This is a genomic window from Shivajiella indica (genome assembly GCF_042683085.1).
Lineage (GTDB): Bacteria > Bacteroidota > Bacteroidia > Cytophagales > Cyclobacteriaceae > Shivajiella > Shivajiella indica.
The window spans coordinates 1-57,671 of record NZ_JBHUIV010000014.1 but is presented as its reverse complement, the minus strand read 5'-3'; the positions used below and the strand labels follow the sequence as shown (position 1 = coordinate 57,671).

Annotated in this window: 53 protein-coding genes and 2 tRNA genes; 33 read left to right on the top strand and 22 right to left on the bottom strand. The window is 37.4% G+C overall.

Annotated features, from left to right (window positions below; all coding sequences use genetic code 11):
• Positions 1–96: 96 nt before the first annotated feature.
• The gene (locus ACFSKV_RS08780; protein ID WP_380801583.1) at positions 97–534 is read right to left on the bottom strand and encodes a DinB family protein; all 438 of its coding nucleotides are present in this window, start codon (positions 532–534) and stop codon (positions 97–99) included.
• A gap of 322 nt (positions 535–856) precedes the next feature.
• On the opposite strand from ACFSKV_RS08780, the gene ACFSKV_RS08775 reads away from it, so the two are divergent.
• The 4 genes from ACFSKV_RS08775 (at position 857) to arsB (ending at position 3,743) form a co-directional block, all read left to right on the top strand.
• Entirely contained in the window at positions 857–1,186 is a 330-nt protein-coding gene (locus ACFSKV_RS08775) for an ArsR/SmtB family transcription factor (RefSeq protein WP_380801582.1), read from the top strand.
• Between the two features lie 127 nt (positions 1,187–1,313).
• Positions 1,314–1,856: a DUF6428 family protein gene (locus ACFSKV_RS08770; RefSeq protein ID WP_380801581.1), complete on the top strand. Its 543-nt coding sequence runs from the start codon at positions 1,314–1,316 to the stop codon at positions 1,854–1,856.
• Between the two features lie 102 nt (positions 1,857–1,958).
• Entirely contained in the window at positions 1,959–2,570 is a 612-nt protein-coding gene (locus ACFSKV_RS08765) for a low molecular weight phosphatase family protein (protein WP_380801580.1), read from the top strand.
• A 141-nt stretch (positions 2,571–2,711) separates the two neighbouring features.
• A complete protein-coding gene (arsB, locus tag ACFSKV_RS08760) occupies positions 2,712–3,743 on the top strand; it encodes an ACR3 family arsenite efflux transporter (RefSeq protein WP_380801579.1) in 1,032 nt (343 codons plus the stop codon).
• A 69-nt stretch (positions 3,744–3,812) separates the two neighbouring features.
• Here the strand turns inward: arsB and ACFSKV_RS08755 are convergent, their stop codons facing one another.
• Positions 3,813–4,946, bottom strand: coding sequence for an amidohydrolase (locus ACFSKV_RS08755; protein ID WP_380801578.1), 1,134 nt, complete (start codon positions 4,944–4,946; stop codon positions 3,813–3,815).
• Between the two features lie 152 nt (positions 4,947–5,098).
• Between ACFSKV_RS08755 and ACFSKV_RS08750 the strand changes: the two genes are divergently transcribed.
• The 6 genes from ACFSKV_RS08750 to ACFSKV_RS08725 all read left to right on the top strand — a co-directional run bounded on the left by ACFSKV_RS08750 (position 5,099) and on the right by ACFSKV_RS08725 (position 12,749).
• Positions 5,099–5,275, top strand: coding sequence for a hypothetical protein (locus tag ACFSKV_RS08750; RefSeq protein WP_380801577.1), 177 nt, complete (start codon positions 5,099–5,101; stop codon positions 5,273–5,275).
• Positions 5,276–5,402: 127 nt separating this feature from the next.
• Positions 5,403–6,062, top strand: coding sequence for a pseudouridine synthase (locus ACFSKV_RS08745; protein ID WP_380801576.1), 660 nt, complete (start codon positions 5,403–5,405; stop codon positions 6,060–6,062).
• 195 nt (positions 6,063–6,257) lie between these two features.
• Entirely contained in the window at positions 6,258–7,229 is a 972-nt protein-coding gene (locus ACFSKV_RS08740; protein WP_380801575.1) for an AAA family ATPase, read from the top strand.
• 189 nt (positions 7,230–7,418) lie between these two features.
• Positions 7,419–8,924 (top strand): hypothetical protein, encoded by a 1,506-nt coding sequence (locus ACFSKV_RS08735; RefSeq protein ID WP_380801574.1) that lies wholly within the window; start codon positions 7,419–7,421, stop codon positions 8,922–8,924.
• Positions 8,925–9,015: 91 nt separating this feature from the next.
• Complete coding sequence (locus ACFSKV_RS08730) at positions 9,016–11,886, top strand: TonB-dependent receptor (RefSeq protein WP_380801573.1); 2,871 nt, start codon at positions 9,016–9,018, stop codon at positions 11,884–11,886.
• Positions 11,887–11,993: 107 nt separating this feature from the next.
• Positions 11,994–12,749: a hypothetical protein gene (locus ACFSKV_RS08725; RefSeq protein ID WP_380801572.1), complete on the top strand. Its 756-nt coding sequence runs from the start codon at positions 11,994–11,996 to the stop codon at positions 12,747–12,749.
• Between the two features lie 134 nt (positions 12,750–12,883).
• Here ACFSKV_RS08725 and ACFSKV_RS08720 read toward each other — a convergent pair whose 3' ends face one another.
• The 5 genes from ACFSKV_RS08720 to mutS form a co-directional block, all read right to left on the bottom strand.
• The gene (locus tag ACFSKV_RS08720) at positions 12,884–15,127 is read right to left on the bottom strand and encodes a TonB-dependent receptor domain-containing protein (protein WP_380801571.1); all 2,244 of its coding nucleotides are present in this window, start codon (positions 15,125–15,127) and stop codon (positions 12,884–12,886) included.
• A gap of 222 nt (positions 15,128–15,349) precedes the next feature.
• Positions 15,350–15,434: transfer RNA gene (locus ACFSKV_RS08715), tRNA-Leu, on the bottom strand.
• Positions 15,435–15,503: 69 nt separating this feature from the next.
• Positions 15,504–15,576: transfer RNA gene (locus ACFSKV_RS08710), tRNA-Gly, on the bottom strand.
• Between the two features lie 146 nt (positions 15,577–15,722).
• Positions 15,723–16,523: a helix-turn-helix domain-containing protein gene (locus ACFSKV_RS08705; protein WP_380801570.1), complete on the bottom strand. Its 801-nt coding sequence runs from the start codon at positions 16,521–16,523 to the stop codon at positions 15,723–15,725.
• A gap of 61 nt (positions 16,524–16,584) precedes the next feature.
• Complete coding sequence (mutS, locus tag ACFSKV_RS08700; RefSeq protein ID WP_380801569.1) at positions 16,585–19,197, bottom strand: DNA mismatch repair protein MutS; 2,613 nt, start codon at positions 19,195–19,197, stop codon at positions 16,585–16,587.
• A gap of 83 nt (positions 19,198–19,280) precedes the next feature.
• Between mutS and ACFSKV_RS08695 the strand changes: the two genes are divergently transcribed.
• Positions 19,281–19,826, top strand: coding sequence for an RNA methyltransferase (locus ACFSKV_RS08695; RefSeq protein ID WP_380801568.1), 546 nt, complete (start codon positions 19,281–19,283; stop codon positions 19,824–19,826).
• Between the two features lie 53 nt (positions 19,827–19,879).
• Here the strand turns inward: ACFSKV_RS08695 and ACFSKV_RS08690 are convergent, their stop codons facing one another.
• Positions 19,880–20,257, bottom strand: a complete 378-nt coding sequence (locus tag ACFSKV_RS08690; RefSeq protein ID WP_380801567.1) for a hypothetical protein — start codon at positions 20,255–20,257, stop codon at positions 19,880–19,882.
• Between the two features lie 74 nt (positions 20,258–20,331).
• On the opposite strand from ACFSKV_RS08690, the gene ACFSKV_RS08685 reads away from it, so the two are divergent.
• Positions 20,332–20,667, top strand: a complete 336-nt coding sequence (locus tag ACFSKV_RS08685) for a tRNA-binding protein (protein WP_380801566.1) — start codon at positions 20,332–20,334, stop codon at positions 20,665–20,667.
• Between the two features lie 2 nt (positions 20,668–20,669).
• Here ACFSKV_RS08685 and ACFSKV_RS08680 read toward each other — a convergent pair whose 3' ends face one another.
• Entirely contained in the window at positions 20,670–20,990 is a 321-nt protein-coding gene (locus ACFSKV_RS08680; protein ID WP_380801565.1) for a Rieske (2Fe-2S) protein, read from the bottom strand.
• A gap of 51 nt (positions 20,991–21,041) precedes the next feature.
• On the opposite strand from ACFSKV_RS08680, the gene ACFSKV_RS08675 reads away from it, so the two are divergent.
• Positions 21,042–21,785 (top strand): hypothetical protein, encoded by a 744-nt coding sequence (locus tag ACFSKV_RS08675; RefSeq protein WP_380801564.1) that lies wholly within the window; start codon positions 21,042–21,044, stop codon positions 21,783–21,785.
• Between the two features lie 139 nt (positions 21,786–21,924).
• Here the strand turns inward: ACFSKV_RS08675 and ACFSKV_RS08670 are convergent, their stop codons facing one another.
• The gene (locus tag ACFSKV_RS08670) at positions 21,925–22,527 is read right to left on the bottom strand and encodes a DNA-3-methyladenine glycosylase I (protein ID WP_380801563.1); all 603 of its coding nucleotides are present in this window, start codon (positions 22,525–22,527) and stop codon (positions 21,925–21,927) included.
• Between the two features lie 30 nt (positions 22,528–22,557).
• Complete coding sequence (locus tag ACFSKV_RS08665) at positions 22,558–22,863, bottom strand: DUF4286 family protein (RefSeq protein ID WP_380801562.1); 306 nt, start codon at positions 22,861–22,863, stop codon at positions 22,558–22,560.
• 103 nt (positions 22,864–22,966) lie between these two features.
• Here ACFSKV_RS08665 and ACFSKV_RS08660 point away from each other — a divergent pair, with 103 nt between their 5' ends.
• The 10 genes from ACFSKV_RS08660 to ACFSKV_RS08615 all read left to right on the top strand — a co-directional run bounded on the left by ACFSKV_RS08660 (position 22,967) and on the right by ACFSKV_RS08615 (position 33,501).
• On the top strand, positions 22,967–23,659 hold the full coding sequence (locus ACFSKV_RS08660; RefSeq protein WP_380801561.1) for a carotenoid biosynthesis protein: 693 nt from the start codon (positions 22,967–22,969) through the stop codon (positions 23,657–23,659).
• A 45-nt stretch (positions 23,660–23,704) separates the two neighbouring features.
• The gene (locus ACFSKV_RS08655) at positions 23,705–24,145 is read left to right on the top strand and encodes a sterol desaturase family protein (RefSeq protein ID WP_380801560.1); all 441 of its coding nucleotides are present in this window, start codon (positions 23,705–23,707) and stop codon (positions 24,143–24,145) included.
• Positions 24,146–24,149: 4 nt separating this feature from the next.
• Positions 24,150–25,046: a MerR family transcriptional regulator gene (locus tag ACFSKV_RS08650; RefSeq protein ID WP_380801559.1), complete on the top strand. Its 897-nt coding sequence runs from the start codon at positions 24,150–24,152 to the stop codon at positions 25,044–25,046.
• 214 nt (positions 25,047–25,260) lie between these two features.
• Positions 25,261–25,773 (top strand): RNA polymerase sigma factor, encoded by a 513-nt coding sequence (locus ACFSKV_RS08645; RefSeq protein WP_380801558.1) that lies wholly within the window; start codon positions 25,261–25,263, stop codon positions 25,771–25,773.
• Positions 25,774–25,779: 6 nt separating this feature from the next.
• Positions 25,780–27,261 carry a phytoene desaturase family protein gene (locus tag ACFSKV_RS08640; RefSeq protein ID WP_380801557.1) on the top strand — a complete coding sequence of 494 codons (1,482 nt, stop codon included), beginning with the start codon at positions 25,780–25,782 and terminating at the stop codon, positions 27,259–27,261.
• Positions 27,262–27,282: 21 nt separating this feature from the next.
• Positions 27,283–28,125: a phytoene/squalene synthase family protein gene (locus tag ACFSKV_RS08635; RefSeq protein WP_380801712.1), complete on the top strand. Its 843-nt coding sequence runs from the start codon at positions 27,283–27,285 to the stop codon at positions 28,123–28,125.
• A gap of 94 nt (positions 28,126–28,219) precedes the next feature.
• Positions 28,220–29,065, top strand: a complete 846-nt coding sequence (locus ACFSKV_RS08630; RefSeq protein ID WP_380801556.1) for a 4-hydroxy-3-methylbut-2-enyl diphosphate reductase — start codon at positions 28,220–28,222, stop codon at positions 29,063–29,065.
• 20 nt (positions 29,066–29,085) lie between these two features.
• Complete coding sequence (locus ACFSKV_RS08625; protein ID WP_380801711.1) at positions 29,086–29,817, top strand: fatty acid desaturase; 732 nt, start codon at positions 29,086–29,088, stop codon at positions 29,815–29,817.
• A 79-nt stretch (positions 29,818–29,896) separates the two neighbouring features.
• The gene (locus ACFSKV_RS08620; RefSeq protein WP_380801555.1) at positions 29,897–32,305 is read left to right on the top strand and encodes a TonB-dependent receptor; all 2,409 of its coding nucleotides are present in this window, start codon (positions 29,897–29,899) and stop codon (positions 32,303–32,305) included.
• 53 nt (positions 32,306–32,358) lie between these two features.
• Positions 32,359–33,501, top strand: a complete 1,143-nt coding sequence (locus ACFSKV_RS08615) for a BamA/TamA family outer membrane protein (RefSeq protein ID WP_380801554.1) — start codon at positions 32,359–32,361, stop codon at positions 33,499–33,501.
• A 12-nt stretch (positions 33,502–33,513) separates the two neighbouring features.
• On the opposite strand, the gene ACFSKV_RS08610 is transcribed toward ACFSKV_RS08615, so the two are convergent.
• Positions 33,514–34,263: a spheroidene monooxygenase gene (locus ACFSKV_RS08610; RefSeq protein WP_380801553.1), complete on the bottom strand. Its 750-nt coding sequence runs from the start codon at positions 34,261–34,263 to the stop codon at positions 33,514–33,516.
• A gap of 215 nt (positions 34,264–34,478) precedes the next feature.
• Between ACFSKV_RS08610 and ACFSKV_RS08605 the strand changes: the two genes are divergently transcribed.
• Positions 34,479–35,129: a TatD family hydrolase gene (locus ACFSKV_RS08605; protein ID WP_380801552.1), complete on the top strand. Its 651-nt coding sequence runs from the start codon at positions 34,479–34,481 to the stop codon at positions 35,127–35,129.
• Positions 35,126–35,854 (top strand): tRNA threonylcarbamoyladenosine dehydratase, encoded by a 729-nt coding sequence (locus tag ACFSKV_RS08600; RefSeq protein ID WP_380801551.1) that lies wholly within the window; start codon positions 35,126–35,128, stop codon positions 35,852–35,854. The genes ACFSKV_RS08605 and ACFSKV_RS08600 overlap by 4 nt, the downstream gene beginning before the upstream one ends.
• 46 nt (positions 35,855–35,900) lie before the next feature.
• Here the strand turns inward: ACFSKV_RS08600 and ACFSKV_RS08595 are convergent, their stop codons facing one another.
• Positions 35,901–36,368 (bottom strand): MaoC family dehydratase, encoded by a 468-nt coding sequence (locus ACFSKV_RS08595; RefSeq protein WP_380801550.1) that lies wholly within the window; start codon positions 36,366–36,368, stop codon positions 35,901–35,903.
• A gap of 181 nt (positions 36,369–36,549) precedes the next feature.
• Here ACFSKV_RS08595 and ACFSKV_RS08590 point away from each other — a divergent pair, with 181 nt between their 5' ends.
• The 4 genes from ACFSKV_RS08590 to mtgA all read left to right on the top strand — a co-directional run bounded on the left by ACFSKV_RS08590 (position 36,550) and on the right by mtgA (position 41,925).
• Positions 36,550–38,385: a DUF3857 domain-containing protein gene (locus ACFSKV_RS08590; protein ID WP_380801549.1), complete on the top strand. Its 1,836-nt coding sequence runs from the start codon at positions 36,550–36,552 to the stop codon at positions 38,383–38,385.
• 1 nt (position 38,386) lies between these two features.
• Positions 38,387–40,327: a DUF3857 domain-containing protein gene (locus ACFSKV_RS08585; RefSeq protein ID WP_380801548.1), complete on the top strand. Its 1,941-nt coding sequence runs from the start codon at positions 38,387–38,389 to the stop codon at positions 40,325–40,327.
• Positions 40,328–40,402: 75 nt separating this feature from the next.
• Positions 40,403–41,224, top strand: coding sequence for a class I SAM-dependent methyltransferase (locus ACFSKV_RS08580; RefSeq protein WP_380801547.1), 822 nt, complete (start codon positions 40,403–40,405; stop codon positions 41,222–41,224).
• A 5-nt stretch (positions 41,225–41,229) separates the two neighbouring features.
• On the top strand, positions 41,230–41,925 hold the full coding sequence (gene mtgA, locus ACFSKV_RS08575) for a monofunctional biosynthetic peptidoglycan transglycosylase (RefSeq protein ID WP_380801546.1): 696 nt from the start codon (positions 41,230–41,232) through the stop codon (positions 41,923–41,925).
• On the opposite strand, the gene ACFSKV_RS08570 is transcribed toward mtgA, so the two are convergent.
• The 5 genes from ACFSKV_RS08570 to ACFSKV_RS08550 all read right to left on the bottom strand — a co-directional run bounded on the left by ACFSKV_RS08570 (position 41,922) and on the right by ACFSKV_RS08550 (position 49,862).
• Complete coding sequence (locus ACFSKV_RS08570; RefSeq protein WP_380801545.1) at positions 41,922–43,439, bottom strand: GH3 auxin-responsive promoter family protein; 1,518 nt, start codon at positions 43,437–43,439, stop codon at positions 41,922–41,924. The genes mtgA and ACFSKV_RS08570 overlap by 4 nt on opposite strands.
• Complete coding sequence (gene lptB / locus ACFSKV_RS08565; protein WP_380801709.1) at positions 43,439–44,176, bottom strand: LPS export ABC transporter ATP-binding protein; 738 nt, start codon at positions 44,174–44,176, stop codon at positions 43,439–43,441. Before lptB ends, ACFSKV_RS08570 begins: the two co-directional genes overlap by 1 nt.
• 2 nt (positions 44,177–44,178) lie before the next feature.
• Positions 44,179–45,903, bottom strand: coding sequence for a single-stranded-DNA-specific exonuclease RecJ (recJ, locus tag ACFSKV_RS08560; RefSeq protein ID WP_380801544.1), 1,725 nt, complete (start codon positions 45,901–45,903; stop codon positions 44,179–44,181).
• 138 nt (positions 45,904–46,041) lie between these two features.
• The gene (locus tag ACFSKV_RS08555) at positions 46,042–46,635 is read right to left on the bottom strand and encodes a YceI family protein (protein ID WP_380801543.1); all 594 of its coding nucleotides are present in this window, start codon (positions 46,633–46,635) and stop codon (positions 46,042–46,044) included.
• A 74-nt stretch (positions 46,636–46,709) separates the two neighbouring features.
• Positions 46,710–49,862: a VPS10 domain-containing protein gene (locus ACFSKV_RS08550; RefSeq protein WP_380801542.1), complete on the bottom strand. Its 3,153-nt coding sequence runs from the start codon at positions 49,860–49,862 to the stop codon at positions 46,710–46,712.
• A 223-nt stretch (positions 49,863–50,085) separates the two neighbouring features.
• Here ACFSKV_RS08550 and ACFSKV_RS08545 point away from each other — a divergent pair, with 223 nt between their 5' ends.
• Entirely contained in the window at positions 50,086–50,580 is a 495-nt protein-coding gene (locus ACFSKV_RS08545) for a cupin domain-containing protein (protein ID WP_380801541.1), read from the top strand.
• Between the two features lie 256 nt (positions 50,581–50,836).
• Here the strand turns inward: ACFSKV_RS08545 and mazG are convergent, their stop codons facing one another.
• Positions 50,837–51,646, bottom strand: coding sequence for a nucleoside triphosphate pyrophosphohydrolase (mazG, locus tag ACFSKV_RS08540; RefSeq protein WP_380801540.1), 810 nt, complete (start codon positions 51,644–51,646; stop codon positions 50,837–50,839).
• Positions 51,647–51,717: 71 nt separating this feature from the next.
• Here mazG and ACFSKV_RS08535 point away from each other — a divergent pair, with 71 nt between their 5' ends.
• The 3 genes from ACFSKV_RS08535 to ACFSKV_RS08525 all read left to right on the top strand — a co-directional run bounded on the left by ACFSKV_RS08535 (position 51,718) and on the right by ACFSKV_RS08525 (position 54,619).
• On the top strand, positions 51,718–51,948 hold the full coding sequence (locus tag ACFSKV_RS08535; RefSeq protein ID WP_380801539.1) for a hypothetical protein: 231 nt from the start codon (positions 51,718–51,720) through the stop codon (positions 51,946–51,948).
• Positions 51,949–52,005: 57 nt separating this feature from the next.
• On the top strand, positions 52,006–53,394 hold the full coding sequence (glmM, locus tag ACFSKV_RS08530; RefSeq protein WP_380801538.1) for a phosphoglucosamine mutase: 1,389 nt from the start codon (positions 52,006–52,008) through the stop codon (positions 53,392–53,394).
• Positions 53,395–53,476: 82 nt separating this feature from the next.
• Positions 53,477–54,619 carry a cysteine desulfurase family protein gene (locus ACFSKV_RS08525; protein WP_380801537.1) on the top strand — a complete coding sequence of 381 codons (1,143 nt, stop codon included), beginning with the start codon at positions 53,477–53,479 and terminating at the stop codon, positions 54,617–54,619.
• 50 nt (positions 54,620–54,669) lie between these two features.
• Here ACFSKV_RS08525 and ACFSKV_RS08520 read toward each other — a convergent pair whose 3' ends face one another.
• The 3 genes from ACFSKV_RS08520 to ACFSKV_RS08510 form a co-directional block, all read right to left on the bottom strand.
• Positions 54,670–55,296 carry a response regulator gene (locus ACFSKV_RS08520; RefSeq protein ID WP_380801536.1) on the bottom strand — a complete coding sequence of 209 codons (627 nt, stop codon included), beginning with the start codon at positions 55,294–55,296 and terminating at the stop codon, positions 54,670–54,672.
• Between the two features lie 47 nt (positions 55,297–55,343).
• Positions 55,344–56,099: a sensor histidine kinase gene (locus tag ACFSKV_RS08515; RefSeq protein ID WP_380801535.1), complete on the bottom strand. Its 756-nt coding sequence runs from the start codon at positions 56,097–56,099 to the stop codon at positions 55,344–55,346.
• 754 nt (positions 56,100–56,853) lie between these two features.
• On the bottom strand, positions 56,854–57,264 hold the full coding sequence (locus ACFSKV_RS08510) for a hypothetical protein (protein WP_380801534.1): 411 nt from the start codon (positions 57,262–57,264) through the stop codon (positions 56,854–56,856).
• Positions 57,265–57,671: the final 407 nt, after the last annotated feature.

Below are 57,671 nucleotides of genomic sequence, written 5' to 3'. Positions count from 1 at the left end.
AAAAGTAAAGGAGATCTTTTAGAATAAATGATTAAGGTTTCCCCATATTTCTTAATCTGATTTTTAATAGGCTCTGATATTTTCAGATACTTCAGACTATTTTCCATATTTCAGGACAATGGCCAACTGTCCCGCATGGTAAGACGTGTGGGTTGTGATCCTTCCTAGAGCCTCAGCTTTAGTTTTTTCTCCAAACTCCTGGGTTTTGATGACCGCATCCCAATCGGCCTGACTGTTCATGGCTTTTTCTAGTTGGTCACCCGCTTCTTTTACAAGTGCCATAAGGGAGTCTAAATCGGTCCATTCGCCTGTATCCCTTTGTGATTTCAGGGTCTTTGCATCCACCTTGACATCCATATTTCCAAAAACATTTTTAGCAAAAAGTAACTCAACCTCAGCGATATGCCGGATTAAAAATCCAACGGAATTAGGACTTCCTCCAATTTTTTTAGGAAGGTCTTCAGGTTTGATCTTGGCCAATTGATTGGTAAACCGGGTGCGGCCTTCTTTCCAGAGTTGTACATAGGTATTCATAGGTTTAATATACAAAATATCGTTGAGTGTTTGGTTTTTTATTTAATCCATCGTAATATTGCAATGTAATTATATCCGAAACAGGAACGACATAGATAGAAATAAGCTGGAGGCGAAATAAAGTAGAAAAAATGTTGAATAGATTGAAATATGTTTTCTGCGATATATGCTTGCCGAAATAGTTGAATTGGTTTTAACCTTAGATTTTAATCAATATTTCACCAATATTTCCACTTTATGTCTGCCTAATTTCAAATCTTAATTCTTTTGTCTTTAATCTTATCTCTAGACTCTCGAATCTAACCTCTAAAAGTCTCAAATAATGGGTGTCACCAAAACAGATCTTTTCACTGACAGTCAAAACGAACTGGCCAAAATAGCCAAAGTCTTTGCACATCCTGCACGAATTGCCATCCTGGAATACCTGATCCAATCCAATTCCTGTATCAACGGGGATTTGGTGCAGGAACTGGGTCTGGCACAGGCCACCATCTCCCAACACCTTAGAGAACTCAAAGAAGTCGGCCTGATCAAAGGAAGTATTGAGGGCGTATCCGTCAATTATTGCATTGATGCTGTCCGCTGGGCAGAAGTACAAAATCTATTTCAGGAATTATTCAGCGGCTTTCCGAAGATCTCGGGCTGCTGCTAAATCTTTGAGGTCTTTTTTTGACCTCGAAGGTTTTCTCTTGACGAAATATAAGAAAATATTTATTAGACCATTTTAATCATTAAACCTTCGAGGTCTCAAAGACCTCAAAGGTTAATCACCTAAAAATATGAAAACAACAGAATTCACCAAAATCCTCCAAGAAAACCCTGATATGGCACTTTTCTTCGAATATCAAAGTGGACAGTATGTGAGAACCGACTACCACGTCACGGAAATCAAAAATGTCAACTTCGACACAGTAGACTGTGGCGGCATCCGTAACCAATGGTCAGAAGTACATGTGCAATTGTGGGAAAATGAAATTCCTGAGCCTGACCACGTGGTGGACACTACTAAGGCGATGAAGATCTTCGATGTGGTAAACCGGGTAAGGGAAACCTATCCAGAAGCGGAGATCAAGTTTGAATATGGCAATTCTGTTTTCCCAACAGCTGTTCTACCTGTTCACAACATTAAGGATACAGGCAATGCCTTGATTGTGCAACTTACGCCTGATCAGACTACCTGTAAAGCCAAGGACAGGGCTACCACACCCGAGGAAAAAGCGGCCGCTTGTTGCGGACCGGTTAGCGAAAAACCAAAAATCAGAGTTTCCCTTGCTTCTCTCCAGGAAGTCAATAGCTGTGAACCTGGATCAGGCTGCTGTTAGGAGATGCGAGATACGAGAAGCGAGAGATTAGAAGTACTCTCGACTCTAGCGTCTCGTTTCTTGTGTCTTGACTCTTGTTTCTTGCCTCTTTACTCTAAAGAAATGAACCTATACCCAACCCTCCAAACTTATATTGAGAAAGCGAAGTCGCTTCCAATTCCTGAAGAGCGGAAAGAAGTTCTTCAAATGCTGATTGATTACCTCCAAAGGAAAGTCGATCAAGATCAGGAAATCAACGTGAATTTTATTTGTACCCACAATTCCCGTAGAAGTCAGTTTTCACAGATTTGGGGGAAAGTCGCTGCAGCGTACCATGGAATCGAGATAAACGCCTATTCTGGTGGGGTGGAAGTCACAGCCTTCAATGAGCGGGCAGTGTCATCCATCAAAAGATTTGGCTTCAAGCTCAGCAAAGAAGGAGAGGGTAATCCCAAGTATTTTGTTTTTTATTCCGATGATGAAGATCCGATTGTGGCATTCAGCAAAATATTCGATGATTCCGCTAATGCCACAAAAAATTTTGCAGCGGTGATGACCTGTTCCCATGCGGATGAGAACTGCCCTTTTATTCCTGGCGCCGATGCCAGAATTCCGGTCCGCTATGAGGATCCGAAAGCCTTTGATGGTACGGAAAAAGAAGCTGAAAAGTATGATGAGAGGTCAATGCAGATTGCTTCAGAATTACTATATGTATTTTCTAAGATTGAAAAATAGATATTGGTGGATATTGGATATTGATTGATATTATTTCTAGCCCAAACCAAATATCTATCAATATCGCTAAGCTAATATCAATAAGTATCGGTCAATAAATATAAAAACAGCTAAATATACTGGCAGTTAAAATTTAGAGCAATGTCAAAAACTCAGAAAAAAATAGCTTTTTTCGAAAAATACCTGACCTTATGGGTCGGTATCTGTATTGGAGCTGGAATCCTGTTAGGTCATTTGGCCGGTGATAGTATGTCATTTTTGGCCAATATGGAAATTTACAATGTAAATATTCCCATCGCCATTCTAATATGGTTAATGATATATCCTATGATGCTACAGATTGATTTTGGATCTGTCAAAAATGTAGGTAAGGCACCAAAAGGACTGATTTGGACAGTCATTATCAATTGGCTGATTAAGCCTTTTACTATGGCATTCTTTGCCTGGATTTTCTTTGATCAACTCTATTCAGCCTACATTGAACCTGAACTAGCAGGGGAATATATTGCTGGGGCAATTTTGTTAGGCGTGGCTCCATGTACCGCTATGGTTTTTGTCTGGTCTTACTTGACCGATGGGGATCCAAATTACACTTTGGTGCAGGTATCCGTTAACGATCTGATTATTTTGGTGGCATTTGTACCCTTGGTAGGTCTTTTATTGGGGATCACTAATGTCACGGTTCCATACGATACGTTGGTAGCTTCAGTGGTAATCTTTGTCGTGATTCCTTTGGTGGCAGGTTTGATAACCAATAAAAGCTTGGTAGCCAAATATGGAGATGTTTGGTTCAAAAGAGAGTTTTTACCCAAATTCAAACCAGTCAGCATCATAGCACTTTTGTTTACATTGGTTTTACTTTTTGCTTTCCAGGGGCCAAATATTCTTAACAATCCAATGATAATCCTTTTGATTGCCATTCCTCTGATTATCCAGACTTATTTTATTTTCTTTTTGGCGTGGTTTGGAGGAAGAAAATTAAACCTTAAGCATTCAGTTTGTGCTCCGGCTTCAATGATCGGTGCCAGTAATTTCTTTGAATTGGCCGTGGCCGTGGCAATTGCCTTATTTGGATTGGAAAGTCCTGCAGCCTTGGTTACTGTAGTAGGTGTATTGGTAGAAGTTCCAGTGATGCTAAGTTTGGTAACATTGGCGAATAAATGGAAATATTGATTTGGAGAGAAAATCAGGGCAAAATTTAAATGAATTGGATTTTTGGGCAAGGGATATTATTCATCCCCATTATTGATGCAATTGCTTGATGATTTCCCAAAACATATCTACCCCTGTTGGGATCAGATCATCCGGAAAATCAAAATTGGATTCATGAAGCTGAGGTTGTTTTTTCCCCGACCCCAATCCAAATAGCAATGTTTTGGTGTGGCTTGAAAAAAGCCCGAAATCCTCAGACCAACGGAAAGGAATGCGGGCGTGCTTCGTTTTCAATCCAAGCTTTTTCGCCGCTTGATTTCCGTATTCCCAAGCTTCGGGATCATTATGTGTCGCGGCGAATTTTTCTGTGTAATCAAATGAAACTTCCAAGCCGTATTCTTTGGCAATCTGTGTACAAAGTTTCTCCGCATAGGTGACCAAAAGATCTCTGGTTTCATTTTCAAAAGCTCTGAGAGTTGCCATTACTGTAGCTTCTCCCGGAGTTGTTCCAAATGCGATTTCACCTAACCGGGCATGAATGACAGTCACCAGGGTGAATTTTTTCATGGCATCGGGCAGCCTTTCCAATGCGACAATGGTTTTGGACATGGCTACTGCAGGAGAATTTCCGGCTTCAGGGTGTGCGGAATGGGAATTTCTTCCTTTAAAATGGATGATCATACCGGTTGAAGCAGCAGCAAATGCCCCTTTTTTGAGGATAATCTGGTGAGATTCAAAAGTGGGTAAGTTATGGAGCGCAAAAGCATAATCCGGTTTTATTTCCTTAAACTTTGGATCCTGGATAACAGCATATGCGCCTTCCCCTGTTTCTTCTGCAGGTTGGAAAAGCAGAATTACCTTACCTTTCTTAGGGCGGTTTTTGACAAGCTCAAGACCCAATCCACAGATGATGGCCATATGCCCATCATGGCCGCAGACATGGGATTTGCCTGAAATAGTACTTTTATGAGGAATATCATTTTCCTCTTTGATGGGTAATCCATCCAGTTCACAGCGGAACAAAGAACTTGGACCAGGTTCTTTTCCCTCAAATACGAAAGCAAGGCCGGTTCCACCCAGACCTTTAAGGGTTTTATCAACCTGGATTTCCTTGAAAAAATCTAAAACCCTTTTGGCAGTTTCTTTTTCTTCTCCTGACAGCTCTGGATATTGATGGAGTTTTTTTCTGAAGCTGCTGAGTTTGGTAATAGTGGCTTGGTCCATGGTCAGTTTCTTTTGGGTTTTTCAAAACATGCAATTTTTCACTTCTTTTAGAAAGGATAAAGTTAAAATTATTCCCCCTGTTTTTCAGGAGACTTATAAATTTCCTCGAACTTTTATATATTGAAGGCACTTACCGCTTAAACCATTTGAATATGACAGCAGAACAGAAAATCGCAATCGAGGAAGAAATCCAAAACCTGAAAACTACCCTGACAGGGGATATGTTCCAGGACATGGAAGCACGGGACAGGATCCATAATTTGGAAATGCAATTGAAAGGCGTCAAACCTATGGACAGCCATTTTGATTGTATTGGTTGCGGGAGTTGATGAAAAACTTAACAAAAACTCTTGAGGGTCATGTTGTGTCAGATTTGAAACACAACATGGCCCTTTTGATTTATTTTTTAAGAAATTTGACCAAATTACTCAGTGCTAAAAATTTAATTTCTCCTGTATGTCTTACCGCTATTTTGTGATTTATAAACCTTTTGGGATTCTCAGTCAGTTTAGTGGTGAAAAAGATACCTTAAAAGAACTTGGTGATTTTCCTAAAGAAGTTTACCCTGTAGGTCGATTGGATAAAGACAGCGAAGGTCTATTATTGATAACAGATGATAAAGCTCTCAACAATTACTTATTACATCCGACCTTTGGACATCAAAGGACTTACTTGGTACAAGTAGAAGGGCAACCAACTTTGGAAGCTATCAAAAAATTGGAAAGGGGAGTTGAAATCAATGTAGAGGGCAGCACATACCGTACAAAGAAAGCCCTTGCACACTTATTAGAAGAGGAGCCAATTCTTCCGGAAAGAAATCCTCCAATCAGGTTTAGAAAATCCGTTCCGGATTCTTGGATTCGGTTATCTTTAATAGAAGGGAAAAACCGGCAAGTCAGGAAAATGACTGCTGCAGTGGGTTTTCCAACTCTAAGATTGGTCAGATGGTCTATGGAAAATTTAAGTATAGAAGGGTTTGAGGTAGGAGAAATCCGAGAATTTGAGCAAGAGAAAATTTATAGATTATTAAATGTCACAGAAAAGAAAATTCAAAACACCAAAAGGGGAGGGGAAAAAAAGTTTTCATCAAGTTCTTCCTTTAAAAAGAGAGGATAAAATGTTAATAAATCTTACCATTTATCAATTACCAAAATTGGAAATTGGCATAAAGGGTAATTTGTTCTAATTTAGGCCCTCTGATAGGATCGTGTACATTCATTATGGCGTTAAAAGAGCAGGAACTCTAGAGAGCGATTTTGAATTACTTGAAGTTTTCTAAAGGGGTTAGTTAAAATATATCTTAAAAATTACATGCATAAGGAAAAAATCCAACAGGTTGTAGAAGAAGTCAAAAAAGTGGTGGTGGGTCAGGACCGAATGATTAACCGTCTATTGATTGGACTGTTTACCAATGGTCATATTTTATTAGAAGGTGTGCCCGGTCTTGCAAAAACCCTAACCGTGAATACACTGGCAAAAGTATTGCATCTGGATTTTAAAAGGATACAGTTTACCCCGGACTTATTGCCTTCAGATCTGGTGGGAACCATGATATATAACCAACAGGAGGCAAGTTTTGAGGTAAAAAAAGGTCCTATTTTTGCAAATATAATTTTGGCTGATGAGGTCAACCGTTCACCGGCTAAAGTACAATCCGCTTTGTTGGAGGCCATGCAGGAAAAGCAGGTCACAATTGGGGAGACAACTTTTCCACTTGATAGGCCTTTTCTTGTTTTGGCAACCCAGAACCCAGTTGATCAGGAAGGAACTTATCCGTTACCCGAAGCCCAGGTAGACCGTTTTATGATGAAGGTGCATATAGACTATCCTTCAAAAGCGGATGAAATGGAGGTGATGAGAAGAATGGCGAATATGTCTTTCAGTTCAGAAGTAAATGCGATATTATCCAAAGAAGATATATTTGCCATTAGGGCTGCTATCAACGAGGTGAAAATTGCAGAACCTTTGGAAAATTATATTATTGAACTTGTTTTTGCCACAAGGTTTCCTGAGAAATATGGTTTAAAAGAAGAAGCAAAATATATACAGTTTGGTGTTTCTCCCCGGGCCAGCATCAATTTAAATCTTGCATCACGGGCAATGGCCTACATGGAGGGAAGGGATTATGTATTGCCGGAAGATATCAAAGCCGTAGCAGAAGATGTACTTAATCACAGGATTATACTCAATTATGAGGCAGAAGCAGATAATGTAAGTACCCGTGATTTGGTGCGGATATTTTTAGAAAAAATCCCAATTAACAAAACGGTAACATTGAAATAGGCGCTAATTCGACATTAAGTAGGCCTCGGTGACCACCGAGGCTTTTTTTTTTGGTTATCAAATTAATTGAATATTAAATCTCACTTTATTTTTTAAAAAAAGCATAATTCAAAAAAATCCGAATAAAATTTTTTTTCAATGAGTTTTGCATCGGTTAAAAGGACAACCGAAGAACTAAACTTTAAAATCATGAAAAAAATTACATCAAAACTTCTCATGTTGTTATCAGTGGTATTTTTACTGATCAGCTGTGAAGATGATCCGGAACCAAACAATCCCGTAACAATTACCGGAATTCCGGCAACTGCGTCTATCCCGGCTGGTGGAACTGTTGGTCCTGTCACAGCGACTATTTCTGCGCCGGATGGTTTGGCTACATTTTCAATTACAAAAGACGGAGCCAGTTTTGCCAATGAAACCCTTAACGGTGAGACTTCGGCAAGCAAAACTTTCTCTTACACTGCAACTGCGGCTGATGCAGGTAAAAATCTGGTTTTTGAATTTACCGCAACAGATAGAGATGGATCAAGTGCTAAAGTTACACACGTTCTGACAGTTGGTGCAGAGGAAACTACAGTTAGGGTAACTGATAATATCACAGGAGATGTAACTTGGACTGCTGATAAAACTTATATTTTGGCCGGAAGAATTTTTGTCCTTGATGGGGCTTCTTTAACTATTGAGGCAGGAACCATAATCAAAGGTGAAGCTGGTTCAGGTGCCAATGCTACTGCTTTGATTATTGCGAGAGGAGGCCAAATATTTGCCAATGGAACCGCTGAATCTCCCATTATTTTCACTTCTGTGGCAGACGAGATTGAACCAGGAATGATAGCTAGCCCGAATCTTGATCCAACAATCAATGGTCTTTGGGGTGGTGTACTTGTACTTGGAAGGGCTCCAGGCTCATTTGCAGGAGACGTTTCTGAGGTTCAGATTGAAGGAATTCCTGCATCAGATCAAAATGGAAGGTATGGAGGTGACAATCCTGAAGATAACTCCGGAGTAATCAGATATATATCAATCAGACATGGAGGAGCCAATATCGGTGAAGGTAACGAAATTAATGGTTTAACTCTTGGGGGTGTTGGTTCAGGAACAATCATTGAAAATGTGGAAGTGATTGCGAATCAAGATGATGGAATCGAATGGTTTGGAGGTACAGTAAGTGTTACCAATGCTATTGTTTGGAATTCTTCAGATGATGCTATAGATACTGACCAAGCTTGGTCCGGAACACTTGATAACTTTATTGTTGTATGTGGTTCAGAAACTGACCATGCTTTGGAAATTGATGGTCCAGAAGGCTCATTTATAGCGGGTCATACTGTAAAAAATGGAACAGTAGTTGGAAGTGCTGCTGCTGAATTGGGAGATTTTAGAGATGGTGCCAATGGGATTTTTGAAAACATTTATTTCTTTGGCTTCTCAGACCCAGCCACTACAGAAGGTAGAGGAGATCTTTCCATCAGCGGTGACAAATCTTTGGCAAATTTAGCAAGCGGTGCATTAAAATTTAACACATTGGAAGTTACTCTACCAACTGGAGTTTCTTTAGCTACCGTATTCAGAAATGGCACTGATGCCAGCGCAACAGATGTTGCATTACATGCTAATACTGTTGGCGCAGATAAATCTGCTTTCGCAGGTTGGTCATGGACTGCAGTTGCCGGGAATTTAGATGCTTTAAAATAATTAAATATAAGTAGAGGGAGCGATTGCAATAGCTCCTTCTACATTTTTTTATCTTTTAAATAATTCGATCTGCTGTATCAAAAATTACAATATGAAAAATTTAGTATTAACCGTTCTGACCTTGTTTATAGGTATTTATGCTTATGGTCAGAAAGGTACAATTCGAGGAACAGTTTATGATGAAGGAACTGGAGAACCTCTCTTTGGCGTCGCTGTACTTGTGGTTGAAACTCAAACCGGTGCCGTAACGGATTTTGATGGTGACTTTGAAATTATGGTTGATCCGGGAACTTACACCTTAAAGATCTCTTTCATTTCATATAATACACTGGAAATCCAAAATATTGTCGTTGGCCCAGGCTCCTTTGCTGTTTTGGAAAATATTAAACTGTCGGAGTTTACCTCAGATTTGGAAACAGTGACTGTTTCTGCGGAGGCAATTAGGACCACAGAAGCCGCATTAATGAGCGTAAAAAGGAATTCAGCGAATCTTCTTGATGGGATTTCTAATGCGACATTCCGCCAAATAGGTGATGGTGATGCTGCCTCAGCAATCAAGCGAGTTACCGGTGTTTCAGTTGAAGGTGGCAAATATGTTTACATTAGAGGGCTTGGAGACCGATATACTAAAACAATCCTGAATGGGGTAGAAGTACCGGGTTTGGATCCAGATAGGAATACCATTCAAATGGATATATTTCCTACTAATGTGATTGATAACATTATAGTATCCAAATCATTTACAGCTGAATTACCCGCCGACTTTACCGGAGGAATTGTGGACATAGAGACCAAAGATTTTCCTGAGGAAAAAACAATGGTTTTAAGTGTTACAGGTGGATACAATCCAAGTATGCACTTCAACAAAAATTCCATAAATATAGAAGGAGGTAAGACTGATTGGTTGGGTTTTGATGATGGGACCAGAACTATCCCTACCCAAGGAGTGGATAATATCCCTCAATTTGCTGAAGTTGTAGGGAACCCCAATTCAGAAAGAGGCCAGCTTTTTCAATCAATTTTAAGAGATTTTAACCCAATACTCGGAGGTACCAATAAGACCAGTCCAATGGATTTTGGTATGGGCTATTCTATCGGTGACCAGTTTAATATCCGGAACAAAAAATTCGGATACAACTTGGCATTTACCTATAGAAATGAAACTGAGTTTTATCAGGATGCGGAATTTAACCTTTACGGAAAACCAAGAGATCAATCAGATTTTAATTTAGAAGCATTAGAAAAATCAAAAGGAAATTATTCAGTGAATAACGTTCTTTTGGGTGGAATTGCTGGAATTGCCTATAAATCTGATTTGACCAAGATCAAATTGAATTTATTGAGACTTCAAGGTGGGGAATCCAAAGTCGGTCAGTTTTACTTTATTAACACCAATCTTGGGGCTGAATTTGAAGCGGACCAATATAATATAGAGTATAGCCAAAAGTCTATGACGAACCTTTTGCTTAGTGGTACACATTTTACAGTCAATAGGAAGTGGCAATTGGATTGGAAAGTTTCTCCCACTAAATCAACTATTGAAGACCCGGATGTAAGGATTACCAGATTTAGGGTTCCCAACAATACAATAGGTACCGAAGTAGGACTACCAACGAGAATTTGGAGAAATCTTGATGAGGAAAATGTTTTCGGAAATCTTAATCTTACAAGAGATTATCTGATGGCAGGAAGAAGTGCGAAATTGAAATTTGGAGGTGCTTACGTTTATAAAAACAGAGATTTCTTAATTGAGGACTTTCAGTTTAATACCGGTAGCACAGTATTCAATGGAGACCCAAACCAGGTGTTGCTGGAGGAAAATCTTTTTTCTGCGGACAACAGAAACGGAATAAGATATGATCCTACATTCATTCCAATCAACCCGAATTCCTATAACTCAAATTTGAATAATATTGCGGGATATGCTTCTACAGAATTTAATCCTTTTACAAATCTTAGGGCGATAATAGGTCTTAGGGTTGAAAAGTTTACACAATATTATACCGGTACAAACCAAACCAATACAATTGTTTTTGACAATGAAAAAGTCTTGGATGACCTGGATCTTTTTCCGACTCTTAATTTGGTACAAAGTTTAGGAAGCAATCAAAATATTCGATTTGCAGCATCCAGAACGATTGCCAGGCCTTCTTTTAAGGAACTTTCTTTTGCGGAAATTTTGGATCCTATTTCCGGAAGGACATTTATTGGATCTTTGTTTCCTGAAACTACTGAAGGTGGTACCGAAGTACTTTGGGATGGAAATCTGCAGGCTACCAGGATTAATAATTTTGACCTAAGATGGGAAAAATTCATGCAGAGAAGTGAAATATTATCGGGAAGCATTTTTTACAAGACTTTTGATAAGCCTATTGAAATGGTCCAGTTCTTATCTGACCCTGGAGCATTCCAGCCAAGGAACGTAGGAAATGGTTCTGTACTGGGAGTAGAGTTGGAACTTAGAAAATCACTTGGGATGATTTCTCCAAAACTTGAAAATTTCTTTGTCAATACAAACGTGACCTTGGTTGAATCAGTTATTGAAATGGCCGAGTCTGAATTCAGGTCTAGGAATTTATCTGCAAGAGAGGGGGAAGAAGTTTCCAGGACAAGGCAAATGGCAGGTCAGGCGCCTTATATCATCAATGCAGGATTCTCTTATAATAATATGATTTCAGGTTTGGAGGCCGGTTTATTTTATAATGTGCAGGGACCAACCTTAAACTATATTGGATTTGGAAATAGAACTGATACTTATACGGTTCCTTTTCATTCATTAAATCTAAACATCAATAAAACTTGGGGTAAATCTGAAAGAATTCAAACTACTCTAAATGTAACCAACTTATTGGATGATTTAAAGGAGGAAACATTCAGGATGTACGGTGCAGAAGATGAGATTTTTACAAGACTTAGGCCGGGTAGGAGAATTGCTCTAAGGTTTAGATATACATTTTGGTAATTCGATTTTTTTAAATAAGAAAACCTCCTCTGTTAACAGAGGAGGTTTTTTTTGCTTTAATGTTAATTAAATGTTAATTTGGCTTAACAATTTAATAACATTGAGAAATGAAGTCGTTGATTATCTTTCTTTTGGTCCTGTTAATTCCATTTTCAAACCATGCATTAACTGAAAATGGAGAGAAAGAATTGCAATTTTCTTCAGAGGAATTTATTTCCTATTGGGACTCTGTAAGTCCTAAGTTCAATAAATTGCGGAATAAGCTTGAAAAAGATTATAAGAAGTTTGATAAAAGTGAAAAATTTTTGAAAATGGTTTTTTATAGATCACAACTTCATTTGCTTTATGATTATTACCAATATTCCACTGTCGAGGAATTGATTGAATCAGGGAAATTTGATTGTGTCTCGGGTTCATTTTTAATGGCCGCTTTTTTGGATTTTTATGGCTTTGATTATCAAATCATTGAAACTTCACATCATGTATTTTTATTGGTTGAATTAGATAAGCAACAAATTATCCTTGAGTCCACGGATAGTTTTAATGGTTTCATTTCTGATAAAAATGAAGTTGCTTCGTATTTAGCTGAGTTTAAATCTGATGCAAAAAATAATACACTTTATCTTCATCCTGATCAAAGGGCGATTAACTCATTGATTAACCCCTCAATTTACAGGACAATTGATTTAAAGGAATTAAAAGGTTTGGAGTATTTCAATAAAGCGATTTACTACAATAACCAGAAGAACTTAAAAAATGCTTTTGAGGAAATAACAAAAGCAGAATCATATTATGCATCGGAAAGAATTTTAACCCTCAAACGTTTAATACAAACGCAACTGTCGTTAGCCGTGAATTATTAAAAAATACCCTGTACAGGGTATTTTTTTGTCTTATTAAATCATGTAGATTTGTCTTGGGTGATTAAGCAATTTTTTTGTTCACGGTTTTAAACCATAGAGGAATAAAGACTAAAGGGTTTTATTCCTCATTTTTTTTAATATCGGAAACCAAATTTTAAACCACCATAAAAATTTCTTCCTGGAGCGGGTTGATAAAAGCGATTTGCAAATGCGTTGAGATCATTTCCAAGACTATATTCTTCGTCCAAAAGATTGTCTACTCCCCCATAAATTTCTAGATCCCATTTTCCTCCCAGCGTTTCTCTCCAGCCCATTCGTCCACCTATCAGGTTGTAGGCATCCTGATAAACCGTGTTGGAATCATTTAATGGGATTTGATCCACATATTGGTGGGTAACATTCAAGTAAATCCCAAGTTTTGATCGGATGTCCAATAAATTGACCAAAGAATTAGGTGCAACCCCCGTCAACTGATTGCCGGAATAATCATTTCCTCCACTCTCATAATCAGAAAAATAGAAGTAATGCCCCGTAAATGCGTGGTTCAATTTGATTTCCTGTATGGCACTAAGCTGGTTTCTGTAAAGTGCATAATCAATACTGAATTCGATTCCTTTTTGATCTGTGGCTCCGGCATTTCTAAATAAAACCACTCCCTGATCATTGGTGTAAGAAGTGATGGTCTCATTGAGTTTAAAGTAAAATGCCGTGAAATCAAAATTGAAAATTCCAAATTTACTTCTGTATCCCAGTTCATAGTTAATACCCCGCTCAGCTTCAAGATCCAGGTTGATGCTTCCTTCATTTGTCCTCACTTCTGCAATGGTCGGAGGTGAGAAACCAGAACTTATACTTCCATGGATTCCTGACCAATTGTTTACTTTATAGACCAGGGCCAATCTTGGTATGAAAACCGGATTGAAATTTTTTGTATTGGAAGATGGTTCTGCAGGTCCTGCATCTATCAATCTATTGATATCATAGCGGGCAAAGTTCTCACTGAATCCTACAGTCATTAAAAGTTTTTCAGTCCAATCGATTTCAAATTGCTGGAATAAAAAAGCCTGAGTGGTGACCAAATCATCACTAAACCGGATTGTATCGGCAACACCCTGCCTATTTCCAAAATTTTGTGCTAAAGTATTACCATATTGGTATTCAGCACCTGCAATAATCCGCACCGGATACTTTCCCCACTGATCATCATAAGTGAATTTTGTCCTTCCCCCATAGCTATAAGAAGTTTCTTTCTTGTAATCAAGGATAAATGGATTTTCAAAATCTGTGGTGCTTACATATAAAGCGGTAATATTTTTCCATTTTTGGGAAAGGGAAATTTCATGGGAGAGGGTTCCAAACAAAGTTTTTTGAGCAATAGAGCTATTCTGAGCGACCGAACCCGGCCTGGCCTGCGTTCTGTCTTCCTCCACCTGCACCTGAGTTAGTGCACCTGGGATCTGATAATTCAGGTCAGAATATAATATTTGAGCAGAAAGGCTTTGTTTTTCACTTGGGTTGGTATGTAATGCCAACTGGAATACTTTTCTGTCCACAGCATTATGTTCCCGATATCCATCAGATTTTTGATCCACATAGGATACGTTGATCCCTCCGTTACCAATTTTTTGGTCAATGCCAATTCTATATCTGAAAAGGCCAAAGTCGCCAAAGCCTACATCGGAGGAAAGGTAGTTTTCTTCCACCCTTTTTCTACTTTCAAAACTGATTACACCGCCGTTACCTGCCCCATAAATACTTCCTGCCGGACCTTTGATGATTTCAGTATTTTGGATATTTGACAAGTCAAGAATATTCAAGGCGGTAGTGCCATCCGGAGAGGTGAAGGGGATGTCATTCCAATAGACTTTCACATTCCTGACCCCGAACGGAGAACGAAGGGAGCTTCCCCTGATGGATATCCTATAACTTGCCAGTGCCCTTTGCTCTATTCTTATCCCAGGTTTGGTATTAAAGGCACTTAAAATGGAATTTTCATTGAAGCGATAAAGGTCACTTTCGAAGACCTTGGAAATGGCTCCTGCCTGATGTATCAAGGGTCTTTCGGATTCAAAGCCAACCACCAAGACTTCGCCTAATGGGTTAAGGATAGGAGAGAGGCTTATCATGAATTCCTTTTCAGGCTCAACCTGTAGGGTGATGGTCTCATAAGATATATGAGAAATCTGAAGGATAATTGGGTTCTGAATCATCAACTCCACAATTCCATTGGCATCCGAAATCTGGTTGTTTTGTCCCTGTATTTTGATAATTGCTCCCGGAATGGGTTCCTGGTTGGTTTTATCAATGATGGTTATTTTGGTTTGGGCAAAAAGGGTGAAGGGAATTATAAATAATGAGAGTAGAAAGCCGGATTTCATAGCATAATCAATTTTTTGGAAGTTAAGCACAAAAAGAATTTCGGGAAAAAAGAAAGAGGATGGTTGGTCAATTACTTTTTTCAGAGTAAGCACATAAACCTACTAAAATATAATTTCTGGTAAGACTTGAAATGGCGTAAACTGTGAACATGGTTAAAAAGGCTTATAAAAAATCTATATCCCCAAAATACAAAAAACCCCGCCAAAAAGCGAGGTTTTAAGTACCAGGAGCGGGAATCGAACCCGCACGGCCGATATGGCCACAAGATTTTAAGTCTTGCGTGTCTACCAGTTCCACCATCCCGGCTTACTCTATTATCTAGAGGTAATATTTGTTGTATTAAACAACAAAGCCCTTATTCTAAGGGCTTTTTAGAGCGAGAGACGAGATTCGAACTCGCGACCCCAACCTTGGCAAGGTTGTGCTCTACCAACTGAGCTACTCTCGCTTTTTACATTAAAATTAGCTTTGACCTTTTGTCTCCGTCTTTTGTGTGTGCAAAGGTAAATCAGTTTTCTAAAATTGCAAAAGTGGCATTCAATTTTTTTTAAGTTCTTTAATTGTTAAGTGCTCTAAAAACTGAGAATCAATCCTTTATTCTATTTTTAAAGAAGCGAGTATTTTGAACATTTCAGCTGTACTCTTTGCATTGAGTTTCTTCAGTAATCTTTTACGGTGTGTGAATACCGTGTTTTGGGAAATAAACATTTTTTCTGCGATTTCTTTTGTATTAAGTCCATCAACAATCCATTTGGCTACTTCCTTTTCTTTTTTGGTAAGTGGAACATCTAATTTTTTCCCATTATTTTTTTTGTAGGAAATTTTGGTTCCATCATCTTTTATGTAAGAAAAATTCCAATCGTATTCTGTGAGATGTTCATGGTTGGTAACCTGGAAACCAATATGAAGGTCATAAATGAAGTCACCATTATCATCAATAAGGTAAGGCTTGGCTTTGGTAAAAAACCAGATCTCTTTATTTGTCTCTTTGTGAAGCCACCGGAGTGTATAAGAAAGTTCCAGAGTTTTTTTTTCAGCAAGAGTCATTGAATTGAACTCATCCAATAATCTGTTATTGAACTCGACGTGCTCCCTGGCATCGTCAGGATGTAATGCTGAAATTACTCCTGCAATACCGTTTTTTTTCAAAAACTCAGCGGAATGACCACTTATTTCCTCAATATTTTCTGTAAAAAAGGCCAGACTTAAATCCCTGTAATCAAAACAACCCAAAACTATACCTTCTTTCATGGCAAGGTTTTGACTCATTTTTTCCAAATCATGAAGCATTTCTTTTTCACCTGGGTATTGGACTCTTTTCTTATTTTGCCAATAAGAAAAGAATTTTGATAACTTATTCTGTTTTCTAAGTTCTTCCAACAACCCTATTTCCATATTTTCATTATTTAGAAGGCCCAACGCTTTTCCTTTAACGTAAATAAATATAGCAGAAGTTTTAATTTTCCAATTTCTTTTTGATTTCATTGAGCTTTATTAATGCTTCAATGGGGGAAATTGTATTTATATCTATTTTTTCAATCATTTCACGGGCCTCTTTTAATTTGGGATCCATATCAAATAGGCTTAATTGGAAATTATTTTTAGGCATTTCCCTAAGATTATCTTTTGAAGCACTTAAGGCTTTGTCTTTTTCCAAGTGTTTCATAATTTCTGCAGCCCTTAACACAATAGGATTGGGCATTCCCGCCATTTGTGCCACATGGATACCAAAGCTATGCTCACTTCCCCCCTCTTTGAGTTTTCTAAGGAAAATCACTTTGTTTCCAACTTCTTTTACAGAAACATTGTAATTTTTGATTTTTGGAAAATCTTCTGCCAATTGGTTCAGCTCATGGTAATGGGTGGCAAATAGAGTTTTGGCCCTAAATTTTGGATGATTGTGTAAAAATTCCACAATGGACCAAGCGATTGAGATTCCATCATAAGTTGAAGTACCCCGGCCTATTTCATCCATGAGTACCAGACTTCTATCAGATAGGTTGTTTAATATACTTGCTGTTTCTGTCATCTCAACCATAAAGGTAGATTCTCCTTTTGAAAGATTGTCTGAGGCTCCTACCCTTGTAAACACTTTATCAATTATTCCAATTCTTGCGTAAGAAGCAGGTACAAAACTTCCCATTTGAGCCATCAATACAATGAGTGCTGTTTGTCTGAGCAATGCGGATTTACCTGCCATATTGGGACCTGTGATAATGATAATCTGTTGGCTTTCATTATCTAGGTAGACATCATTGGGTACATATTCCTCACCTAAGGGAAGCTGCCTTTCAATAACTGGGTGGCGGCCATCCTTAATTTCCAAGGAATCAGTATCTGACACTTTTGGCTTACAATAGTTATTGCTCTTTGCTACTCTTGAAAAGGATAATAAACAATCTACAGTAGCCAATATTCTGGCATTTTGTTGGATTTGGGTCACATATTCAGAGGCGTCCTGAACCAAAGCAGAAAAATACTTTTGTTCTATGCTGACCATCCTTTCTTCCGCATTAAGGATTTTTTCCTCATACTCTTTCAGTTCCGGGGTAATATATCTCTCCGCATTGACCAAGGTCTGTTTCCGGATCCATTCCTGGGGAACTTTCTCTTTATGGGCATTGGTAACCTCTAAATAATATCCGAAGACTTTGTTAAAAGCTACTTTTAAAGAACTGATCCCAGTATGTTGAATTTCCCTTTGCTGAAGGGCGATGAGATAATCTTTCCCTGAGTTTGCCAATCCTCTGTATTCGTCCAAATCAGGATCCACACCATCTTTGATAATACCTCCTTGGTGAACGAGCATTGGTGCGTCTTCCTGTAATTCCTTTTCGATTTTTTCCAGCAAAAACGCACAGGGATTGATTTGGTCGGATAGTTTTCTCAAAGAATCACTCGATGAATTCTTGAGTAGGTTTTTAATGGGCAGGGTGCTTTTTAATGATTTCTTCAGTTGGTTCATTTCCCTGGGATTGATTCTTCCCACAGCTACTTTAGAAATCAGCCTTTCAAGGTCACCTATATGTTTTAAATGGAATAGAATTTCATGACCCACCTCTTGGGATTCGAAAAAAAACTCCACGACTTTAAGCCTTTCTTCAATGGGGTCTTTTTCTTTAAGAGGAAGAACCATCCATTTTTTCATCATCCTGGATCCCATAGGTGTTACGGTTTGATCCAGGATATTGATCAGGGGGATTCCACCATCTAGATTGGAATAAACCAATTCCAAATTCCTAATGGTAAATTTATCCAGCCAGACAAATTTTTCCTCAGCTATCCTTGAGATAGATGCTATATGTTTAACTTCTTTATGTTCTGTCTCTTCCAGGTAAAATAATATAGCCCCTGCTGCGATTATGCCCAATTCCATCGTTTCTATTCCAAACCCTTTTAGGTTGTTCGTGGAAAAATGATTGGTCAGTTTTTCATAGGCATAATCATATTGAAACACCCAATCTTCACAATGGAAAGTTGTAAACTGATCTTTGAGAGTCTCCTGTGCTCTTTGTTTGGCTGTCTTGGAATATATTACTTCAGAAGGGCTAAAGCTTTGTAAAAGTTTTTCAATATAACTTTGGTTTCCCTCTGAACACATAAATTCACCCGTAGAAAGGTCCAGAAATGAAATTCCAAGATTTTCTTTATTAAAAAATATGGAGGCCAGATAATTATTCCTTTTCTTATCCAGCACATTATCATTAAATGACAATCCAGGGGTTACCAATTCAGTTACTCCTCTTTTGACAATCCCTTTGACCTCTTTAGGATCTTCCAATTGGTCACATATTGCCACACGGTTACCTGCCCTGACCAGTTTTGGCAAATAGGTATCCAAAGAATGATGTGGAAATCCTGCTAATTCAATATGCGAGGCTGCACCATTTGCTCTTTTGGTTAGTACAATGTCTAAAACTTTACTGGCTTTAACGGCATCTTCTCCAAAAGTCTCGTAAAAATCCCCGACCCGAAAAAGCAACAAAGCCCCCGGGTGTTTTGCTTTAATGGCATTGTATTGCTTCATCAAGGGGGTTTCTTTGACTTCTTTATCCTTCACTTTTGCCATTTTTCCCTGAATTAAATCTTTATGCTAATTTTGAAATAAATAAAGCATGAAAATAAAAGATATAAAAAGGGAAACAAAACCACATGAAAAAATTAAGTATGGAAGAGCTTAACCGCCCCACAGTGGAGGAGTTTAAGCAGGCAGAAAAAATTCCCTTGGCCATTATTTTGGATAATGTTAGAAGTTTAAATAATGTAGGTTCAGCATTCAGGACTTCTGATGGCTTTGCGATTGAAAAAATTTATTTATGTGGGATTACAGGGACACCTCCAAATAGGGAAATTCAAAAAACTGCCTTGGGTGCTACAGAATCAGTGGAATGGGAATATCATACAGAAACTCTAGGAGTGATTAAGGCCTTAAAGAATGAAGGATTTACGATCTGTTCCTTTGAACAGGTAGATATAAGTGTCATGTTACATGAATTTATGCCTAAACCTAATCAAAAATATGCCCTGGTTTTTGGGAATGAGGTTTTCGGAATTGAGCAGGGAGTTATCGAAAAGAGCGATGTTGTGATTGAAATCCCGCAGTCAGGAACCAAACATTCTTTAAACATTTCGGTTACTTTGGGTATTGCTATATGGGATTTTGCGGTAAAATTGGGGGTATTGAAAAGTAATAAATAAAAAAAAGAGACCACCTGGTCTCTTTTTTATTTTGGATTTATTGGTATTTGCATTTAATCTTCTTTGAACTTGTCAACAATGTAAAGAAACAAATTAAAAGAAAGTGTTGAAATTCCTTCCTTTTTAGCGTCTTTCTCTCCTCCCTGCTTGAATAGTGGATTCTCTTTTTTAGTTGTTGAAGTAACCGGTTTTTCTACAACGTCTTTGTTTTGAGATGAGTTTTGTCTGTACAAACTTTCAGTTCTATTTTCATATGATGAAGCATCTGGGCTGTCATATTGACCAATAGCATCTGAATGTTTAGGAAAATCCTGGGGATTTCTTTCCCTTTCCCCTTGGGCAAATGAAGCAATATTCAAATAAATACAAAAAACTGTACAAAGCGTAAGTATCTTGTATTCTTTTGAAGAAATTTTGTCTGTTGACGTCATTTATTTTAGAGGTTTGAGTAGATTTAACTGTGATTAAGCAGTAAGGTTTGTAAAAATAGTAAAAATATTTCTTAATGCAAACGATTGACTTTTGTGATTTTCTAAGAATTGAACTTAGAATAGGTACAATTATTAAAGTTGAAAATTTTGAGAAAGCCAGAAAACCTGCATATAAACTTTGGGTAGATCTTGGAGAAATCGGCATCAAAAAATCTTCAGCACAGATAACAGATTATTACAATCAGAAAGACTTGCTGGGGAAGCAGGTGCTTTGTGTCTGTAATTTTCCGCCGAAACAGATTGCTGATTTTATGTCAGAAGTTTTGGTTACAGGTTTTGATGATGGGAACAGTAAGATTGTTTTATCGGCGGTAGATAAACCTGTACCCAATGGTGCACGGTTGATTTGATTTTAAATCATGATTTTCAAACCTTTTTCCGTAAGTTCTGTCCGATAGATGGTCAGATCCTGACATTGTGCATTTTTTACAATTCCAGTCTTCAAATCAAAACGGTATTCGTGCAAAGGGCAAATGATTTCATCATTCACACTGATTTTACCTCTACTTAAATCTGCCTTTCTGTGGGGGCACAGTAGTTCAAAAGCAAAAAAAGAATTTTCGTTCCTTGATAAACAGATTCTGTTTTCTCCCAGCTTGATGGTTTTGATCTGTCTTTGAGGCACCAGTCTATTCAACTCTTCAATTGTCCGTCCAAGTATAAAGGTTTTCATTAGCACGAATGTTGTAGTAATTTAGTAATCTAAACCTAATATAAAGATACCATGAAAAATTTACTGTTTCTGCCTTTACTGTTTATATCTGGAGTTCTAATTGCCCAAAATATTGAAGGGGCCTGGAAAATGACGCATCAAAATGGTCAGCCTGTAACGGATAAAGAATATGTTAAAATTTATCAGGATGGTTACTTTGCTTTTGGTGCCAAGGAAGTTGGAAGTAATAAATTTGTTGGAGCCGGAGGAGGAGAATTTACTCTTGATGGTAATCAATACCAGGAAACCTTGGATTTTTTCACTTTAATTCCTGAGGAAGTAGGCAATACAACTACTTTTAGTTTGGATTTGTCAGAAGGTAAGATGGTGATTTCCGGACAGGTTAAAGGGCAAACTTTGGTGGAAATTTGGGTGAAAATCGGTGATAGAAAAGATGCTTTAACAGCAAATTGGGTGTTTACAGGAAGGAAATCTGATGGAGAAATAAGGCGAAGTACTCCGGGTGATAGAAGAACTGTAAAAATCCTCAGTGGCGGAAGATTTCAATGGATTGCTTTTAATTCTTCAACAAAAGAATTTATGGGTACAGGTGGAGGGACTTACACCGCAAATAATGGCAAATATGAAGAAAACATTGAGTTTTTTTCAAGAGATGATTCCAGAGTAGGAGCCAAATTGGGTTTTGATTTTAATGTCATAGATGGGGAATGGCATTCCAGTGGATTGAGCTCTACAGGCAATCCGATTTATGAGATTTGGAGTAAGTATAAGGATGCTTACAAGCCAGGGAAATAAAATTCAATTTAATTTCCCATTACTAATTACCAATAATCAACTACTAATTCCCAATGGCTTGATGGATAGGTCGTTGGGAATTTCTTTTAAAGAATCCTTTCTTGATCAATTTGGAATTAGGCATCATAAATACCGAATTTTAAATGTTTTGGCCGTGAGTTCTGACCTGTTCATATCGCCAACAGTCTACCAAATGATCATTGACCAAGCCGGTGGCTTGCATATGGGCATAGATGATAGTGCTTCCCAGAAATTTGAAACCTCTTTTTTTGAGGTCTTTGGCCAAGCGGTCCGAAATGGAGGTAGTGGCAGGTAATTGTGAAAGTTCTTTCCATTCATTCTGGATGGGTTTTCCATTCACAAAATCCCATATATAATTTGCAAAGCTTCCAAATGATGCTTGTATTTCCATAAATCTATTGGCATTGTTGATGGCCGCTCTGATTTTCAGTTGATTTCGGATAATGCCTGTGTTTTGAAGTAGTTCCTGAACATAGCCCTCCGGTAAATCTGCCACAATCTTATAATCAAAATCAGCAAAAGCCTGTCTGTAACCCTCTCTTTTTTTAAGTATCGTAGACCAGCTCAGTCCTGCCTGAGCACTTTCAAGTACCAAAAATTCGAATTGTTTTTGGTCATCGAAAACCGGTATTCCCCATTCTTCATCATGATATTTGATATAGTCGGCAAAACCCATACACCAAGGGCATCGGTAAATATTATGTTCTAAGACCTGGTCCATAAAAAAGCTTTAAGGTAAGAGATTATTTAATTAGTCTACTGTTTCTAACAATGTTCTGAAGACCACAAATTTTTCACCAAACTTTTCCTTTACATCATTTTGCAATTTTCTGGCAAAAGTATTTTGGTATTCCATGATTTTCTCCATGGTATCAGTAAAATATTGGACAGAATAGTTTACGCTTCCATCTTCAGAATCATGAAGTATTTTGTAGAATTTGTTTTCGAAAAACATTCCTGTTGCCAAGACATCCGGAATATGGGTTTCCTTCATCCAAAGCACCCAATCTGATTCAGCTTCTTTTTCAATATTGACAGTCACATTATATAAAATCATAATACTTGGTTTTTATTTTTACTTTTGTTTCACCCAATTCTCAACAAATATACATCCATGTAGTTAATTTAATAGAGAGCTTACTCCCAAATACAGGTTCAACATGATAGTTGGTCAGACAAAAAAACAAAATGAAATTTCTTTACTTGGAATAATCCAGGTTATCCAACAAAGGAAATTGCTGCTATTCAAATTAATAATAAGCATTTTTTATGTGGTAGGGATAATCGGTATGTCCATTCCCTTGACAAGACCAATTTTCCAAATGTTGACACCTTTTCATCTTCTGCTTAATTTGGGAATATTGCTGCTATTTCATTTGGATTGGAACAAAAATTTTGTTGTTTTTTCATTTTTTGCATTTGTGCTGGGCTTTGGATCGGAGGCTATGGGCGTTCATACAGGATTCCCTTTTGGAAATTATAATTATGGTCCAGTATTGGGCATCAAGCTTTTTGAGGTTCCTTTAATGATAGGAATTAATTGGTTTATTTTGATTTACCTTTCCGGACAATTATTTCATAAGAAAATAAAGAATGACTGGCTTGCTTCAGTATTGGGTGGAGGATTGATGGTTGCTGTTGATTATCTAATTGAACCTGTTGCTATGGCTTTGGATTTCTGGTCCTGGGAAATGGACATCATACCATTATCCAATTACTTGGGGTGGTTTGGGGTAGCATTCATCATTCATATGATATACAGAAAATCGGTGTTTCAAAAAAAGAATGTGATTTCGACTTATCTATTGATAAATCTTGTTCTATTTTTTGCCACCTTGAATTATATTTTATAAATCTATTGTTCTGTTAAACATTCTTATCTTTAAATAGTTACACCTATGATTTACGCAATATTCTTTATTCTTGTGGGTTTTGCTGTCATGGAAATTTCAGGTTGGTTGATACATAAATATATCATGCATGGTCCATTGTGGGGAATTCATAAAACACATCATCAACCTTCAAAAACATTTTTCGAGCTCAATGATTTATTTTCGTTGCTGTTCGGAAGTGTTGCAGTGTTGCTGATTATTCTGGGAGCGGAAACTTTGAATTTCTATTTCTGGATGGGAATTGGAATAAGTTTATATGGCTTTTCCTACTTCTTTATCCATGATGTACTGGTTCACCGCAGATTGAAATGGTTTGAAAGACCCAAAAACAAATTTCTTCTAGGGATTTTCAAAGCACATCAGGCTCATCATGCCACCAATAAAAAAGAAGATGCAGTTTCTTTCGGTTTGTTCGTAGTACCCAAAAAATATTTTAAAGGAAAATAAAAACGTGAGCACTTATTCCATTAAAGATTTAGAACAGCTTTCAGGTATCAAGGCCCATACGCTTAGGATATGGGAACAGCGGTATAATTTGCTTTCTCCAAAGCGTACGGATACCAATATTCGATATTATGATGATGCAGATCTTAAATTAATCCTTAATGTAGCTTTTTTAAATGATAACGGGTTTAAGATTAGCAAAATAGCTGGAATGTCTGAAGCTGAGATGCGGAAAGAAGTTGTCAGCCTTACAGAAAAAAACCTTACCCATGATGATCAGATCAATGCTTTGACCATTTGTATGATCGAAATGGATGAGAAAAGGTTTGATAAGGTCCTTTCGACCAACATTCTTAAAATTGGATTTGAGCAAACCATGATGAACATCATCTATCCTTTTCTGTCTAAAATTGGAGTCCTTTGGCAAACCGGTGCTATTAATCCCGCACAGGAACATTTTATCAGCAATTTAGTAAGGCAGAAATTGATAGTTGCAATAGACGGTCAAATCTACAAAGATGGTGGTAAAAAGTTTTTGCTTTTCCTTCCGGAAGGAGAGCTACATGAAATAGCTATCCTCTTTGCCGCCTATTTAATCAAATCCAGGGGGCATAAAGTGATTTATTTAGGTCAAAATACCCCGAAAGAAGATTTATTATATGTTTACAAATTGCATAATCCAGAATACCTACTAACTGTTATTACCACTTCTCCAAGTGCTGAGAATGTTCAGGAATATGTAAATGCCCTATCAGAAAGGTTTAATAAGTCACAGATTCTATTGTCTGGTTACCAAATTGTCGGGCAGGATTTTACATTTCCCAAAAATGTGAAGGCCATGAATTATGTACGTCAGATCAAAGAGTATCTGGATGAAATAGAAGAAGTTTTGATTGAGAAATAGTTTAACAATTTTTTAAATACTTTAAACAAGGTGGTTTTTTTAAAAAGCCACCTTTTTTGTTCAATTTGCTAAACATCCTCCAAATCCCTAATACATTAAAGGATAATATTTTCTAATTCTTAATTTTGTTTAAGAAAAATAAAAAATAATTAGACAAAATGTTTGGATATTGTTTAACATTTACTACATTTGATTAAACAAAAAATCAAAAGCCATGACAACTCTAGAATTCAGTTATTCTCTTGAAAAGCTATCAAGTTCCTTAAAGCCATTTGCTCTTAAATTGACCAGGGACATGGATGATGCTAATGATTTATTACAGGATACCATGGTAAAAGCATTTACCAATAGGGAAAAGTTTGCAGAAGGGACTAATTTGAAGGCTTGGTTGTATACCATTATGAAAAATACGTTTATTACCAATTATCAAAGAATGGTAAGAAGAGGTACTTTTGTTGACACTACCGACAATCTTCACTATATTAATTCTGGTGATGTTTTAGTTGAAAATGGTGCTTTTGGAGATTTCACTATGGATGACATTTATTCCTCTATTGAAAAATTGGAGGATGTTTATAAGGTTCCTTTTATGATGCATTACAGGGGCTTTAAATACCATGAAATTGCAGATAAACTGGAAATACCTATTGGAACTGTTAAAAATCGGATCCATATTGCCAGGAAGCTTTTAAAAGATTCTTTGCATGTTTACAGACATAAAAACTAATATATTATGCCCAATAAAAATGTGGTGGTGATAGGGGCTGGATTTGCAGGTCTCTCCGCAGCTACTCATTTGGCCCATTTAGGCTATCAGGTTACCATATTGGAAAAAAACACAACCCCCGGCGGTAGAGCCAGAAAGTTCGAAGCCGAGGGTTTTGTTTTTGATATGGGACCTAGTTGGTATTGGATGCCCGATGTATTTGAAAATTATTTTGGTCACTTTGGAAAAAAACCGGCTGACTATTATGATTTAAAGCGGCTGGACCCTTCTTATACAGTTGTGTTTGGTGAAGATGATTTTGTTGAAATCCCTGCCAATCTAGCTCAGTTTAGGTCTTTATTAGAATCGATGGAGCCGGGTGTAGGACCAAAGTTGGATGAGTTTCTTAAGCAGGCAGCTTATAAATATAAAGTTGGAATCCGGGATTTAGTTTACAGGCCAAGTAGGTCATTGTTTGAGTTTACAAGTCCTGGTCTATTGGCAGATGTCATCCGGATGGATGTATTCCAATCTATGGCCAAACATGTGAGAAAATTTTTCAGTAATGAAAAAATCATCCGCTTAATGGAATTTCCGGTTATTTTTCTGGGTGAAACAGCTGATAATATTCCTGCCCTATATAGTTTGATGAACTATGCAGATATCGTCTTAGGAACATGGTATCCAATGGGCGGGATGCATGAAATTGTAAAAGGCATGGTCAGGCTGGCAGAAGAAAAAGGAGTTAAAATCCATTTGGGAGCAGATGTTTCGCATATAAAGGTCAAAGCTGGAATTGCAAAAAATATCGTCCTGAAAAATGGGGAGGTGTTTGAAGCTGATGTGGTGGTAGCGGGGGCTGACTATCACCATGTGGACAGCAAACTTCTTTCACCTGAATATAGGAACTATGATGAGAACTATTGGGATAAAAGGGTCATGGCTCCTTCTTCTTTGTTGTTCTATTTGGGGGTAGACAAAAAACTGGAAAATCTGACCCATCATTGCTTGTTTTTTGATGAACAAATGGGTCCTCATGCAGACGCTATCTATAAAAATCCCAGATGGCCTGAAAAACCATTGTTTTATTTGAGTGCTGCCTCAAAAACTGATCCATCCGTGGCTCCTGAAGGAATGGAAAACTTAGTAATTCTGATTCCTTTAGCTCCGGATTTGGAGGATGGGGAAGAAATCAGGGAAAAGTATTTCCATATGGTGATGGACAGGTTGGAAAAACTAACAGGTCAGGAAATCAGAAGCCATATCATTTACAAAAGATCTTATGCGCATAGCGATTTTAAATCCGATTATAATGCCTTTAAGGGGAACGCTTATGGTCTTGCCAATACCTTATTCCAGACTGCAATTCTTAAGCCCTCTTTAAAGAGCAAAAAAGTCAAAAACCTATATTATACAGGTCAGTTGACAGTTCCTGGTCCTGGTGTTCCACCAACGATCATTTCAGGTCATGTTGTTGCTAAAGAAGTTATAAAAGAAAACAATTTGTAGGTAAATTTGTATATTATGGGTATGGATGCAAAAATGCTTTTTGACCAAACCACTTTTGAGTGTAGTCGTTTGATTACTCAAAGGTACAGCACCAGCTTTACACTAGGGATCAAGACCCTGGATAAAAAGTTTCACTTACCCATTTATGCGATTTATGGATTTGTAAGGTATGCCGATGAAATTGTTGATACTTTCCATGATAAGGACAAAAAGGAATTGCTGGAATTGTTCAAAAAGGATACCTATAAAGCTATTGAAGATAAGATCAGTTTGAATCCTGTTTTACATGCTTTTCAGCTTATTGTAAATCAATACCACATTGATCTTGATCTGATTGAAGCTTTCTTAAAAAGTATGGAAATGGATCTGGATTTCAAAACTTACAATGATTCCAGATATCATGAATATATCTATGGCTCTGCCGAAGTAGTTGGATTAATGTGTCTTAAAGTATTTGTGGAAGGAAACCAGGAAATGTACCTTAGCTTAAAGGATCCTGCCTGTAAATTGGGATCTGCATTCCAAAAAGTAAATTTCCTCAGGGATATTAAAAGTGATTATCAGGAAAGGGGAAGAGTTTACTTTCCTGGTGTGGACTTCAACAGCTTTAATAAGTCAGCCAAAGAACTAATTGAAGAAGATATTCAAAAAGATTTTGACGATGCTTTGGATGGTATAAATAGACTTCCGAATGGAGCAAAAATGGGGGTGAAAGTAGCCTACCTGTATTATCAAAAATTATTCGATAAAATAAAAGGATTACCACCTGAAACCATTACACAAGAACGAATCAGGATCCCTAATGCAAGAAAATTTTCTCTATTAGTTGGTACCTATTTTGGAATGAAACTAGGTTTAAGCTAATCATTTGGATAAAAGCGCCATTGAAAAGCGATTATTTTCCATCTGAAAGTAAAAGAATCATGAAACAATTATCAAAGCCACAAGTTTACAGCATATGATGAACCTAAAAGTATATATCGATCAGCATTCAGGTTTTTGTTTTGGAGTGGTTTATGCCATTGAAATGGCGGAGGAAATTCTTGATGAGCATGGATATTTATATTGTTTGGGTGATATAGTTCATAATGATGAAGAGGTCAATAGACTCACAAAAAAGGGGCTGAAGATTATTGACCATGAACAACTAAAAAATCTGCATAATGAAAAAGTACTGATAAGAGCGCATGGAGAACCACCTTCTACCTATGAGCTTGCCATTCATAATAACCTGACCCTGATAGATGCCAGTTGTCCAGTTGTGTTAAAGCTTCAAAATAGAATCAAAAATTCTTTCGATAAAGACGAGACCATTTACATCTATGGGAAGCATGGGCATGCTGAGGTGGTTGGCCTTTTAGGTCAAACAAACAATAAAGCGGTAGTCTTTCAGGACATCAACGAATTGGATATTCAAAGTCTCCCTAAAAATTTGACATTATACAGTCAGACTACTAAGAGTACGGATAAGTTTTATGAGATAAATGAAATCCTGAAAGATAATGGAATATCTGTAAACACGAATGATACCATTTGCAGGCAAGTTTCCAATCGGGATAAAGAGTTAAGGGATTTTGCAGATAAATTTGATAAAATAATATTTGTATCTGGCACAAAATCATCCAATGGAAAAGTGCTCTATAACGTTTGTAAAGAAAAAAATCCCAATACATTTTTTGTTTCCAATCCTGATCAAGTACTTAAAGAATGGTTTGCATTGAATGAAACAGTAGGGATTTGTGGAGCTACTTCCACTCCTATGTGGTTAATGGAGCAGGTAAAAGAAAGAATTGAAACCTTTTAACAGGGAATTCGCTTTCTTATATAAATTGCAGTGTGAATCAAAAAGAAACCTATTCTGATTATTTAGATCCTAAAGGGATAGTCATTGGCCTATCTATAATAATCTTATGGTCAATTTCCCTTTTTTTGCTATTATCCTGGGATTTCGAATGGTCTAACCCATTTGTTTATATCTCAATATTAATTCAAATGCATTTATATACCGGTTTATTTATAACCGCCCATGATGCCATGCACGGAATTGTTTCCTCCAATAAAAGAATAAACCATTTGATAGGCTGGTTGTCGGCGCTATTATTTTCCTACAATTTTTATTGGAAACTTTTTCCAAAACACCATGAACATCATCGATTTGTAGCCACTGATAAAGATCCCGATTATCATGAATCTGGAAAATTCTTTATTTGGTACTTAAGTTTTATTAAACAATACGTCAGTGTTTGGCAGATTTTATTGATGGCGGTTACTTTCAATGTGCTTAAATTATTTCTTCCCACTGAAAATCTTATTATTTTTTGGATGCTTCCAGCTATCCTATCAACTTTTCAGTTATTTTATTTTGGGACATATTTACCCCATAAAGGAGAGTCTGAAAATAAACATCATTCCAATTCCCAAAAGAAAAATCATTTTTGGGCTTTTATCTCCTGTTACTTTTTTGGATACCATTATGAGCATCATGATTCTCCAGGCACTCCTTGGTGGAGGTTGTGGAGGATAAAGGAGGAATACCAAAACCATAAAATTATTTAGTTTATTACTAAAATTTTATTCATTTAACGAAACATTTTAGGAGACTTTTTGCTTTAACAAATATTGTTAATACACAGATATGAGAATTTCATTTATTATTATAAGCTTCTTATTTATTTCATTCAATTTAAGAGCCCAAACAGGGGAAATCCGTGGCAGAGTATTCAACACTGCAAATAATGAAGGTATTCCCTTTGCGAATGTTTTGATCTTAGGGACCGATTACGGAACAGTTACTGATGAAAACGGTAATTATGTTTTAGGAAATATTGCTCCTGGACTTTATAATGTTAGAGCGAGTTTTGTTGGTTTTAGATCAAAAACATTTTTTGAGATACAGGTATCCTTGGCTCGCCCGGTAAGGCTAGACTTTGATTTGAGGGAAGAGGCTGCTGAATTGACGGAAGTCACGGTCTCTTCAGATTTTACCCGATCAGATGAGACACCGATTTCAGTGAGAAGGCTAAATACCAATGAGATTGAAAGATATCCTGGGGGAAATAGGGATATCAGTCGGGTAATTCAATCACTGCCCGGTGTAGCCAGTACAGCAAGTTTCAGAAATGATATTATCATCAGAGGAGGGGCTCCAAGTGAAAATAAATTTTTTATAGATGAAATTGAGGTGCCGGTCATCAACCATTTTGCGACCCAAGGATCCTCAGGAGGGCCTGTTGGTATTTTGAATGTTAACCTGATCAAGAATGTAGATGTAATTACCGGTGGATTTCCTGCTGACCGGATGAATTCTCTCAGTTCTTTTTTTGAGTTTCAGTTAAAAGAGGGTAGAAAAGATAAAATGTTTACCCAAATGACTTTGGGAGCATCTGAGTTGACTTTATCCAATGAAGGTCCTATAGGCGAAAAAACAACCTATCTTGTATCTGCAAGAAGATCTTATCTGAAATTTTTGTTCCGTCAGTTGGATTTACCATTTCTACCCACTTTCAATGATTTTGCGGTAAAAACTACCACTAAACTGAATGAAAAAACGGAATTGACTTTTATAGGAGTTGGAGCCATTGATGACTTTGAACTTAACTTTGATGCGCCTGCCAACGAAACTCCTGAAGAAAGGGAAAACCGATTGTATCTTTTAGAGACCTTGCCTGTTTCCACGCAATGGAACTATGCTACAGGGCTTAAACTGAAAAGATTTAGAGAAAATGGTTTCTGGACTTTTATTTTAAGCAGGAATATGCTTAATAATAGATCATTTAAATATTTGAACAATGATTCTTCAAATCCTGAAAACCTGATTTTTGACTATAATTCCCAGGAAAGTGAAAATAAATTCAGGGCTGAAAATTCAATTTTCACAAAAGGGTTTAACCTGAAATATGGGGTGAATTATGAATATTCCAGATTCTTTGTCAACACTTTTGATAGATTTTCTTTTGCTGGAGTTGGTGAAACTTTGGAAGTTAATTCTGTCAGTTTCTATAACAGTTATGGAGCTTTTGTGTCGGGCAGCAAATATTTTAACAATGAGAGGTTGCTTATCACAGGTGGGATTAGGATGGACGGAAGCGACTTTGGAGAGACAGCTCGCAACCCCTTAAATCAAATTAGTCCTAGGGTTTCGGTTTCTTACCAGCTTAAACCTCAGTTGTTCTGGATATTGAATGGTGGTATCTATTATCAAAGGCCTCCCTATACTTCTTTAGGCTTTACGAATAATGAAGGGGTATTGGTCAATCAGGAAAATAACATTCGTTTCATCCAATCCAATCAGATTATTACGGGAATAGAGAAGGTTATACCTGAAAAGAGCCGGAGGTTTAGTGTGGAAGGATTCTATAAGTTTTATAATTACTACCCATCTTCTTTGATCAATGGAATTTCAATTGCCAACCTGGGCGCTGATTTTGGGGTAGTAGGGAATGAGCCAGTGGTTTCTAATTCCAAGGGAAGAGCTTATGGTCTTGAATTGCTTGCCCAGCAAAGATTCTTCAATAATTTTTATGGCATTTCTTCCATCACTTTTGTTCGAAGTGAATTTACTAACCCAAATACAGAAGGATTTGTACCTTCCGCTTGGGACAGTAGAATTATTGTCAGTTTGACTGCTGGAAGAAGGTTTCGAAAAAACTGGGAGGTGGGTGCACGCTGGAGATATTTGGGAGGGCTTCCTTATACACCGGTTGATGTGGAAACTTCCTCCTTGATTGAAGTTTGGGATTCCAGAGGGGGCCAGGCTGTTTTGGATTTCAGTCAAATCAATTCCCTCAGACTAAAGCCATTTCATCAATTGGATTTTAGAATTGATAAAAGGTATTTCTTTAATAAGTGGAATCTAAACTGGTACTTTGATGTTCAGAATGCTTATAACTTCCAAGCGGAGCAACCACCAATCCTTGCGCCTGTTAGAGATGATGCTGGAAACATTCTGGTCAATCCTAATGATCCTTCCAGATACCAGGTAAAATTCATCGAAAATCCAGCTGGAACTATCTTACCAACGATCGGTATAATTGTGGAATTCTAGGTCTATTAATCAAATCATCAATAAGTAGGTTTATTTACTTACTTTTGTGGCCGATGAGAAAGGCGTTTTTTACTTTTATTTTCCTTGGGTTTGTTTTTGTCACGGTTTCAGCGCAGGAAAATCAGGACAGTACGCAAAGAGAAGGAGTCTTTGACCAGCTTTTTGATTTTGGTGATATGGTGATCAACGTGATCTCAGGTGAAAAATGGGCGGTGATTCCTGCTTTGATTTATTCCCCTGAGACGAGTTTAGGAGTTGGGGCAAGGGCAATTAGGGTATTTAGGCCAGAGAAAGGAAATATGTCTGTTCTCAGACCTTCAACTTTGCCTATTACCCTGATATACACACTCAATAACCAAACAATTTTTACAACTGAGCTGGATTTATGGTTAAATGAAAATAAAGACTTTATCAATTCCCGTATTGAACTGTCGAATTTTCCATTTTACTTTTTTGGAATTGGGAATGACCCCCTTCCAAAAGAAGAAGGTGAGTTGTACGGTAACCGATATGTATATTTCCATGCCAATTATTTAAGAAGAATAGGAAAGGGGATTTATATCGGCCCAAGATATGAATTTCGTGCAGACGATATTTATAACAGGGTTGAAGGGGGTGTTTTAGAAACTTCAAAAGTACCTGGCTATGATGGACAACTTTTGTCTGGAATAGGCCTAAATCTGAATTATGATACCAGAGATAACATTTTTCAACCCACAAAAGGATGGTATAATCGATTGGCCTGGATGGGATTTACCCCTGTTCTTGGCAGTAATTTTACTTTTAACCAATATACTTTGGATTTTCGAAAATACTTTAAAACTTTTGGTAATCAGGTATTGGCATTACAAAGTTGGTGGAGTTTTACAACAGGAGGGCCAACTTTTCAGCATATTTCGTTAATTGGAGGTTCCGACAGGATGAGAGGATTTTTCGAAGGAAGATTTAGGGATAATCATGCGCAGGTCCAACAGGCCGAATATAGAATTCCTATTTACAGAAACTTAGGTCTGGTAGTCTTTGGACATGCGGGTCAAGTAGCAAGAGAAGTGGGAGAGTTCAATATGAGAAGGATGAGGTATGGGGCCGGATTTGGCTTTAGATATAAAATCAATAAGGAGGGACTTAATATCAGATTGGATATTGCATTTGGAGATCAGACAGCATTTTACTTTGGGCTTAACGAGGTAATTTGAATTTGAATAAAATCAAATCAAAACCGGAACTTCAACCCTTTCCATACTATAACTAGGGATACCGTATTTTTCCAAAATGTGCTTTCCGTCCCATGTTCCAAAAACCATGACTGGCTGGAATCTTGTAAACATCTGTTCTTTAAAACCATTTTCACGCCTTACTTTTTCTATTGCTTTTCCATGAAAACTACGGTAGGCAAAACTTTCCATGCTTTGTTTATTTTCCCATATGGTAAAAGTTGCCTGCTCCAAAAGTGGGACTTCCCCAACGCCCTGTGAAAAAATCAAACCAGGAAAATTATATTGATTTTTACTGATATCAGGTACCATTCGCCAGAAGTCGAAAAGAAACTTTCTTTTGATAGTAGCCCGGGTAATGGCACAAATTACTTCACTTGAGGAGTCATTTTCTGAAATTTTCCAATTACCAAAACCTGACCAAGTTCCTCTTGAAGAAACGGGTTTCATAAAAACGGTAAACTGTTCCTCGCTTTTTAACAGGAGACTTTGAAAATAGGAGGATTCAGTAAAAGCTAGCGCATCTTCTTTATTTTTCCAGACGACCAAAAGGCCTATCAACCCAAATCTTGGCCAAGCCTTATATCCGAGTCCACTTCCTGAACCTAGTGGTTTGAAAAATTCAACTTGCTCATTGCGGCTTAGCATTAATCTTGAAATCACCAATTGGGCAAATCCCCAAATTTTATTGATTATTCCTTCAAATTTAAAAAAGCTGATGGTTACACATTGGTTGTCATTCATATTTTAAAAGATTTACTTTTAGATAACAATAAGATTTGAAAAATGTTATATAAAATAAAATGTATTTTAAATACAATAAAACGTAAATGAATTTAAATTACAAATAAAGAATTTTCCTCTATGTCTTAAAAAGAATAATGTTAAGATTGGGGAAGTAATATTTGGTAATTGTCCTATTTTGTGGTATAAATATCAACCAACATTCTTAAATGATTATGTATAGGATTTTTCTGGACATACATACGCATAAAAAAGGGATACCTGGGAGTATTTACAATAAACCTCCTGAGGGCGCTATTCCATTACAATCTTTTTCCTGGGGAATACATCCCTGGGATTTGGATCAAGGCTGGGAAAAGGAATTGGATAAAATTGAAATGCAAATGAAATTAGAAAATTTGCTTGCAATTGGTGAATGTGGATTTGATTTAATCAAAGGACCTGTCCCCTCCCTTCAGAAAGAAGCTTTTTTAGCCCAGACCAAGCTGGCAGAGCAATATGGACTTCCGGTGATTTTACATTGTGTCAAAGGCTTTCATTTAATTCAGGAGTACTTCAAAAAAAACGAACCTACTCCTGCTATTATCTGGCATGGATATAATCAAAAAACAGAAATTGCGAAAAGCCTGATCTCCTATCCCATTTATTTTTCCTTTGGAAAGGCTTTGCTTGATGGGGATTCCAATGCCCAAAAGTGGTTGAAAATCTGCCCATTGGAGCGGATTTTTTTTGAAACCGATGATGCAGAAATAGAAATATTCTCAATTTATGAGCAAGCTTCTTTAATTTTGCAGCTTCCTATTGACAATTTAGCAAAACAGGTTTCACAAAATTGGAACAGCATCTCAAAAAGAAAAATTACATGAATGATTTTGCATGGCTTTCCCGTACAGAGCTGATCGTTGGACGTGAGGGATTGGAGAAATTATCAAAAAAACATGTTTTAGTGGTCGGACTGGGAGGAGTTGGTTCCTATGCGGCCGAATTTATCTGCAGGAGCGGGATAGGGGAAATGACCATTATTGATGGAGATTTTGTGGAACTGAGCAATTGTAACCGACAACTACCGGCCACACAGAAGAATATTGGACAATCCAAAGCGGAGTGGATGGAGGAAAGGCTTTTGAGTATTAATCCTGGAATGAAAATTCATGTGATCAAGGAGTTTTTAAGACCTGAAGCCATGACTTCTCTTTTAGAGGAGAATGATTTTGATTATGTGGCCGATTGTATTGACAGTTTTTCCCCAAAACTTCATTTGATTGCCGGCTCTTTGAAAAGAGGTTTTCCCCTTGTTAGTTCTATGGGAGCAGGAGGAAAAGTCGACCCTACCAAGATCAAGGTTGCTGACATCTCACATACCTACAACTGCAAGATGGCAAGGATGGTGAGAAAAAGATTGAAGAGTTTAAAAATAAGGAAAGGCTTCAAGGCAGTATACTCCACGGAATTATACATAAAAGAGAGTTTGATGCTTACTGATGGCAATAATTTCAAAAAATCGGCATACGGTACCATGTCTTTTTTACCAGCTGCATTTGGCTGTAGCTGCGCATCTGTGGTGGTCAATGATTTATTGGCTGGTGATTGAGGGATATTCATACTTTGTTTCAAACAAAGTATGAATATCTCAAAAATTATGCGTTGAAATGATAAAGGAATACCAAAACTCCTGTAAAGGCAGGTTTTTTTTGGTCTTTGATTTCTAATTTTACATTTACTTCAGCTTTGATCGTTCCTCTTAGATTGACAACATTTTTTAGATTAGCTTGAAGTCTTACTTCATTATTTACCAAAACTGCTTGTGCAAAGCGCAGGTTTTCAATACCGTAATTCACCATCATTTTAAGATTGTTGACATGGATAATCTGATCCCATAGGTAGGGGACCAATGAAAGAGTTAGGTAACCGTGAGCGATTGTATCACCAAAGGTACCTTCAGTTTTGGCCCTTTCAGGATCTGTATGTATCCATTGATGATCCAAAGTTGCCTCGGCAAACTTGTTGATTTGTTCCTGTGTGATTTGATGGTATTCAGATACTCCTAAGTCTTGTCCGATGAATTTTTCAAAATCTTCAAAACATCCAATTGTGATTTGGCTCATAGTATTGGTTTTGGGTTGAATTTTTAAAGGTAAAAAAATATGAAATAGGATTCAAAATTTGCCTTTTTTTGAAACTTCGCTGACCTCGGAATAAACAGACAATACCACCTAAAAATTATTTTTATTCACCTATTTTTTTAATCAACTAAATGAATAAATTTGAAACTGTTTGATTCACTCTATGAAGGTCTTATTACCTGCCAAATTCTTGTTTTTGGCTTTCTTTTTAAGTCTTAATTTTTCAAAAGCCCAAGAGGAAGCATATTTTTCAGTTTTGGAGAAAAAGGACCTGATCACACTGAATAAAGATTTTTCGGTTACCTATAAAAGCATCAAGACAATTGAAATTTTTGAGCATAGAGGATTGGACCATGCCAATTTGAGTTTACCTTCTGATAAGTTTAATAAAATTCTCAATTTTGAAGCCACCATTAGCAGCCTGAGTTCAGGGAAAGTTATCAAAAAAGTCAGATTGAAGGATCTGAGAGAGGTATCTTATATTGACAATATCAGTTTATATGATGATACCAAATTAAAAGTTTTTGAATTGGATCAGGTATCCTTACCGGTAAGGGTGGAAATATTGGTGGAGCGAATAAGTTCAAGTAATTTTTTTATTGATTCCTGGTATCCCATATCCTATTACAATCAACTGGTAAAAAGCGCAGGATTGGAAATAAGATATCCACAGTTTTTAGGTTTGAGATTTAGAGAAGAAGATCTGCCAAAATCATTTGTTGAATCAAGAGATGGGGAAAATGTATTATTAAGCTGGGAACTATCTAACCTTCCGGTTATGGAACCCGGATCAGATGAGGTAATTCCTATTGTTGAAATTGCACCAAAAAAGTTTTCCTTGGATGGATTTTCCTCTTCCATGGAGACATGGGAAGGACTGGGTTCATTTATCGGTCAGCTTAATAGAGGCAAAGATAATTTACCCGAGAAGTTCAAGGAAGAAGTTTTACAGATGATAGAAGGAGTTGAAGATCCCTATGAAAAAGTTGCAGTTCTTTATAATCATTTGCAAAAGAATTACAGGTATGTGGCAATTTCCCTGGGCATTGGAGGATGGATGCCCAGATCAGCTGATGAAGTAATTTCAAGCAAATATGGAGAATGTAAGGCTTTGACCACTTTAATGAAAGGTATGCTTTCAACTGCAGGAATAAACTCCCAGTATTCTTTGGTATATGCCGGTGAAAATGCCAAGAAGCTACATGAAGATTTTCCAATCAATAGATTCAATCATGCATTTTTAAGAGTGCCTCTTGATGATGAGGTGATTTGGTTGGAATGTACCAACAATTTTTTGCCAGCCGGTTTTTCGGGTGATTTTACAATGGATAGAGATGTTTTGGTCATCACTGAAAAAGGGGGTTACCTGGACCGAACACCTAATTTTAAAGAGATGAAGTTTAATTCAATAAAACGCCAATTTGTGGTAAGCCTGGAGAATAACGGGGATGCCAAATTGGTTGGTGAAAACAGGTATTTTGGTTTTCCATCCTTAGATTATTTTCAGTTGAACAAATTTGGTAATGAAAAGCAAAGCAAAGATTTTCTTAACAAATATCTTGGAGGAAATGGGGTCGTTTTATTGGATTTCAATATTCAAACCGGAAGAAACAGGGAAATTCCTTTTGCCACGGTTTCCTATGAAGGTGTGATCCAACGGTTTGGTCAGGAGACAGCAAAAAGAATCATACTTCCTACGCATTGGAAAAAGTTGGAGGAGACCATGCTTTCCAACGGGACCTTAAGTTGGGAGGAGGAATTTTTAATTCAGACTGAAAGGAAATTTGAAATTGAATCCCAGATAACCGATGTCAAATTTAATGGGGGTGACTTCAGCTATTGGGTTGACACCCAATTAACGGAGAATGGGATAGTGGTAAAGAATAAGCTTGAAATTATGCTTCCTGAAGATTTTTCAAAAGAAGAGATGATAAAACTGGTTGCAAAAATCAACAATCAACTCCAGCAGTATAAACTATTGTTAAAAAAAGCAGCTTAATATGAAAATCCAGCATTCATTGCTTATCCTATTTGTTTGCCTCATTTCCTCCTTAGGTCTTTTAGCTCAGGATATGAAGTTCGGGAAATACTCCCAAGATGAAATCAATCTTAACCGGGTTGAATTTGAGCCGGAAGCCAGTGCTGTGGTTTTGGAAGAAATATCGCATAATCAGTTTATGGGTGTGGTTCAACATTCAAATATCCACAGAAGAATCAAAATCCTTAAGGACGGAGGTAAATCCCAAGGCGATGTCGCTATTCGTTTTTATTTTGGAAAGACTGGTGTGCAAGATGTTTCAAAATTATCGGCACAAACTGTGAATTTTGAAAATGGAGAAGAGAAAGTAACCAAACTTTCCAAAGCTGATTTTTTTGAAGTGGAACTGGATAATGGCTGGAAGGAAATCAGGTTCACTTTTCCCAATGTCGGGGTTGGGTCGATTATTGAATATTCTTATCTCAAGACTGATAAGAGTATAACCTTCTTGGAAAGTTGGGTTTTTCACAATTCCATTCCCACTATCAAATCCACTTATACCATTGATTTACCCACCTATTTGAATTACAGATTTTTATCACAAGGTGAAAAAACCCTGAATACGAATTTCAAAACCCAAAGGGATGGATTATACAGTTGGACTGTGAAAGAACTTACCTCTATTAAGGAAGAACCATTCATGTCCCATTATAGGGATTATTTGGAAAAAATAGATTTTCAGTTGGCAGGTTACGCATTTGTCAATTCCAGCGAGTATGGGGGAAAATCTGGTTTCCAGGAAACCTTTTCCTCATGGCAGGATCTTACGAAATTCATAACGGAGTTGGAGGAGTTTGGTCAGTATCTGAAACCAAGTTCAACTTTAAGAAATCAATTGGTTGCTTTTACTCCAATTGGTAATACGGAAATTGAAAAAGCAAAATCGGTATATGATTTTATTGTCAACAATTATTCTTTTAATGGGAAGTCTGGTTTTTTCCCTTCTAAAAACCTTAAATCTATTTTAGAATCAAGGCAGGGTACAAGAGCCGATATAAACCTTACTTTATTATCGTATTTGAGACAAAATGGAATATCGGCCCAACCTTTATTGATAAGCAGTAAAGGCAATGGTAGGTCCAGGTTAGTGGATACCCCATTTATTGATCAGTTTGACCAATTAATTATTTATTCAAAAATCGGTGGCAAGGAATATTACCTCGATGCTACGGACAAAAATAATCCTTTTGGATATATCCCATTACCCATGCATGTTACCTATGGATATGTTATGTTAGAAGAAGGTAGTGGGTTAATTCCAGTAAATATTTCGCATCGCTCTGGAATACAACAGATGGTCAATATCAAATTGGATAATGATAATCAATTCGTGGCCTCCTCCACTATCCGATTCTCAGACTATGATGCTTTGATCAACGATAAAATCAATTTAGTAGCGTCACCTGAAAAATTCAAAGCTGAATTGTTTGGTGTTGATTCTGAGAAGGTTTCAGATTTCGAGGTGCAACAAAAAAATGAACCCAGAAAGCAAATAGAGGCTAAATTCAAATATTTGGGCAATGGGATTGATTCTGATCTGGTACTTGTTACCCCCTTCCAAATGGCAAGGTGGGAGGAGAATCCCTTAAATTCTGATATCAGAACTTTTCCTGTTGATTTTTTATATACTTTTTCTGATAGTTATACTTCAATCTTAGAAATACCTCAAGGGTTTGAATTGGATGATTATCCGGAAGATGCTACAGTGGCCTTACCTGGAGGGGATGCCAATTTTTCCTACCAGATTACCACTTTGGATAACTCTGTCAAGGTTTCAGCGACGATAAACCTGAAATATTCTATTATTTCTCCTTCAATATATCCTGAATTGAAATATTTTATGGAAATGGTAACCGGGAAATTAGGGGAACCTATTGTCTTCAAAAAGTTGGCAAATCCCTAATGAATCTGGAATCTAAGAACAAACTATTTTCAATGATGCGGAAATCATCTTTCTTTGCGGAATATTTCCCTATTCATGAGCGATAATCCTTCAAATAAAAAATATATCCATGGCTACCTGGAAGAAGAACAGGAAAGACTAAGGGAACAGGCATTGGTAATTGAAAATCCAATTTATGATTTCATTGATTTTTCACAGGTTAAAGAATTGTTGGAAATCGGCAGTGGGGTTGGGGCCCAAACAGAGATCTTGCTCAGGAGGTTTCCCCATTTGAAAATCACAGGAGTGGAATATGAGTCCAAACAGGTCGAAAAGGCTTGGGAAAATATGGCTAAATTGGGTTATGGAAAAGAAAAAGTGGACTTTGTAAAGCAGGATGCGGCTGCACTTCAACTTGAAAAAAAATATGATGCCGCTTTTATCTGTTGGGTTTTGGAACATATTCCCCAACCTGTGAGAGTTTTGAAAAGTATGAAACCTTTTTTAAAAAAAGGGGCAATGGTTTCCATTACTGAGGTTTTTAACAGAACTTTTTATACTTACCCATTGATCCCTGAGGTAATGGAATATTGGGAAATTTACAATAAGTACCAGGAAGAAATCGGAGGAGATCCCCAAGTGGGAGCCAAACTTGGAGACTTGTTACTGGAAGCAGGATATGAAAGAATTAGCCTTAGAAGCGGAGGATTTCATTTGGACAGTAGAAATCAGAATGAAAAATGGACCGTCTTTAATTATTGGAAGAACCTCATGAGTTCCGGCGTACCTTTGTTATTGGAAGAAGGAAAAGTCACTGAAAAGCTGGTTAAGGAGATGCAGAAAGGAATGGACAAACTAAAGGATATGCCCCATTCCATATTCTATTATAGTTTTATCCAGGCAACAGCATTTGCATAATTTCAATGAAATTCATCAGAAAGATCTTCAGAATCATTTTAAAAATCATTTTATGGTTTTTCATTTTAAGTATTGGATTCACAGTACTTTACCGATTTGTTCCTGTCCCTATTACGCCATTAATGGTGATCCGCTTATTTGAGCAGGCAAAAGACGAAAAGAAAGAAATGAGGCTATACAAAGATTGGGTTTCGATAAAAAAAATTTCAAAGAATGCTCCTCAGGCAGTAGTAGCTGCTGAAGATCAAAAATTTCTGGATCATAATGGCTTTGATTGGGAAGCTATGGAAAAAGCCTGGGAAAATAACAAGAAGGGAAAACGGGTCAAAGGAGCTAGCACAATTTCTCAACAGACTGCAAAAAATGTGTTTCTTTGGCCGGCAAGAACCATGTTGCGCAAAGGACTTGAAGCCTATTTCACGTTTTTGATTGAGTTATTTTGGAGCAAAGAAAGGATCATGGAAGTTTACCTGAATGTCATTGAAATGGGTGAGGGCATTTATGGGATTGAAGCAGCTTCCCAAACCTACTTTAAAAAACCTGCTGAAAAACTTTCAAGGAATGAAGCTGCGCTCATTGCAGCAGTACTTCCCAACCCGAGAAGATGGTCTCCCGCAAGGCCTACACCCTATATTCAAGGTAGGCAAGTTTGGATATTAAGACAAATGAATAATCTCGATCCTGTCGGTATGGGAATTTAAAGAAGATTCAAAACTTCTTCAATATATTCCCTTGAATTGGACAATCGGGGAACCTTGTTCTGTCCTCCAAGTTTTCCTTTAGCTCTAAGCCATTTTTCAAAAACAGGAACAGTAGTGAAATTTATTTTTGGTGCTGATAAAGCCAAATCTTTATAACGCTTGGCATCATAATCTGAATTGATTTCCCTTAGGGTTTGATCCAGAACTGAAATAAATAAATCCTTATCTGAAGGTAGGGATTTGAATTCAATAACCCATTCATGTGCCCCTTTACTTTTTGAATCCCCAAAATAAACGGGAGCTGCTGTAAAATTAAGAATGGTAGCATGGGTTGCCTCTGCTGCTCTCTGAATGGCCTTTTCTGCATTTTCTACTATTACTTCTTCTCCAAAGGCATTGATAAAATGCTTGGTTCTGCCTGAAATCTTAAACCTATAGGGTTCAATACTGGTGAATTTGATCGTATCTCCTATTTTATATCGCCATAGGCCTGCATTCGTGGTGATCAAAATAGCATAATTTTTTCCTACTTCCACTTCAGACAATGGGATTGCTTGATGGTTAGGGTTATTCCAATCTTCCATTGGAATAAATTCATAGAAGATGCCATAATCCAGCATCAGCAGCAATTCTTCTGAATTTGCCTGATCCTGGATTCCAAAAAATCCCTCTGAGGCGTTATATGTCTCCATATACCTCATTTTTGAGGAAGGGATCAATTCACTGAAAAGTTTTTGATAGGGGCCAAAAGCGACTGCTCCATGGAAAAATACTTCTAGGTTGGGCCAGACCTCAAGGATGTGCTTCACCTTTTTTAATTCCATAATGCGTTGAAGTAAGACAACCGTCCATGTAGGAACACCTGAAATGCTTACTACATTTTCATCCATCACCTCATGGGCCATCTTTTCAATTTTACTTTCCCATTCCCCCATAAGGGCAATTTCGAGACTGGGAGTTCTGGCAAATTGAACCCATAATGGTAGGTTTTGCATGATTACTGCCGAAATATCTCCTACCTGTATTTCACTTTTTGGATCAAGCGGGTTTTGGCTTAGGCTTCCTCCTATACTTAAGCTTTTGCCGGAAAAAAGTTTACTGTCAGGATAGTTGTTCACATAAAGTGAGATCATATCTTTTCCTCCTTTGAAATGACAGTCTTCCAATGCTTCCTGTGAAACAGGGATAAACTTACTACGGCTGGAGGTAGTTCCTGAAGACTTTGAAAACCAAAGAATTTCCGAAGGCCATAAGATATTTTGATTACCCTTCATTATTCTTTCAAAAAGAGGTTTCATATCTTCATAATCCTGTATAGGGACTCTTGAGGAGAAATCTTTATAGGATTTGATATCACTAAATTTGAATTTTTTTCCAAATTCAGTTCTTTTAGCCAATTCAATTAAGTCCTCTAGAATTAAATTCTGAGTTTCAAGGGGGTATTTTTTAAAATTATCAATTTGACCAATACGGTTTTTGAAAACCCAGGTCATAAAAGAATTGACTACTTCCATCAGTTGAAAACTTTTCTTTTGAGTTCAAAATGCTGACCAAGGTAAACTCTTCTTACCTGTTCATCCGCGGCAAGTTCTTCAGCTGAGCCGGCCTTCAGCAATCTACCCTCAAACATCAAATAGGCGCGGTCTGTAATGGAGAGCGTCTCGTTTACATTATGGTCAGTAATGAGAATTCCGATATTCTTGTTTTTGAGCTTGGCTACTATGGTTTGGATTTCTTCCACAGCAATTGGGTCAACTCCTGCAAAGGGTTCATCTAATAGCACAAATTTTGGATCAACAGCTAAGGCTCTGGCTATTTCAGTTCTTCTCCTTTCACCACCTGATAGTACCATGCCAAGATTTTTTCTGACATGGGTAAGACTGAATTCTTCCAACAAACTTTCTACTTTTTCCTTCATTTCAGCCTTGGTTTTATTGGTCATTTCTAAAACCGCCATGATGTTTTCTTCCACAGAAAGTTTTCTGAAAACCGAAGCTTCCTGCGCTAGGTAACCTATGCCCAATTTGGCCCTTTTATACATGGGCAGTTCGGTGATATTCTGGTCTTCTAAAAATATTTCTCCTTCATTGGGCTTGATCAACCCGACGATCATGTAAAAAGAAGTTGTTTTTCCAGCTCCATTTGGACCAAGCAAGCCCACGATCTCTCCCTGTTCCACTTCAACAGAAACATTGTTGACCACTCTTCTTCCTTTGTATATTTTTACCAGATTTTCAGCTCTTAACTTCATCATCAGTCAAATTTTATGTCTTTCACGTAAAGTTGAAGACTACTGTTGTTCCTAAAAGTATTCTCCCGTATTTCAAAAGCCAAATCAAAGCGCATTTTTCTCAAAAGCATTTTATAAATAATCTCATCTGGGTAGGTGGTTTTATCAGCCATTCCAAAAGCTATACATATCGGTTTGGTTTCCTGTCCATCCTGTACAACATTAAATCTTAGGTGTTTATCTTTTAGAATTCTTACATTATCCGCATATACTTGTTTGACGGTAAAAAGAGGCTCCGGATTTCCCGGTCCAAAAGGGGCCATTTGCCGGAGGATATTAAAAAACTTGTAATTGATTTGATCCAACAAAATTTCATCATCAATTTCCATCACAGGTTTGAGGTGGATATCATGTATTTTGGAACTTACCACCTCTTCAAACTTGGCCTGAAATGCAGGAACTTTCTCCACTTCAAGAGTTAATCCAGCCGCATATTTATGGCCCCCGAATTGTTCCAAAAGGTCACTACATTCTGAAATGGCTTCATAAATATCAAAATCAAAAACAGATCGGGCACTTCCTGTAGCTTTATTGTTGGATTCGGTAAGAATGATGGTAGGTCTGTAAAATCTTTCAATGCATCGGGAGGCCACTATGCCGATAACTCCTTTGTGCCAATCTTCCTTAAAAAGTACAGTGGTTCTCATTTGCCTCACCTCTTCCATACTTTCTATCATCGAAAGGGCTTCTCTGGTGATATTTTCATCAAAGTTCTTTCTTGCGGCATTTACCGTATCCACTATTTCCGCCCTTGTCAGAGCATCTTCCAGATCTCTGGAAATCAGTAATTCCACGGATGCTTTGGCATGTTCCAACCTTCCTGAAGCATTGATTCGTGGTCCGATTTTAAAAACGATATCCGAAATTTCAATTTCTTTTTCAATTTTACTTCGGAGGATGAGCGCTTTTATTCCTGGTCTGGGATTGTTGTTGATTCTTTCAATTCCATAGTAAGCAAATATCCTGTTTTCTCCTGTGATGGGTACAATATCCGCGGCAATACTGATGGCCAATAGGTCAAGATATGCCATGACCTTACTATTATCCCCTCCACGATGTTTACAATGTGCCTGAATCAGTTTAAATCCCACGCCACAACCACTTAATTCTTTATAAGGATAATTGCAGTCCTGTCTTTTAGGGTCCAATATGGCAACTGCCGGTGGTAGCACTTCTCCTGGGGTATGATGGTCACAGATGATAAAATCTACTCCAAGCTCTTTAGCCAGGGCCACTTTTGAAATGGCTTTGATTCCACAATCCAGAGAAATGATCAGTTTGAAGCCATTTTCAGCGGCAAAATGGACCCCTTTCTCAGAAATGCCATAACCTTCTTTATATCGGTCGGGGATATAAAAATCAACGTTTGGGTAAAATTGTCTTAAATAACCGTACATCATGGCAACTGATGTGGTTCCATCCACATCATAATCCCCATATACTAAAATTTTCTCCTCATTTTTTATCGCCCAGTTGAGCCTTCCCACGGCTTTATCCATGTCTTTCATCAACATGGGATCATGAAGTTTGTCTAAATCAGGCCTAAAAAAATCCTTTGCCTTTTGAAAGGAATCTATACCCCTATTGACCAGCATATTGGCTAAAGTTGGGTTGATGTTAATTTCCTTACTTAGAGATTCTACTGTTTTAGGGTCAGCCTTTTCCCTAATCATCCATTTATACTCCATAAAGCTAAATTACTAAAAGTGCATGGCTATTTTACTTTGAAAAATATCTTTTCTTCATATTGACATAAAGATAGAGGTTTTTCAACAAAAAAGCCCGATCAAATCAATGAACGGGCTTAATTTGTTGAGGGTTCTTTTTTAATTGGTAATTGCAACAAGTTTGACTTCCAGATTCACATCATCATAGATTAAGCGATCTGCCAAATTTTCAAAATAACTTCCTGACCGGTATTTGATATCGTATTTGGTCCTATCGAAAGTTATTTTTGCGGTAGCAACTACCTTATTGTTAATGACTTCAACTGTTGCCGGGAAGGTTACGGGATTCTTTATTCCCTTAATGGTAAGGTCACCGGTAATTTGATAATCTTTGCCATTGTCGGTTTTCGCATCTGTGATTTTTAATGAGGAAGAATTGAATTTTTCCACTGAAAAAAAATCATCAGACTTCAAATGATCTGTTAATCTTTTGTTGGAAGCTTCATCTTGAATGTCTTCAACTGTGATGGAAGTCATGTCCATAATAAAAGAGCCACCTTGTATTTTTCCATTTTGATAATCCAAATCAGCATTGGAAATATTTACTTTTCCAAAATGCTCTCCAGTAACTTTACTGGCTTTCCAAGTGACTGTACTTTCACTTTTGTCAACGGTAATAAGGGTATTACTCTTTTCCAAAATAGAAGAAAAAGAAATCAGTGCTGCAAAAAGGACAATAGTAATTGCTTTCATTTTTTTAGTTTTAGGAGAATTAGAAAGAGTTAATTTATTCTATAACTACTTTGACTATTTTCCTTTCAAAAGGTTTAATCTTTTATGATCGCCGGGATATTTTTAGACTTATATTTTTCATTATAGTCCGGAATGTCTTTTTGGATCAATTCATTCAAAACATTTTGATAAGAAGCCCATTCTGATTCTAACTCTGCTAATCTGTATTTTACAGCCTCTGTTAATCTTGGATCATGGACATCCACGGCGGACCTTAATTCAAAGAATTGCGCATTGAGCTGACTTGGGAAGTTGATCACATCCTGAAAGTTACTTTGACGTGTCTCCACTATTTTACTTTCCCAATCTGTTAGTTTATTGATCAATGCTTCGCCGTTGGAAACCAAATCTTTACTGTCCTCCTTATCTTTCAACAAATTGTTATGATGCTCAAGCTGGGACTTCACCTTACGCATATCATTTACTGATTGGTGGATATCAATAAGCAATGCCTCAGCTTTCACTAATAATTCCTGTTGTGCGATCCAATCCTGTTGGTTCACATTTTTCAGGTTTGGATCCTGCACTATTTCAAAAGGAGTTTCCGATGAGGCACCTTCAAAGGTCAATTTTGCAGTGTATTTCCCTGGGGCCATCCTATGCCCACTGTAATCACCATACACAAAGGCATTCGGAATTTCCAAAAGGGTTTCTCCTCTAAAATTCCAGGCAAACCTATTGATCCCCTTCTTAGAAGGAATAACAGGTTCAGGAGAAGGCCCACCAGGAAATGGTTTGAAATTTTCATCCTTAATATTGCTTAAAGACCGGATAAGCTTACCTGAACTATTGAATATTTCAAGCTTCAGTTCCAGGGAATCAGCGGATACGGGCAGGTAATAATCGAGAATAACTCCTGTCATCGGGTTCTCACCAATACCTGGAGGAAGGTCCATCCAAGAGGGAATATATCCTTCATACTTATAAGTAGGCTTAGGCTGAAATATTGTTAGGCCGTCAAACTTTCCTTTGGATTGTTGTAGAGCACTTAAATCATCCAAAATCCAGAAAGCTCTTCCTGCTGTGGATACGATCAAGTCATTGTCCGCAAAGGCAATATCTGTTACAGGTACGACAGGAAGGTTTAATTGGAGTTTATGCCAGTTTGTCCCAGCATTAAAAGAAATATAAAATCCTCTTTCTGCACCTCCATAGAGAATTCCCTTAACTTTTTTGTCTTCCCGGATTACTTTGAGAAAGTCATCTTTCTCAATACCTGAATTAATAGGATTCCAGGTTTTGCCATAATCAGTAGTTTTAAAGCTCATGTTACCCAAGTCATTAAATTTGTATAGGGTAGCAGCTATGTAAGCAGTCCCTTTATCATGAGGTGAAACTTCTATAGACTGAATTAAGCTTTCCGGTAAATTTGGAGGGGTAATGTTTTCCCAGTTCTTGCCTCCGTCTTTGGTGAGATGTACTAAGCCACAATCGCTCCCTGTATATATCACGCCCTGTTCAAGAGGTGATTCTATCACATAACTCAGGGTGTTGTAGTTTTCCCCTCCTGCTCCTTCATTGGTGATGGGAGCTCCACCAGGTCCTTGTTTGCTTTTATCGTTTCTGGTCAGGTCTGGGCTGATTTCTTCCCAGCTTAAACCTCCGTTAGTGGTTTTTAAAAGAATGTTCCCCCCATGATAAATCGTATTGTAATCGTGGGGTGAGGCAATAAGAGGTGCATTCCAATTGAACCGATATTTCATATCCTGGGCATCATAAGCCAGGATGTTTGCAGGATTTGCCCGAATGTCTTTTACATGTCCGTTGTCCATGTCCATGACGTCGATGATACCTTGGTAACACCCGCCATATAATAAAACCGGGTTGTCTGGATCAAAAGCTAAAAAGGCACTTTCACAACCTGGTCCGATGAACCAGTCTTTATCTGTCAATCCTATGTAATTGTTTCTGCTTTTGATGACTAGGGAAGTATTGTCCTGTTGCCCTCCATACAATTTATAAGGAAACTGATTGTCCACATTTACCCTGTAAAATTGGGCGGTAGGTTGATTATCCTGAGAAGACCAGCTTTTTCCTGCATCGAAAGTGATCTCTGCTCCACCATCATCCCCTAAGATAAAATTATTAGGATTATGGGGATTGATCCAAAGGTCATGGGTATCTATGTGCCTTACCGGTAATACTGAAAAAGTTTTTCCACCATCTATAGATCTTGTCAGGGGAGAATTAAGAACATAGACCACTTCAGGATTATGTGGGTCAGCCAATACTTCCATATAGTACCATGATCTTGAGGTCAACAATGGGTTATTTGTCATGTGGTTCCATGTTTGGCCGGCATTGTCGGATCGGTAAACGCCTGCAACTGATTTTTCGGCTTCTACAATGGCATAAATCCGATCAGAATCTGCCCGTGATACGCTTATTCCGATTTTTCCCATTTCTTTTGGCAAACCAGAATTGATTTTCTCCCAGCTTTCACCACCATCCACTGACTTCCAGATGGCACAACCTTCCCCTCCACTTCTTACCTGCCATGGCAACCTTATATGCTCCCAAGTTGCCGCATATAGGATTTTTGGATTATTAAAATCCATACTTAAAGAGGAAGCACCGGTGTTTTCATCCACATAGAGCACTTTTTTCCATGTTGAACCTCCATCAATACTTTTATATATTCCCCTATCTTCACTGGGTCCATGTGCTGCTCCTTGTGCCGCAACAAATATAATTTCCGGATTGGAAGGATGGATTACCACATCTGAAATGTGCCTGGTTTTTTCCAATCCCATGTTTTTCCAGGTTTTACCCCCATCCGTGGATTTATACACCCCATCTCCAAAGCTAGTCATCACACCACGTATGGCATGTTCTCCCATTCCTACATAGATGACATTTGGATCTGATTCGCTGATGGCAATATCACCTACAGAACCTGTTTTGAATTGTCCATCAGAAATATTTTTCCAAGAAATGCCGGCATTCTCTGTTTTCCAAACTCCCCCACCGGTATATCCAACAAAATACACCTGGTCATTATTGGGAATTCCGGTAACAGCATTGGAACGCCCGCCTCTAAAAGGACCAATATTTCTCCATTTTAAGCCTTCATATAGAGAGGGGTCAAATGAAGGTGTGGATACATTTGTTTGAGAACTTTTCCCCCTTTGGGAAAAAGAGGGAAAACAGATGGCCATTATCAGGCCAAAAAGGATAAGTTTTTTCATGGTGAGGTTAGTCTTGAATAAATCAGTAGATTAGGTAGTGATCAAAAATGATTATTGGTTAATTTACAAAAAAGCCAGATCAATTATTGCAATTTTCTTTGATTTGATAACTTTGTTAATTATCTCATTTACGCTTTACTTATAATAGAAGAGATTTTTGTTCCTACATAATCGATTGGAAGATTTTAAAATCAATTTTAGTAAGATTAATAGATGCCAATTTATGCAATCAAATCAAAAAATTTTTGAAAAAGCAGAACAGCTTTTAAAATCTTTGGGATTGGAAATTGTCAAAGAAGACAAAAACAGGCCTTGGGGAGGATTTCTGGTCATTGAAGAATCCCAGGCAGAAAAATTTGCCCTTCATTTTTTTCCGGAGGAGGATTTTAACAAATTAAAAATTTCCGATAAACTCAGTCCCAAAATTCTCCTGGTTGCTCCTGGAAAAAGATTGAGCTGGCAGTATCATTTCAGAAGGGCTGAAATTTGGCGGTGTATTGATGGTAAAGTTGCTGTAGCTACCAGCCTAACTGATGAAGAAACAGAGCAACATCTATTGAAAATTGGAGATAAAATCAAATTAAAGCAAGGTGAGAGGCATCGTTTGATAGGCTTGGATGATTGGGGAATTGTAGCTGAAATTTGGCAGCATACAGATGCCCTTAACCCATCTGATGAAGAAGACATCGTAAGATTACAGGATGATTTTGGAAGATGAGGAGTTGGTAATTACCAATTTCCAATTACTAATTACCAATTACCAATAACCAAATCCAAGGACCAAAACTCAAAATCAAAAAATTAAGACTTTAAGAATAAATACCTAATCTTACCAGTAGCGAAATTAAGAGAAGATAAAGGATTGTTTCCGAATAAATATCTAGAAATATCTAATATCAACAAATATCCAGCACTCTAAAAACCTGCGAATGTTTGGTTAGTGGCAGTATAGTGGATATACATAATTTTCCAAATTAACTTTCTGAAATCTTTTTGGCTTCTTCCCAGTAAACATCCATTTCTGCAAGGGTCATATCTTCTATTTTCCTTCCTGCCTCCCGCGCTGCAGTTTCAAGATATTGAAAGCGTTTGATGAACTTTAAGTTTGTTCTCTCCAAAGCTTCTTCAGGGTTAATGTCAATAAACCTGGCATAATTAATCAAAGAAAAAAGAAGGTCACCAAATTCACCAGTAGCTTTTTCTTTGTTGATTGCTGCTTCTTCAGCTGCATTGAATTCTTCCTTGAATTCTTTCATTTCTTCTTCCACTTTTTCCCAAACCTGATGTTTTTTCTCCCAGTCAAAACCTACCCCCCTGGCTTTTTCCTGTATGCGCATAGCTTTGATCAAAGCAGGAAGAGATCTGGGCACACCTCCCAAGACAGATACATTTCCTTTTTCCTGAAGCTTGATTTTTTCCCAATTTTGCTTGACAGTTTCCTCGTCTTTTGCCTCTGTATCCCCATAAATATGTGGATGTCTCCTGATCAATTTTTCACAAAGGCTGTTGATTACAGATCCAATGTCGAAAGCTGTTTTTTCAGATCCTATTTTGGCATAAAAGACGATATGTAAAAGTAAATCCCCTAATTCTTTTTTTATTTCATTTAAATTGTTCTCCAGGATGGCATCTGACAACTCAAAGGTTTCTTCTATTGTCAAATGCCGAAGACTTTCAAGGGTTTGTTTTTTATCCCAAGGACACTGGGCCCTCAATTCATCCATAATGGTCAACAATCGGTCAAATGCAGAGAGTTGGGCCTCTCTTGAGGATAATTCAGACATAAAAGGGGAAACTATTATTATTATGAGGACGTTTTGAAAGTATTACGTAAATTTGCGCAAATAATATTGATATGGCAACCTTATATTTGACATTGGGATTCCTAGCACTGTTTTTTGTTTTAATGTCGGTAAGACTGATATTAATAAAGGACGGACAGTTTAAAGGAACCTGTGCTTCTCAAAATCCTTATCTCAATAAAGATGGAGGAACCTGCAGTTATTGTGGAAAAACTGTTGACGCCAATAGTTCTTGCGGCAATCCCGATAATGAAGTGGACAAGGTTCTGGCCAAATTCAAATAAATTCTTTTATTTTCCTGGTCTGCCAGGATTTTTCAACATTAATTAAATTATTTCAACGTGGCATTAATTAAATCTATTTCCGGTATCAGAGGAACAATTGGTGGAAAGCCAGGTGAAGGCCTTACCCCACTGGATGTTGTAAAATTTACTTCAGCTTATGGATCCTGGGTGATCCGGCAAACAAAAAACCCTAAGGTGGTTATTGGAAGAGACGCAAGGATTTCAGGGGAAATGGTTTCCAAACTAGTTTCTGCCACACTTCAGGGATTAGGAATTGATGTCGTCGATTTGGGTTTGAGTACAACTCCTACCGTTGAATTGGCAGTACCTCTTGAAAAAGCTGGTGGAGGGATTATCCTTACAGCCAGTCATAATCCTATCCAGTGGAATGCCCTGAAATTGCTGAATGATAAAGGAGAGTTTATTTCAGACGCAGAAGGTAAATCTATTCTGGAAAGTGCAGAAAAAGAAGATTTTACTTTTGCTGAAGTAAAAAAACTTGGGAAATATAGCCTAATCGAAGATTATATTGATAGACATGTGGAGCATGTTCTGGGGTTGAAATTGGTTGATAGAGAAGCTATTGCAGCACGAAAATTCAAAGTTGTTATAGACTGTGTCAATTCAACTGGAGGAATTGCATTACCAAAGTTATTGAGGGCTCTTGGAGTGGAGGATATTGAAGAAATGTATTGCACGCCTGATGGTCATTTTCCCCATAATCCAGAACCTTTACCTGAAAATTTGAGGGATATTTCCGAGAAGTTGAACAAAGGCAAATACGATTTGGGAATAGTTGTTGATCCAGATGTGGATAGGCTTTGTTTTTTGCATGAGGATGGGTCTCCTTTTGGAGAGGAGTACACTTTGGTGGCAGTAGCAGATTACGTTATGGCCCATACCTCCGGGAATAGTGTTTCTAACCTTAGCTCTACAAGGGCATTAAGGGATGTAACTGAAAATAGGGGCGGTAAATATCATGCTGCTGCAGTTGGTGAAGTCAATGTAGTGAACAAAATGAAGGAAACCCATGCCATTATAGGGGGGGAAGGAAATGGTGGAGTGATTTATCCGGAATCCCATTATGGCCGTGATGCATTGGTTGGAATAGGTTTGTTCCTGACCCATTTGGCAAAATTTGGAAAAAGTATCTCCAGGTTAAGGGCCACTTATCCACAATATTACATATCCAAAAACAAAATCGAACTCACGCAGGAAATTGATGTGGATAAGATATTGGAAAAAATTAAAGAAAAATACAGTAAGCATCCTATCAATGATATTGATGGGGTGAAGATTGAGTTTGAAAAGGAATGGGTTCATTTAAGAAAATCAAATACAGAGCCCATTATCAGAATCTATTCTGAGTCGGAAACACAGGCAACCGCCGAACATCTTGCCAATAAGATTATTCTTGACATTAAAGAAGTCATCAAAGGTTCCTGAATTAAAAATTAGTAATTTTAAGCATCCTTTGTATAAAAAAGTCTTAGGATAAAATAAATTCCCAGCCCTATAACTTTGAAGAATGAGAGTTTATCTTGATAATGCAGCGACCACGGCCATGGATGATCGTGTGATTGAAGCCATGTTGCCCTTTATGAAAACCTATTATGGCAATCCTTCCTCAGTTCATAGCCATGGTAGAGAAGTGAGGTCTGCAATAGAGAAAGCCAGAAAAAAAGTGGCGGAATTGCTAAACGCAAGTCCTGCAGAGATTTTTTTTACCTCAGGAGGTACAGAGGCTGATAATACTGCGATTGTCTGTGGAATAGAAACCCATGGGATTACCCATGCAATAACATCTCCCATTGAACACCATGCTGTCTTACACACTTTGCAGGAATGTGCCAAGAAAGGAAAAATCAAATTGAGCATCCTGGATGTTAATGAAAAGGGTGAAATTGACTTAGGCCAATTAGAAGACTTGTTGAAAGTTAATCCCAAGTCTTTTATTTCTTTAATGCACGCTAATAATGAGATTGGAAATATCAATGACATTAATAGGATTGGGGAGTTGGCAAGAGCCTATGAAGTGTTTTTCCATTCCGATACGGTTCAGACCATGGGGCATTTTGTGCATGACCTCAAAACCCTTCCTGTAGATGCAGTTGTGGCCGGAGCCCATAAATTCCATGGACCCAAAGGATCAGGTTTTTTGTATGTCAGAAAAGACAAGAAAATCCATCCTTTCATTTATGGTGGAGCCCAGGAAAGAAATATGAGGGGTGGTACGGAAAATGTTATAGGAATTGTAGGTACAGCAAAGGCACTTGAACTAGCCTACGAACATATGGAGGGTCATAGAAGACATATCGAAGATCTTAAAAAGAGGCTAATTGATTTGTTAAAAGAGAATATTCCGGGGGTTTTATTTAATGGTCTTTCTGAGAATTTAGAGGAAAGCTTGTACACTGTGTTAAATGTAAGCTTGCCCCCTTCTGAAGAAAATAGGGGTATGTTAATGTTTAATTTAGATTTGAATGGCATTTCAGCTTCAGGAGGTTCTGCCTGTAGCAGTGGTGCTACCACTGGATCCCATGTATTAAGGGCATTAAGACATAATTCCGAGAGAGAGGCTGTTCGGTTTTCATTCAGCAGGTTCAATACCCTTGAAGAAATAGATTATACAGTGGATAAATTGAAAGAGTTATATAGCGTGACTGTCTAAAAACCTTGTATTTTAAAATTTGATTGATTGGTAATTGATAATTTGAAATTTCAAAGGTTCATCTCAATAGCTCTTTTAACCAATTCCACGGCAGAACTGACCCCAAGTTTTTGATGGATTTTCTTACGGTGGGATTCTACTGTATATTGACTCAAACAAAGAATTTGGGCAATTTCTTTGTTCATGTTTCCGTCTTTGATGAGCCGTAAAATTTCCAGTTCTCTTCGGGAAAGTTTAAATCTTTCTTTGTAGTGATCCGGATATTTGTCATCATCCTGTTGGAAAAGTACCTTTCTGAAATCCTGTATATAATTCCCTTCGTGAACTTCCCTGATGGTGTAAATCAATTCATCAGGGTCTGAGCCCTTGAGCACATAGGCATCTGCTCCTAGGCGTATACATTTATCATATATCACTTGGTCATCGTACATGGAGAGCACAATTACTTTGATTTTAGGGAATTTTTTTTTCGTGGCTTCAATTACACCTGTTCCATCCATTTCAGGCATATTCATGTCCGTCAGGACAATGTCCACAGGATTATTTTTCAAAAAATCCATCAGCTCCACCCCATTATTGAACACTCCCTTGATCAAAAAATCATCTTCCTCCTCCAAAAGGCTTTCTATACCCTTTGCGAACATTTTGTGGTCATCCGCCAGTGCAATATGGATCATCTATAATTGGGTGATAATTTTCAGAAACAAAATATAAGTCAAGGATTCTATATTGGCAAGGAGAGTTTGATTTCTGTGCCTTTTCCAAGCTCAGATTGTAAGGCAAATTCTCCTCCTATGGCATTCATTCGGCTTTTCAAGTTATACATCCCGGAACCACTTCTTACCTGCGATGTATCAAAACCAACTCCGTCATCTTTCATAGAAATAATAAATTGCCCTGAATGGGTATACATACCAAAGCTGATGGTATGAGCTTTGGCATGTTTGATAGCATTGTTCAGACACTCCTGTATGGTCCTGATCAGAATGATTTTTTTGTCTTTATCCAATGGAATTTCTTCTCCCTTTTTTTCGAATTGTGTTTGGCAAAAGGCAGCACTCTCCAACTTGGCTAACTCATTCTGTATAAAATCCTCTAAAGTGATGGATTCTACCCAATCAAGGTTTAAGGATTTAGACAGAGCCCTCACTTCTTTGATTATTTGGTTGAGCATGGACTTGCCTTCGGATACTTTTTCAGGTTTCGAACTTGCCAAATTCATTTTAGCCAAAGAAAGGAGTTGGCCAATATTATCATGGAGTTCCCTCCCAACCTGTGTAAGGGTATTTTCCCTAATTTCTTTCTCAGCATTGATGATTGTTTTTTCGTATTCTGCCCTCACTGCTGCCAGTTTTTGTTGATTTTGTAGCTGCTTTTGACGATGAATAATCACCATAGTAACTATAAATGAGCCCATCAACAACATCAATACAAAACCCAATAATACGATGTAGAAAACTTCCGTTCCTGAATTATCCATGCCAAAGAAACCTATAAATGGATGATTTGACTAAAAATACACATTTTTATACGTCTTATCCTAAAAATCAATTCAGATTGCGGGTTATTTTGGCCTTTTTATTATTGATCAAGGGCAGGTAAAAACTAATGGCAAAAACCAAATACATTAAAGCTCCTAAAGTATTAATGATGTTTTGCATCATTTGCATTAATTCATAATTCGAAGTGTTGACATATCTAATGGAAGCAAAATTTAAAATTGAACTGGAGTAAAAAAACAGAAGAAAGGTTACTATCCAAAAAACCGGAAATCTTAATAAGTTTTGTTCAATAAATAAATTCTTATTGATCAGGTTGTAAAAAAAGTTAAGACAACAGCCTAGGATTATCACAGAACCAAGAATATAGGAATTATGATGAAACTCAAGAAAAGAAGTAAAAAAAAGAGATTTGATGGTCCCAAATAATAAAAATAAAACCCCCAATGTTGTAAGTACATTTTTCACTCTTCCCTGTTGGAAGATTTCTCTGAAAAAAAATAAATACAAAACGGGTAAAATATATACAAATATGGCATTATAGTAAACGATATTGGGTTTACCACTATTTGCCAAATAGAACCCTAGGTTTTCCACAATAGCTACAAGGACTAGAATGATTAGGATGATGCGATGTAATTTTTTGAAAGGCCCCAAATCAAAGAAAAGTAGTGTCCCACTTCCCAGCGCCGCAATGCATACTAAAATGAAATACCCTAACCACATGGAATAAAATCAGGGATTTATTGGGGGCTTACAATAAGGAGGACAAATAATACCCCCATTTTCAATGGAATTAGCATCACTTCTTTTGCCTTCTGAATTCAAAAATACATCAAAAATGCCATCTTGCTCGGTGTTGGCTGCAGAAAGGGCTACTGAAATTTTTCCGATGTATTGATCTCTATCCCTTCTATCCTGTGGTACTAAATAAAGGTTTTCCCTATCGTATTGACCAAAATAAATTTTTATTCCACCTTTTTGAGCATCTGTCATTCTTAAAAGTTTTTCAATGGTTTCTCTATCAAGAAATACCCATTGGGTCTGATCTTTAATCGCCCTTCCTTGGTCATCGAGACCTGGTTCTCCAACCCTAATAGTTTCTCTGTAAGGCTTTACGAATTTTTTTAAATCTTCTTGATTCATGGCTAATGTTTTAAAAGTGAATGTAATAAAAGATCCCGAATTCCTAATTTAATACTTTTCAGGGGCTAAGAAAAACTTTTTTTGGAAATAAGGTAAAAGATAAGCTAAACCCATGACCATATACATCAAACCACTTAAGGTTCTTAAAATAGAACCTAATATTAGTCTCAATTCTCTTTCCATTGTTATCAAATAACCAAAAGAGGTAAAATACATGAAGGAGGCAGTATAAAAGAATAACACAAAGCATACCACCCAAAAAGCTGGAAACCATAGCAAGCTCCTGACTTCGACACTGGGACACCCAAAATCAAAAATTGAACATTTTTGCCAGTTTTCGCTGACTCTCGTTCAAAAGCAAGGTCTTTCTCAGCTTTTTCCCTGAAGATTTGAGTTGCATTTCAACA

What these genes read in the sequence shown, in the direction of transcription:
- ACFSKV_RS08780 (WP_380801583.1), bottom strand. Translation starts at nt 534, where the DNA reads ATGAATACCTATGTACAACTCTGGAAAGAAGGCCGCACCCGGTTTACC.
- ACFSKV_RS08775 (WP_380801582.1), top strand. Translation starts at nt 857, where the DNA reads ATGGGTGTCACCAAAACAGATCTTTTCACTGACAGTCAAAACGAACTG.
- ACFSKV_RS08770 (WP_380801581.1), top strand. Translation starts at nt 1,314, where the DNA reads ATGAAAACAACAGAATTCACCAAAATCCTCCAAGAAAACCCTGATATG.
- ACFSKV_RS08765 (WP_380801580.1), top strand. Translation starts at nt 1,959, where the DNA reads ATGAACCTATACCCAACCCTCCAAACTTATATTGAGAAAGCGAAGTCG.
- arsB (WP_380801579.1), top strand. Translation starts at nt 2,712, where the DNA reads ATGTCAAAAACTCAGAAAAAAATAGCTTTTTTCGAAAAATACCTGACC.
- ACFSKV_RS08755 (WP_380801578.1), bottom strand. Translation starts at nt 4,946, where the DNA reads ATGGACCAAGCCACTATTACCAAACTCAGCAGCTTCAGAAAAAAACTC.
- ACFSKV_RS08750 (WP_380801577.1), top strand. Translation starts at nt 5,099, where the DNA reads ATGACAGCAGAACAGAAAATCGCAATCGAGGAAGAAATCCAAAACCTG.
- ACFSKV_RS08745 (WP_380801576.1), top strand. Translation starts at nt 5,403, where the DNA reads ATGTCTTACCGCTATTTTGTGATTTATAAACCTTTTGGGATTCTCAGT.
- ACFSKV_RS08740 (WP_380801575.1), top strand. Translation starts at nt 6,258, where the DNA reads ATGCATAAGGAAAAAATCCAACAGGTTGTAGAAGAAGTCAAAAAAGTG.
- ACFSKV_RS08735 (WP_380801574.1), top strand. Translation starts at nt 7,419, where the DNA reads ATGAAAAAAATTACATCAAAACTTCTCATGTTGTTATCAGTGGTATTT.
- ACFSKV_RS08730 (WP_380801573.1), top strand. Translation starts at nt 9,016, where the DNA reads ATGAAAAATTTAGTATTAACCGTTCTGACCTTGTTTATAGGTATTTAT.
- ACFSKV_RS08725 (WP_380801572.1), top strand. Translation starts at nt 11,994, where the DNA reads ATGAAGTCGTTGATTATCTTTCTTTTGGTCCTGTTAATTCCATTTTCA.
- ACFSKV_RS08720 (WP_380801571.1), bottom strand. Translation starts at nt 15,127, where the DNA reads ATGAAATCCGGCTTTCTACTCTCATTATTTATAATTCCCTTCACCCTT.
- ACFSKV_RS08705 (WP_380801570.1), bottom strand. Translation starts at nt 16,523, where the DNA reads ATGGAAATAGGGTTGTTGGAAGAACTTAGAAAACAGAATAAGTTATCA.
- mutS (WP_380801569.1), bottom strand. Translation starts at nt 19,197, where the DNA reads ATGGCAAAAGTGAAGGATAAAGAAGTCAAAGAAACCCCCTTGATGAAG.
- ACFSKV_RS08695 (WP_380801568.1), top strand. Translation starts at nt 19,281, where the DNA reads ATGAAAAAATTAAGTATGGAAGAGCTTAACCGCCCCACAGTGGAGGAG.
- ACFSKV_RS08690 (WP_380801567.1), bottom strand. Translation starts at nt 20,257, where the DNA reads ATGACGTCAACAGACAAAATTTCTTCAAAAGAATACAAGATACTTACG.
- ACFSKV_RS08685 (WP_380801566.1), top strand. Translation starts at nt 20,332, where the DNA reads ATGCAAACGATTGACTTTTGTGATTTTCTAAGAATTGAACTTAGAATA.
- ACFSKV_RS08680 (WP_380801565.1), bottom strand. Translation starts at nt 20,990, where the DNA reads ATGAAAACCTTTATACTTGGACGGACAATTGAAGAGTTGAATAGACTG.
- ACFSKV_RS08675 (WP_380801564.1), top strand. Translation starts at nt 21,042, where the DNA reads ATGAAAAATTTACTGTTTCTGCCTTTACTGTTTATATCTGGAGTTCTA.
- ACFSKV_RS08670 (WP_380801563.1), bottom strand. Translation starts at nt 22,527, where the DNA reads ATGGACCAGGTCTTAGAACATAATATTTACCGATGCCCTTGGTGTATG.
- ACFSKV_RS08665 (WP_380801562.1), bottom strand. Translation starts at nt 22,863, where the DNA reads ATGATTTTATATAATGTGACTGTCAATATTGAAAAAGAAGCTGAATCA.
- ACFSKV_RS08660 (WP_380801561.1), top strand. Translation starts at nt 22,967, where the DNA reads ATGATAGTTGGTCAGACAAAAAAACAAAATGAAATTTCTTTACTTGGA.
- ACFSKV_RS08655 (WP_380801560.1), top strand. Translation starts at nt 23,705, where the DNA reads ATGATTTACGCAATATTCTTTATTCTTGTGGGTTTTGCTGTCATGGAA.
- ACFSKV_RS08645 (WP_380801558.1), top strand. Translation starts at nt 25,261, where the DNA reads ATGACAACTCTAGAATTCAGTTATTCTCTTGAAAAGCTATCAAGTTCC.
- ACFSKV_RS08640 (WP_380801557.1), top strand. Translation starts at nt 25,780, where the DNA reads ATGCCCAATAAAAATGTGGTGGTGATAGGGGCTGGATTTGCAGGTCTC.
- ACFSKV_RS08635 (WP_380801712.1), top strand. Translation starts at nt 27,283, where the DNA reads ATGGATGCAAAAATGCTTTTTGACCAAACCACTTTTGAGTGTAGTCGT.
- ACFSKV_RS08630 (WP_380801556.1), top strand. Translation starts at nt 28,220, where the DNA reads ATGATGAACCTAAAAGTATATATCGATCAGCATTCAGGTTTTTGTTTT.
- ACFSKV_RS08620 (WP_380801555.1), top strand. Translation starts at nt 29,897, where the DNA reads ATGAGAATTTCATTTATTATTATAAGCTTCTTATTTATTTCATTCAAT.
- ACFSKV_RS08615 (WP_380801554.1), top strand. Translation starts at nt 32,359, where the DNA reads ATGAGAAAGGCGTTTTTTACTTTTATTTTCCTTGGGTTTGTTTTTGTC.
- ACFSKV_RS08610 (WP_380801553.1), bottom strand. Translation starts at nt 34,263, where the DNA reads ATGAATGACAACCAATGTGTAACCATCAGCTTTTTTAAATTTGAAGGA.
- ACFSKV_RS08605 (WP_380801552.1), top strand. Translation starts at nt 34,479, where the DNA reads ATGTATAGGATTTTTCTGGACATACATACGCATAAAAAAGGGATACCT.
- ACFSKV_RS08600 (WP_380801551.1), top strand. Translation starts at nt 35,126, where the DNA reads ATGAATGATTTTGCATGGCTTTCCCGTACAGAGCTGATCGTTGGACGT.
- ACFSKV_RS08595 (WP_380801550.1), bottom strand. Translation starts at nt 36,368, where the DNA reads ATGAGCCAAATCACAATTGGATGTTTTGAAGATTTTGAAAAATTCATC.
- ACFSKV_RS08590 (WP_380801549.1), top strand. Translation starts at nt 36,550, where the DNA reads ATGAAGGTCTTATTACCTGCCAAATTCTTGTTTTTGGCTTTCTTTTTA.
- ACFSKV_RS08585 (WP_380801548.1), top strand. Translation starts at nt 38,387, where the DNA reads ATGAAAATCCAGCATTCATTGCTTATCCTATTTGTTTGCCTCATTTCC.
- ACFSKV_RS08580 (WP_380801547.1), top strand. Translation starts at nt 40,403, where the DNA reads ATGAGCGATAATCCTTCAAATAAAAAATATATCCATGGCTACCTGGAA.
- mtgA (WP_380801546.1), top strand. Translation starts at nt 41,230, where the DNA reads ATGAAATTCATCAGAAAGATCTTCAGAATCATTTTAAAAATCATTTTA.
- ACFSKV_RS08570 (WP_380801545.1), bottom strand. Translation starts at nt 43,439, where the DNA reads ATGGAAGTAGTCAATTCTTTTATGACCTGGGTTTTCAAAAACCGTATT.
- lptB (WP_380801709.1), bottom strand. Translation starts at nt 44,176, where the DNA reads ATGAAGTTAAGAGCTGAAAATCTGGTAAAAATATACAAAGGAAGAAGA.
- recJ (WP_380801544.1), bottom strand. Translation starts at nt 45,903, where the DNA reads ATGGAGTATAAATGGATGATTAGGGAAAAGGCTGACCCTAAAACAGTA.
- ACFSKV_RS08555 (WP_380801543.1), bottom strand. Translation starts at nt 46,635, where the DNA reads ATGAAAGCAATTACTATTGTCCTTTTTGCAGCACTGATTTCTTTTTCT.
- ACFSKV_RS08550 (WP_380801542.1), bottom strand. Translation starts at nt 49,862, where the DNA reads ATGAAAAAACTTATCCTTTTTGGCCTGATAATGGCCATCTGTTTTCCC.
- ACFSKV_RS08545 (WP_380801541.1), top strand. Translation starts at nt 50,086, where the DNA reads ATGCAATCAAATCAAAAAATTTTTGAAAAAGCAGAACAGCTTTTAAAA.
- mazG (WP_380801540.1), bottom strand. Translation starts at nt 51,646, where the DNA reads ATGTCTGAATTATCCTCAAGAGAGGCCCAACTCTCTGCATTTGACCGA.
- ACFSKV_RS08535 (WP_380801539.1), top strand. Translation starts at nt 51,718, where the DNA reads ATGGCAACCTTATATTTGACATTGGGATTCCTAGCACTGTTTTTTGTT.
- ACFSKV_RS08525 (WP_380801537.1), top strand. Translation starts at nt 53,477, where the DNA reads ATGAGAGTTTATCTTGATAATGCAGCGACCACGGCCATGGATGATCGT.
- ACFSKV_RS08520 (WP_380801536.1), bottom strand. Translation starts at nt 55,296, where the DNA reads ATGATCCATATTGCACTGGCGGATGACCACAAAATGTTCGCAAAGGGT.
- ACFSKV_RS08515 (WP_380801535.1), bottom strand. Translation starts at nt 56,099, where the DNA reads ATGGATAATTCAGGAACGGAAGTTTTCTACATCGTATTATTGGGTTTT.
- ACFSKV_RS08510 (WP_380801534.1), bottom strand. Translation starts at nt 57,264, where the DNA reads ATGAATCAAGAAGATTTAAAAAAATTCGTAAAGCCTTACAGAGAAACT.